The 56,599-nt window shown below is 63.3% G+C and carries 51 protein-coding genes and 1 riboswitch (2 of these 52 running past the window's edge); of the genes, 21 read left to right on the top strand and 30 right to left on the bottom strand.

The features are described from left to right. Positions 1-1,454, bottom strand: the 5' portion of a protein-coding gene (locus BMX04_RS07125; protein ID WP_074785609.1) for an acyl-CoA carboxylase subunit beta. Its footprint begins 79 nt before the window's first position; the window shows 1,454 of its 1,533 coding nt (coding positions 1-1,454); its start codon is at positions 1,452-1,454; its stop codon lies off the left edge, out of view. Positions 1,455-1,637: 183 nt separating this feature from the next. On the opposite strand from BMX04_RS07125, the gene BMX04_RS07120 reads away from it, so the two are divergent. Beyond that, positions 1,638-2,858: a multidrug effflux MFS transporter gene (locus tag BMX04_RS07120; protein ID WP_074785608.1), complete on the top strand. Its 1,221-nt coding sequence runs from the start codon at positions 1,638-1,640 to the stop codon at positions 2,856-2,858. 36 nt (positions 2,859-2,894) lie between these two features. Here BMX04_RS07120 and BMX04_RS07115 read toward each other — a convergent pair whose 3' ends face one another. Both BMX04_RS07115 and BMX04_RS07110 read right to left on the bottom strand, forming a co-directional pair. Beyond that, entirely contained in the window at positions 2,895-3,182 is a 288-nt protein-coding gene (locus BMX04_RS07115) for a DUF5665 domain-containing protein (RefSeq protein ID WP_050663045.1), read from the bottom strand. Beyond that, positions 3,179-3,499: an antibiotic biosynthesis monooxygenase family protein gene (locus BMX04_RS07110; protein ID WP_050663046.1), complete on the bottom strand. Its 321-nt coding sequence runs from the start codon at positions 3,497-3,499 to the stop codon at positions 3,179-3,181. The genes BMX04_RS07115 and BMX04_RS07110 overlap by 4 nt, the downstream gene beginning before the upstream one ends. 110 nt (positions 3,500-3,609) lie before the next feature. On the opposite strand from BMX04_RS07110, the gene BMX04_RS07105 reads away from it, so the two are divergent. After that, positions 3,610-4,269: a hypothetical protein gene (locus BMX04_RS07105; RefSeq protein WP_074785607.1), complete on the top strand. Its 660-nt coding sequence runs from the start codon at positions 3,610-3,612 to the stop codon at positions 4,267-4,269. Between the two features lie 20 nt (positions 4,270-4,289). Here BMX04_RS07105 and BMX04_RS07100 read toward each other — a convergent pair whose 3' ends face one another. The 6 genes from BMX04_RS07100 to BMX04_RS07075 form a co-directional block, all read right to left on the bottom strand. Then, on the bottom strand, positions 4,290-6,581 hold the full coding sequence (locus BMX04_RS07100; protein ID WP_074785606.1) for a hypothetical protein: 2,292 nt from the start codon (positions 6,579-6,581) through the stop codon (positions 4,290-4,292). A gap of 103 nt (positions 6,582-6,684) precedes the next feature. Further along, on the bottom strand, positions 6,685-7,086 hold the full coding sequence (locus BMX04_RS07095) for a DUF4864 domain-containing protein (RefSeq protein ID WP_050663049.1): 402 nt from the start codon (positions 7,084-7,086) through the stop codon (positions 6,685-6,687). 38 nt (positions 7,087-7,124) lie between these two features. Further along, positions 7,125-7,520 carry a c-type cytochrome gene (locus BMX04_RS07090; RefSeq protein WP_074785605.1) on the bottom strand — a complete coding sequence of 132 codons (396 nt, stop codon included), beginning with the start codon at positions 7,518-7,520 and terminating at the stop codon, positions 7,125-7,127. A gap of 184 nt (positions 7,521-7,704) precedes the next feature. Next, positions 7,705-8,682: an Ldh family oxidoreductase gene (locus BMX04_RS07085; RefSeq protein WP_074785604.1), complete on the bottom strand. Its 978-nt coding sequence runs from the start codon at positions 8,680-8,682 to the stop codon at positions 7,705-7,707. Between the two features lie 101 nt (positions 8,683-8,783). Continuing rightward, complete coding sequence (locus BMX04_RS07080) at positions 8,784-9,467, bottom strand: ABC transporter ATP-binding protein (RefSeq protein WP_074785603.1); 684 nt, start codon at positions 9,465-9,467, stop codon at positions 8,784-8,786. After that, a complete protein-coding gene (locus BMX04_RS07075) occupies positions 9,460-10,749 on the bottom strand; it encodes a lipoprotein-releasing ABC transporter permease subunit (RefSeq protein ID WP_074785602.1) in 1,290 nt (429 codons plus the stop codon). The genes BMX04_RS07080 and BMX04_RS07075 overlap by 8 nt, the downstream gene beginning before the upstream one ends. A 425-nt stretch (positions 10,750-11,174) precedes the next feature. Between BMX04_RS07075 and BMX04_RS07070 the strand changes: the two genes are divergently transcribed. Together BMX04_RS07070 and BMX04_RS07065 are read left to right on the top strand one after the other, a co-directional pair. Further along, complete coding sequence (locus BMX04_RS07070; RefSeq protein ID WP_050663054.1) at positions 11,175-11,738, top strand: L,D-transpeptidase; 564 nt, start codon at positions 11,175-11,177, stop codon at positions 11,736-11,738. A 258-nt stretch (positions 11,739-11,996) separates the two neighbouring features. Next, positions 11,997-12,203, top strand: a complete 207-nt coding sequence (locus tag BMX04_RS07065; RefSeq protein WP_050663055.1) for a cold-shock protein — start codon at positions 11,997-11,999, stop codon at positions 12,201-12,203. Positions 12,204-12,261: 58 nt separating this feature from the next. On the opposite strand, the gene BMX04_RS07060 is transcribed toward BMX04_RS07065, so the two are convergent. Further along, positions 12,262-12,888, bottom strand: coding sequence for an arylesterase (locus tag BMX04_RS07060; protein WP_074785633.1), 627 nt, complete (start codon positions 12,886-12,888; stop codon positions 12,262-12,264). Positions 12,889-12,940: 52 nt separating this feature from the next. Here BMX04_RS07060 and BMX04_RS07055 point away from each other — a divergent pair, with 52 nt between their 5' ends. The 5 genes from BMX04_RS07055 (at position 12,941) to BMX04_RS07040 (ending at position 19,054) form a co-directional block, all read left to right on the top strand. Then, positions 12,941-13,618: an ABC transporter ATP-binding protein gene (locus tag BMX04_RS07055; RefSeq protein WP_074785601.1), complete on the top strand. Its 678-nt coding sequence runs from the start codon at positions 12,941-12,943 to the stop codon at positions 13,616-13,618. Further along, positions 13,615-16,137: an ABC transporter permease gene (locus BMX04_RS07050; protein ID WP_074785600.1), complete on the top strand. Its 2,523-nt coding sequence runs from the start codon at positions 13,615-13,617 to the stop codon at positions 16,135-16,137. The genes BMX04_RS07055 and BMX04_RS07050 overlap by 4 nt, the downstream gene beginning before the upstream one ends. A 153-nt stretch (positions 16,138-16,290) precedes the next feature. Beyond that, the gene (locus tag BMX04_RS19815; RefSeq protein ID WP_338101066.1) at positions 16,291-16,479 is read left to right on the top strand and encodes a hypothetical protein; all 189 of its coding nucleotides are present in this window, start codon (positions 16,291-16,293) and stop codon (positions 16,477-16,479) included. A gap of 3 nt (positions 16,480-16,482) precedes the next feature. Beyond that, positions 16,483-17,157, top strand: a complete 675-nt coding sequence (locus BMX04_RS07045; RefSeq protein ID WP_338101065.1) for an inositol monophosphatase family protein — start codon at positions 16,483-16,485, stop codon at positions 17,155-17,157. Between the two features lie 97 nt (positions 17,158-17,254). Further along, positions 17,255-19,054: a bifunctional helix-turn-helix transcriptional regulator/alpha/beta hydrolase gene (locus BMX04_RS07040; protein WP_074785599.1), complete on the top strand. Its 1,800-nt coding sequence runs from the start codon at positions 17,255-17,257 to the stop codon at positions 19,052-19,054. Positions 19,055-19,267: 213 nt separating this feature from the next. Here the strand turns inward: BMX04_RS07040 and gcvP are convergent, their stop codons facing one another. From gcvP to BMX04_RS07020, 4 genes are all read right to left on the bottom strand, one after another. Next, positions 19,268-22,117, bottom strand: a complete 2,850-nt coding sequence (gene gcvP / locus BMX04_RS07035) for an aminomethyl-transferring glycine dehydrogenase (protein WP_074785598.1) — start codon at positions 22,115-22,117, stop codon at positions 19,268-19,270. 85 nt (positions 22,118-22,202) lie between these two features. After that, entirely contained in the window at positions 22,203-22,562 is a 360-nt protein-coding gene (gcvH, locus tag BMX04_RS07030) for a glycine cleavage system protein GcvH (RefSeq protein WP_050663475.1), read from the bottom strand. 21 nt (positions 22,563-22,583) lie between these two features. Beyond that, positions 22,584-23,708, bottom strand: a complete 1,125-nt coding sequence (gene gcvT / locus BMX04_RS07025) for a glycine cleavage system aminomethyltransferase GcvT (RefSeq protein WP_074785597.1) — start codon at positions 23,706-23,708, stop codon at positions 22,584-22,586. A 165-nt stretch (positions 23,709-23,873) separates the two neighbouring features. Beyond that, positions 23,874-23,961, bottom strand: a riboswitch (glycine riboswitch). Positions 23,962-23,991: 30 nt separating this feature from the next. Further along, complete coding sequence (locus BMX04_RS07020) at positions 23,992-24,444, bottom strand: RrF2 family transcriptional regulator (RefSeq protein ID WP_074785596.1); 453 nt, start codon at positions 24,442-24,444, stop codon at positions 23,992-23,994. 90 nt (positions 24,445-24,534) lie between these two features. On the opposite strand from BMX04_RS07020, the gene BMX04_RS07015 reads away from it, so the two are divergent. Together BMX04_RS07015 and BMX04_RS07010 are read left to right on the top strand one after the other, a co-directional pair. After that, positions 24,535-25,107 carry a gamma-glutamylcyclotransferase family protein gene (locus BMX04_RS07015; protein ID WP_074785595.1) on the top strand — a complete coding sequence of 191 codons (573 nt, stop codon included), beginning with the start codon at positions 24,535-24,537 and terminating at the stop codon, positions 25,105-25,107. 76 nt (positions 25,108-25,183) lie between these two features. Then, a complete protein-coding gene (locus tag BMX04_RS07010) occupies positions 25,184-26,452 on the top strand; it encodes a DUF2254 domain-containing protein (protein ID WP_083398112.1) in 1,269 nt (422 codons plus the stop codon). On the opposite strand, the gene gltX is transcribed toward BMX04_RS07010, so the two are convergent. Both gltX and BMX04_RS07000 read right to left on the bottom strand, forming a co-directional pair. After that, the gene (gene gltX, locus BMX04_RS07005) at positions 26,436-27,761 is read right to left on the bottom strand and encodes a glutamate--tRNA ligase (protein WP_074785594.1); all 1,326 of its coding nucleotides are present in this window, start codon (positions 27,759-27,761) and stop codon (positions 26,436-26,438) included. The genes BMX04_RS07010 and gltX overlap by 17 nt on opposite strands. A gap of 66 nt (positions 27,762-27,827) precedes the next feature. Beyond that, the gene (locus BMX04_RS07000; RefSeq protein WP_074785593.1) at positions 27,828-29,159 is read right to left on the bottom strand and encodes an MFS transporter; all 1,332 of its coding nucleotides are present in this window, start codon (positions 29,157-29,159) and stop codon (positions 27,828-27,830) included. 139 nt (positions 29,160-29,298) lie between these two features. Here BMX04_RS07000 and BMX04_RS06995 point away from each other — a divergent pair, with 139 nt between their 5' ends. Beyond that, positions 29,299-30,222: an MBL fold metallo-hydrolase gene (locus BMX04_RS06995; RefSeq protein WP_074785592.1), complete on the top strand. Its 924-nt coding sequence runs from the start codon at positions 29,299-29,301 to the stop codon at positions 30,220-30,222. A gap of 53 nt (positions 30,223-30,275) precedes the next feature. Beyond that, on the top strand, positions 30,276-30,671 hold the full coding sequence (locus BMX04_RS06990) for a metallopeptidase family protein (protein WP_074785591.1): 396 nt from the start codon (positions 30,276-30,278) through the stop codon (positions 30,669-30,671). Between the two features lie 97 nt (positions 30,672-30,768). Here the strand turns inward: BMX04_RS06990 and BMX04_RS06985 are convergent, their stop codons facing one another. Further along, positions 30,769-31,578 (bottom strand): CE1 family esterase, encoded by an 810-nt coding sequence (locus BMX04_RS06985; RefSeq protein ID WP_074785590.1) that lies wholly within the window; start codon positions 31,576-31,578, stop codon positions 30,769-30,771. 180 nt (positions 31,579-31,758) lie between these two features. Between BMX04_RS06985 and BMX04_RS06980 the strand changes: the two genes are divergently transcribed. Both BMX04_RS06980 and BMX04_RS06975 read left to right on the top strand, forming a co-directional pair. Beyond that, positions 31,759-32,157 carry a hypothetical protein gene (locus tag BMX04_RS06980; RefSeq protein WP_139194518.1) on the top strand — a complete coding sequence of 133 codons (399 nt, stop codon included), beginning with the start codon at positions 31,759-31,761 and terminating at the stop codon, positions 32,155-32,157. Positions 32,158-32,161: 4 nt separating this feature from the next. Then, complete coding sequence (locus BMX04_RS06975; protein ID WP_074785588.1) at positions 32,162-34,318, top strand: ATP-binding protein; 2,157 nt, start codon at positions 32,162-32,164, stop codon at positions 34,316-34,318. Positions 34,319-34,325: 7 nt separating this feature from the next. Here the strand turns inward: BMX04_RS06975 and BMX04_RS06970 are convergent, their stop codons facing one another. Further along, positions 34,326-35,993, bottom strand: a complete 1,668-nt coding sequence (locus tag BMX04_RS06970) for an NAD+ synthase (RefSeq protein ID WP_074785631.1) — start codon at positions 35,991-35,993, stop codon at positions 34,326-34,328. Between the two features lie 153 nt (positions 35,994-36,146). On the opposite strand from BMX04_RS06970, the gene BMX04_RS06965 reads away from it, so the two are divergent. Then, positions 36,147-37,559 carry an MORN repeat-containing protein gene (locus BMX04_RS06965; protein WP_074785587.1) on the top strand — a complete coding sequence of 471 codons (1,413 nt, stop codon included), beginning with the start codon at positions 36,147-36,149 and terminating at the stop codon, positions 37,557-37,559. 11 nt (positions 37,560-37,570) lie between these two features. Here BMX04_RS06965 and BMX04_RS06960 read toward each other — a convergent pair whose 3' ends face one another. Both BMX04_RS06960 and BMX04_RS06955 read right to left on the bottom strand, forming a co-directional pair. Continuing rightward, on the bottom strand, positions 37,571-39,100 hold the full coding sequence (locus BMX04_RS06960; RefSeq protein ID WP_074785586.1) for a cryptochrome/photolyase family protein: 1,530 nt from the start codon (positions 39,098-39,100) through the stop codon (positions 37,571-37,573). Continuing rightward, on the bottom strand, positions 39,094-39,759 hold the full coding sequence (locus tag BMX04_RS06955) for an SDR family NAD(P)-dependent oxidoreductase (protein WP_074785585.1): 666 nt from the start codon (positions 39,757-39,759) through the stop codon (positions 39,094-39,096). The genes BMX04_RS06960 and BMX04_RS06955 overlap by 7 nt, the downstream gene beginning before the upstream one ends. Positions 39,760-40,029: 270 nt before the next feature. On the opposite strand from BMX04_RS06955, the gene BMX04_RS06945 reads away from it, so the two are divergent. Further along, positions 40,030-41,595, top strand: coding sequence for a 2-isopropylmalate synthase (locus BMX04_RS06945; protein ID WP_074785583.1), 1,566 nt, complete (start codon positions 40,030-40,032; stop codon positions 41,593-41,595). Here the strand turns inward: BMX04_RS06945 and BMX04_RS06940 are convergent. From BMX04_RS06940 to BMX04_RS06930, 3 genes are all read right to left on the bottom strand, one after another. After that, entirely contained in the window at positions 41,590-42,174 is a 585-nt protein-coding gene (locus tag BMX04_RS06940) for an NAD(P)H-dependent oxidoreductase (RefSeq protein WP_074785582.1), read from the bottom strand. The two genes, BMX04_RS06945 and BMX04_RS06940, sit on opposite strands and share 6 nt — an antisense overlap. Positions 42,175-42,284: 110 nt before the next feature. After that, the gene (locus tag BMX04_RS06935) at positions 42,285-44,168 is read right to left on the bottom strand and encodes an acyl-CoA synthetase (RefSeq protein ID WP_074785581.1); all 1,884 of its coding nucleotides are present in this window, start codon (positions 44,166-44,168) and stop codon (positions 42,285-42,287) included. A 121-nt stretch (positions 44,169-44,289) separates the two neighbouring features. Continuing rightward, positions 44,290-45,321 (bottom strand): zinc ABC transporter substrate-binding protein, encoded by a 1,032-nt coding sequence (locus BMX04_RS06930; protein WP_074785580.1) that lies wholly within the window; start codon positions 45,319-45,321, stop codon positions 44,290-44,292. A gap of 102 nt (positions 45,322-45,423) precedes the next feature. Between BMX04_RS06930 and BMX04_RS06925 the strand changes: the two genes are divergently transcribed. The 4 genes from BMX04_RS06925 to BMX04_RS06910 all read left to right on the top strand — a co-directional run bounded on the left by BMX04_RS06925 (position 45,424) and on the right by BMX04_RS06910 (position 48,596). Beyond that, positions 45,424-45,912, top strand: coding sequence for a Fur family transcriptional regulator (locus tag BMX04_RS06925; RefSeq protein ID WP_074785579.1), 489 nt, complete (start codon positions 45,424-45,426; stop codon positions 45,910-45,912). After that, the gene (locus BMX04_RS06920) at positions 45,903-46,652 is read left to right on the top strand and encodes a metal ABC transporter ATP-binding protein (RefSeq protein ID WP_050663454.1); all 750 of its coding nucleotides are present in this window, start codon (positions 45,903-45,905) and stop codon (positions 46,650-46,652) included. Before BMX04_RS06925 ends, BMX04_RS06920 begins: the two co-directional genes overlap by 10 nt. Further along, the gene (locus BMX04_RS06915) at positions 46,652-47,464 is read left to right on the top strand and encodes a metal ABC transporter permease (protein WP_050663480.1); all 813 of its coding nucleotides are present in this window, start codon (positions 46,652-46,654) and stop codon (positions 47,462-47,464) included. The genes BMX04_RS06920 and BMX04_RS06915 overlap by 1 nt, the downstream gene beginning before the upstream one ends. Positions 47,465-47,579: 115 nt before the next feature. Further along, positions 47,580-48,596, top strand: a complete 1,017-nt coding sequence (locus BMX04_RS06910) for an extracellular solute-binding protein (protein ID WP_074785578.1) — start codon at positions 47,580-47,582, stop codon at positions 48,594-48,596. Positions 48,597-48,675: 79 nt separating this feature from the next. On the opposite strand, the gene BMX04_RS06905 is transcribed toward BMX04_RS06910, so the two are convergent. The 7 genes from BMX04_RS06905 to BMX04_RS06880 all read right to left on the bottom strand — a co-directional run. Next, a complete protein-coding gene (locus BMX04_RS06905; protein WP_074785577.1) occupies positions 48,676-50,037 on the bottom strand; it encodes a sigma-54-dependent transcriptional regulator in 1,362 nt (453 codons plus the stop codon). Further along, a complete protein-coding gene (locus BMX04_RS19370) occupies positions 50,034-50,171 on the bottom strand; it encodes a hypothetical protein (protein ID WP_162838267.1) in 138 nt (45 codons plus the stop codon). Before BMX04_RS19370 ends, BMX04_RS06905 begins: the two co-directional genes overlap by 4 nt. A 3-nt stretch (positions 50,172-50,174) precedes the next feature. After that, the gene (locus BMX04_RS06900) at positions 50,175-51,485 is read right to left on the bottom strand and encodes a c-type cytochrome (protein ID WP_074785576.1); all 1,311 of its coding nucleotides are present in this window, start codon (positions 51,483-51,485) and stop codon (positions 50,175-50,177) included. A gap of 2 nt (positions 51,486-51,487) precedes the next feature. Further along, a complete protein-coding gene (locus BMX04_RS06895; protein ID WP_074785630.1) occupies positions 51,488-52,711 on the bottom strand; it encodes a formate dehydrogenase subunit gamma in 1,224 nt (407 codons plus the stop codon). 140 nt (positions 52,712-52,851) lie between these two features. Beyond that, the gene (fdh3B, locus tag BMX04_RS06890; RefSeq protein WP_050664169.1) at positions 52,852-53,448 is read right to left on the bottom strand and encodes a formate dehydrogenase FDH3 subunit beta; all 597 of its coding nucleotides are present in this window, start codon (positions 53,446-53,448) and stop codon (positions 52,852-52,854) included. Positions 53,449-53,460: 12 nt separating this feature from the next. Beyond that, on the bottom strand, positions 53,461-56,355 hold the full coding sequence (locus tag BMX04_RS06885) for a formate dehydrogenase subunit alpha (RefSeq protein ID WP_074785575.1): 2,895 nt from the start codon (positions 56,353-56,355) through the stop codon (positions 53,461-53,463). Between the two features lie 107 nt (positions 56,356-56,462). Further along, on the bottom strand, positions 56,463-56,599 hold the 3' portion of the coding sequence (locus BMX04_RS06880) for a ubiquinol-cytochrome c reductase iron-sulfur subunit N-terminal domain-containing protein (RefSeq protein ID WP_050664171.1). 55 nt of this gene lie beyond the right edge of the window; 137 of the gene's 192 nt are visible here — the last part of the coding sequence; its start codon lies off the right edge, out of view; it ends in the stop codon at positions 56,463-56,465.

Raw genomic sequence — 56,599 nt, 5'->3', positions numbered from 1 at the left:
CGCATCCGCGTGCTGCGCGGCTGGATCACTTCGTCAATGAACCCGCGCTCGGCAGCGACGAAGGGGTTGGCAAAGCGATCCTCGTAGCTATTGGTATGCGCGGCGATCTTCTCCGCATCGCCGAGGTCAGAGCGATAGATGATCTCGGTCGCGCCCTTGGCCCCCATCACCGCGATCTCCGAGGTGGGCCAGGCATAGTTGAAATCGGCGCGCAGATGCTTGGAGGCCATCACAACATAAGCCCCGCCATAGGCCTTGCGGGTGATCACCGTGACCTTCGGCACCGTCGCCTCGCCATAGGCATAGAGCAGCTTGGCGCCATGCTTGATCACCCCGCCATATTCCTGCCCCGTGCCGGGCAGGAAGCCGGGCACGTCGACCAGCGTCAGGATCGGGATCTCGAAACAGTCGCAGAACCTTACGAAGCGTGCCGCCTTGCGGCTGCTGTCGATATCGAGACAACCCGCCAACACCATGGGCTGATTGGCCACGACGCCGACGGTCTGACCCTCCAGCCGGATGAATCCGGTGATCATGTTCTTGGCGAATTCGGCCTGAATCTCGTAGAAGTCCGCCTCATCCGCGATCTTGTGGATCAGCTCCTTCATGTCATAGGGCATGTTGGGATTGTCGGGGATCAGCGTATCAAGGCTTGTCTCCACCCGGCCCGGCTCGTCAAAGAACGGGCGCTTGGGCGGTTTCTCGCGGTTGTTGAGCGGCAGGAAATCCACCAGCCGTCGCACCTCGGCCAACGCCTCGACATCATTCTCGAAGGCCGCATCGGCAACCGAGCTCTTGCGCGTATGGGTCACAGCCCCGCCCAACTCTTCTGCCGTCACCTGCTCGTTGGTCACAGTCTTGACCACGTCAGGGCCGGTAACGAACATGTACGAGCTGTCTTTGACCATGAAGATGAAGTCGGTCATTGCAGGGCTGTAGACCGCACCACCCGCACACGGGCCCATGATGACGCTGATCTGCGGCACCACGCCCGAGGCCTCGATATTACGTTGAAACACCTCGCCATAGCCCGCAAGGCTATCGACGCCTTCCTGGATTCGTGCGCCACCCGAATCGTTGATGCCGATGACGGGCGCACCGTTCTCGACGGCCATATCCATGATCTTGCAGATCTTCTGCGCATGGGTGGCGCTGACCGATCCGCCCAGCACCGTGAAGTCCTGGCTGAAGACATAGACCTGACGGCCGTTGATCGTGCCCCATCCGGTCACGACGCCGTCGCCATAGGGGCGGTTCTTTTCCATGCCGAAATCGGTGCAGCGATGCGCCATGAACATGTCGAATTCCTCGAAACTGCCCTCGTCGAGCAACAGTTCGACGCGCTCGCGCGCGGTCAGCTTGCCGCGCCCGTGCTGCGCCTCGATGCGGGCCTCACCGCCGCCCAATCGCGCGTCTGCACGGCGGCTTTCGAGTTCCTCCAGAATGTCTTTCATGGCACTCCCCTCTCTCATGTTGCGCGCAGCATAAGGAGTGCGGCGCGCAGGACCAAACAGAATCCGGCAAATTTGCAAATTTACGCAAATACACAGCTGCATAACTGTAAAACTGCAAACCATCCGTGGATTTGCGCGTCGCCGCGATGGACATCTCCGCAAGACCCGCCTAGCCATGAGCGCATGAGCCCGGAACCACGCGTCCGCTACCTGGACCGCGCCACACCACCGCATATCTCGACGCTGATCCTGCTCGCGGGGCTGTCGGCGCTTGCGATGAACATCTTTCTCCCCTCACTGCCGGGCATGGTCGCCTATTTCAAGAGCGAATACCGGCTGATCCAGCTTTCGGTGGCGCTTTATCTGGGAGTAAACGCCGCGCTTCAGCTTCTGATGGGGCCGATTTCCGACCGTTGGGGGCGACGCCCGGTGATCCTCTGGGGGCTGGGGTTGTTTCTGGTGGCGACGCTTGGCTGCCTTGCGGCACCCAATGTCTACGTCTTTCTCACCTTCCGCATGGTGCAGGCCAGTGTCGTGGTGGCCATGGTCCTGTCCCGCGCCATCGTGCGGGACATGGTGCCACAGGATCGCGCAGCCTCGATGATCGGCTACGTCACGATGGGCATGGCGGTGGTGCCGATGATCGGCCCGGCCTTTGGCGGGCTGCTCGACGAGGTCTTCGGCTGGCAGGCGAATTTCTGGGCGCTGTTCCTCCTCGGTGCCGCCCTGTTCGCCCTCTGCTGGCGTGATCTTGGCGAGACCGCCCCGCTGACCGGACGCACCCTGCTGCAACAGTTCCGCGACTATCCCGCGCTGCTGACCTCGCGCCGGTTCTGGGGCTATGCGGCGGCGGCGGGGCTGTCGTCGGGCTCGTTCTTCGCCTATCTCGGCGGCGCGCCGTATGTCGGCGATCAGGTTTTTGGCCTGCCACCTTCGACCTTGGGGCTGCTATTCGGCGCGCCTGCCATCGGCTATTTCCTCGGAAACTTCGCCTCGGGCCGCTACTCGATGCGCTTCGGCGTCAATCGGATGGTGCTCTGGGGCGCGCTCTTCAACGCAGGCGGCATCGGGCTCAACCTCGCGCTCTTTCAGCTCGGTCACGGCTCACCGCTCACATTCTTCGGGCTGATGACCTTCATGGGGCTGGGGAATGGCATGGTGATCCCCAACGCCACCGCAGGGGCGCTTTCGATCCGTCCCGATCTTGCGGGCACTGCAAGCGGGCTTTCGGGCGCGCTGATGATCGGGCTGGGCGCGGCCCTTTCAGCTCTGGCGGGGATGCTTCTGACACCGGGCAGCGGAGCGGTCACGCTCCTGTCGATCATGTTCGCCACCGGGCTGGCAGCGGTACTCACCATCCTCCTGGTCATCCGCCGCGAACGCCGATTGGGCTTGACGCAATAGACCGCGCAACCTTCTTCGCTCAGAGACCGCCGTCGCTTACTCCTGCGCGCTGCGCATCTGCTCTGCGATCTGAGATGCCCATTCCCCGATGATCGGCAGGAACTCTATCTGGCTCAGAGCCCAGAGGATGAGCGACAACAGCACTGTCGCGCCCAACACCGTACCAAGCCCCACCGCCAGCCCACGCGCGAAGTTGAACGCCAGAAGGCGCGGCATGTTGTTATGGATGCGCACGAAGCGATGCCGGTTCAGGGTCTGAAGCTCGGCCCGCAGGGCGCGCAGTTCCTCACTCAGATCGTCGCTCTCGGCGGGATCATCCTTCATCCGAACGTCGCCACCACGTCATACATCACCGGCTCGAAACTCTTGCACAGCTCGTTGATCTTGCGATTGCGCGCGCGCATCTCGTCGCTGCGCAGCATCGCCTGAAAATCCTCACGCGACCGCCATTGCGAATAATTGGCGATCCGGGTCTGTGCGTCGTTCACATGCAGACCGGCGGCGATGAAACCGGGCTGCTTCGAGATGAAATCGCGATAGGCCTCCTCCAACAGGTCAAGCAGGTCCTGACAGGTGCCCGGTGTCGCCTCGAACGTCGTCAGCACGGTCTGATGGCTGGTCTGGGATGTGATATGCGGCATGGCGCACCTCCTTTGAGTTGAGCCTAGCACGCAGCCGCGACACGGTAAATTCTCCACGCGGCTTAACCCTCGCTTCACCCTTTTTACCGAGAGTTAACGCGGAGGTAACCATGTCGCGATGCCTGGCTCTTGCCGTGCTGCTCTCGCTCTGCCTGTCAGGCCCGGCCCTGCCGGGGGCCTGGCCACGCGAAAAGGGCACCGCGTTCCTGTCTCTCTCCAGACAGGCGGAAGGGCCGGACGACCACGGCATCTACCGCCAAAATTTCACCCTTTATGCCGAATATGGACTGACAGAGCGGCTCACGCTCGGGGTCGATGCAGGCGGCGACGCACTGCGCATGACCAAGGCCATCGGCTTTCTACGTTGGCCGCTGGGACGCGCCGACCGTGGCGTGAAACTCGCCTTTGAACTGGGGGCCGGTCAGGTGGATGGGGAAAACGCCTTGCGCCCGGGCCTGTCGCTTGGGCGCGGCGTCGAATTCGGCAAACTTCAAGGCTGGCTGGCCGCCGATGGCCGCGCGATTCTCTTCACCGGCGGAGGCATGACGCTGGAGACCGACCTGACATTCGGCCTGTCCCTCACCAAACGCAGCAAGGTGATTCTGCAAATACAGGCCGGGCAGCCCGACCTCGGGGGCGCCTACACCCGTTTCGCCCCGTCCTTCGTATTCGAGACCAAACCCGGCGCACATATCGAATTCGGCCTGACAGAGCCGCTCCTCGGCGACGGTGATCGCGGTATCAAAATGGGGCTCTGGCGCAAATTCTGAACGCCAGAGCCCGCCCATCCTCAGAGCGCATCGTCAATGCGTACCCGCAGGATGACCCGGCCTGACACAGGCGTTGGCCAGCGCAGATTGACGCGATCGTTCTCCGCACCCTGGCTTGCCTCGAAATAGGGCACCACATGCGTCACCTCACCACCGCCACTGCGCAGCGGCCCATCGGCCAGAACAGATTCGACGGTCTGTGCCCAAGCCCCGAACGGCAGGCGCGGGGCCGGTTCGATGACCCATACGGCGCTCGCACTCGCCTCTTCTTGCGCCATGACAAGCGGGCTTTCAGCCTGAACGTCGATGTTGTGAAAGGTGTTCTCGACAAAGGTGATGCCGCGCACCCGGTCGAAATCCAGATCGGCAAAACTGGTATCCACCGTCTCCACCCGGTCAATCGACCCGATCGCACGAAACGTATTGCCGGTCACGGTCATGCCATTCAGGAAATGCCCTGGGCCGTGCGGCTTGACCGTGATGAAGGTGAACCATGGTGCCATATCGCTCGCAAGAAAGACATTGCCGGTGACGCTCAGCGCGCTGAACGAAAACTCCCCCGAGAAATCCGGCGCAGAATCGTGCTCGTTCGCCCATTCAAGGAAACAGTTGTCGATATAGTTGCCGCTGATCATACCGCGATTGTTGGTGCGGGTCAGCACGAAGCCCGCGCTACGCACGCCGTTCGACGCCGAATCCCCCTGAAACACATGATTGTCGGTGATCAGCGAGCTTGATCCGGCCATCACCGCGAAATGCCGAAAAAACGTTGCGCGGTTGTCGCGGATCTTGAGGTCGTTGGCATTGGCGTTGAACCCGATGCTGGCGCGTTCGGTCACCAGAAGCGGGCTCTCGTTCGAGAGAAACTGGCAGCGGTCGATCATCATACCCTGATCGCCTTCACCGTGGCTGGTGATGCCGCGATCCTTGGGACGGGTTATGAAACAGTCGCGAAAATGGTTGGCCGAGCCCGAAGGCGGCAGCAACACGGCGCTGCAATCACCCGAGCACTGGAAATCCACCTCCGAAAACACCATGCGCGACACGTCCTGAAAGCCGCTGAAATCGAGCATGTACTTGAACCGGCGAAAGGTGAACACCTGCGTGCCTGCGGCATCAAAAAGCGGCTGGCTAAGCGTCAACCGCCCGGCGGCGATGTTGCGCGACGTGACATAGACCTCGCGGCCCACGCCATTGCCCTCGACCAGCGATCCCACGGCAATATTCGCCACATTCGCCACATTCGACAGGCGTTTATCGTTGCTGTCGGGATCATAACTCGCCTGCGATGTGACTGTATCGGTCTCCCATGCCGGTGTCGGAAAAACCGAGAATTGGCCGTTCTGGATCACGTGACGCTGATTGAACGTGCTGCGATTGCCCACGGCGGCGGCCATGTCTATAGGTTCGCGCAGCGCAATCTTGCGCCCCGCCAGATCGAGCGTCACGTGTCCGGCATTGTTCAAAAGCGCCTGATACGCCTTCTTGAAGGCCAGCTCGCTATCGCCAAAAGCATCGATATAGGCGGGCAGGTCGTAATTCTTGGTCAGAGACAGGATCGCGGCATCGGGCATCGCAAGCGTCCCCTCGAACCGGATCCGGCTCTGGATCGTGGTGCTTGCCCCAAGAAAATCCGTGCCCGCCGGGACGATGATCTCGCGCCCGCCCGCCGCCGTATCGGCCGCCTCAAAAGCGGCGTGATCGTCCGTCACCCCGTCGCCGATGGCCCCATAGTCGCGCACATCGACCATGGCGATCACGTCGCGCAGAAAGAACCGGCTGACATCCTCGATCTCGATATCGTCGATCCGCACGACACCGCCCGACGGGCCGGTGAGGTCGATCCCGAAATGGCCGAACACCGCCTGCGGCCCCCAGACCATGTCAACGCCCATGCGCTGCCCTATGCCGACGATGGCCGTGACCTCGACAACCTCGCCATAGGTGGTCAGCGTGACCTGTGCGGCCTCGACCGTCACACCGGTAAGCGCACTCCCACCCGCATGCCCGGCAAAGGCAGCGATCCGCACATTGGGCAGGTTGCCCGCTATGGCCTTGACCCGCGCGCGCACCTGCAGATAACAGCCGGGCAGGATCGGCGTCTCGCCCATGAACCGCAGGCGCTGCACGGCGTCGATCTTCTGCAATTCCAGCGCACCACCGAAATCCTGATCGGCCGGAACAAAGGCCGCATCTGGAGCATTCTCATAGGTATCCGAGCCGGGACGCCCGTCGCCACTCGACCATTGATCGAGCCCTACCGCAAAGGGCCGGGGCATGAAAACGATGCCTTGGGTGATTGCCTTGTTCATGGATATCCCTTTCTCGCTCCCGCGCCGCGCGTGATCGAGTGGGGGAATAGTCACAAGGTATTAACCACGTGTCAGTGCACCGTCACGGTGCCCCGTACCAGGTTCAGGCTGCCACCTCGGGGGCCGCGCGCACCTGCACGCCGTTGATTTTCCAGCCGTCCTCCAGCTCGACCATCTCGTAATCGACGATCCAGGCCTTGCCCGCCGGGCCGCGCACCATCACGCTCTGCCACAGCTTGCCGGCGATCACCTCAGCGTCGAGAAAGGTCACATCCGAGGGCCGCCAGACCATCGGATAGCCCTCACGCACCATCGTGCCAAAGGTCTCGGGCGTGCCGAATTTACGTTGAATGAACGGGCTGGCGAAACTGTAGGCGCGATCCACATCTTCGGCCAGAAACGCCTCGATCTGCGATGAGATCACCGCCCGCAGCGCTGCCTCGTCCGCCTTTGCACCGCCGCTCAGTCCGAGGACAAAGATCAAGGATAAAATGAAATACCGCATGGGAACACCTCCATGCACTAGAGAAATAGGTCGCCATCCTAGCGTTGCAAGCTCTCCAGATAGGCGACCAGATCGGCCATCGGCGGGCTGACCCTCAAAGTCTCGCCTCGTTCAGTGCGCAAGGGCACGCTGCGCGGCTCGAACAAATCACCATAGATCGGCATCTCGCTGCCATGCGCCACAATCGGATCGCGCCCGTCGATACGCTCCACCACCCGGGCCAGCGGAAAATGCCCGCCATTGGCACGCTGCAACGCGGTCAGATCGGTCGGATCAATGGTCAGCACCATCTTCATCGGGCCATTGCCTTGGGCGGCCGGACCGTGACAGGCCGCGCAGTAACGATCATAGACCGCCTTGCCACCCCGCACATCCTGCGCCTGCGCAGCGCTTGCCAGAATTGCGAGGGCCAATAGGAAAACGATGGCTTTCATTGCGGCCTCCTTGCACGCTGTCGCCAGTCTTACCCGAGACAGTGCCGCCCGCCATGATCAAAGTCAAACACCGGCCCACCAGTCCACGAAGCCGTTTGCAAACGGCTTCCAAAGCGGCTTGCAAGCCGCTTGTCACGCGCTTTGCAAAGCGCGTGACAAGGCCTTTGCAAAGGCCTTTTCGCCCTCACCCCGCGAGGTCGAGCACCTGCGCCCAGACTGCATCGGTCACCTCGACCGGATCGGCAGGCCGCTTGCCCTGCCCCGGCAGGCGGGCCCCCTCGTCCTGCGTCGCCCCCTCGGCCACCTGTGCCAGCCGGTCAAAGAACACGCCCGAGACCTCCGGGTCCATCAGCAGGTAATACTGCCCCAGATCATGCGGCGATCCTTCGGGGGCCTTCAGCGGTTTGACATCCTGGCTCAACACGCCGCCGGTCATCCCCGCCGCCAGCAGCTCTGCCATCAGGCCAAAGCCCCAGCCCTTGGGCCCACCGATACTGACCAATGAGCCACCAAGCGCCGCCTCGGGGTCTGTGGTGGGGCGGCCTTCGGCATCGACGGCCCAGCCTTCGGGGATACGCTCGCCTGCGGCCTTGGCCATGGTGATCTTACCCAATGCCACCACCGTCGTCGATTGATCGAACTGCATGGCGATGCCCCCCTGCCCGTCCGGGACCGAAAAGGCGATCGGGTTGGTGCCAATGACCCGCGTCTTGCCACCCGGGGCAGCCACGATGGGCGAGGCATTGGTCATCCCAAGACCAATCAGGCCGCGTTCGGCGATCTGTTCGGTGAAATACCCCAGCGAGGTGCAGGTATGTGCGTGCCCCACCGCAAGGCTCGCCACACCGCAGGCCCGCGCCGCCCCCGCCGCCCGGTCGATCCCCCGGGCAAAGGCGGGCTGCGCGAAGCCGAATTTCGCATCGACCGTCACCACGCCCGGGCGCGGCTGCGTCACCTCGGGCTCCACATCGCCCTTGACGCGCCCGGTCTGCAATTGCCGGCAATAGCTTTCGAGATAGTAGAGCCCGCAAATCCGATTGCCGACGCTTTCCGCCTTGCGCACCGCGCGCGCGACCTGCTCGGCGATCCACGGCTGCGCACCGTGCCGGATCAGCGCCGCGCAGGTCCTTGCCTCGATCTCGTTCAGGGAAATTTGCACCATCCCGCCTCCGCTTGTGTCAGGGACAGCTATGATCGGTGCCCTGCCAGAGGTCAATTCAGACCTTCTGAACCAGCCTTCAGCGACGGCGAAACGCGCGTCGCTCAGCCCGCCACGATCTGCCCCTGGTCGAGCTTGACGACCCGGTCCATCCGCGCCGCCAGATCAAGGTTATGCGTGGCAATCAGGGCCGACAGGCCAGTGCCCCGCACCAAACCCGTCAGCGCCCCGAACACCTGATCCGAAGTGCCGGGATCAAGATTGCCGGTCGGCTCATCGGCCAGCAAAACGCGCGGGCTATTGGCAAGCGCCCGGCAAAAGGCAACACGTTGCTGTTCTCCACCGGACATGGCCGAGGGGCGGTGTCCGGCGCGCGCGCCCACGCCGACCTGCTCAAGCAATTCTTGCGCCCGCGCCTGCGCGGATTTGCGCGCCACACCATTGGCCAGCTGCGGCAGAACGATATTTTCCAGCGCGCTGAACTCGGGCAGCAGGTGGTGGAACTGATAGACGAACCCGACCTCCTGCCGCCGCACCGCCGTGCGCCGCCGGTCGCTCAGCCCGGTCATGTCCTCGCCGCCGACCTCGACCCGGCCCGCATCAGCCACATCCAAGAGCCCCGCGATATGCAAGAGCGTCGACTTGCCCGCCCCCGAGGGCGCCACGAGCGCCACCATCTCGCCCTTCGCCAGCGTCAGATCGGCCCCCGCCAGCACCTGCACCTCGCCGGTCTGCCCCTTGTTGTAGGTCTTCTCGATCCCCGTCAGCCGCAGCATCGCCTCACTCATAGCGCAGCGCCTCCACCGGGTTCATCCGCGCCGCCCGCCGCGCCGGAAAGATCGTCACGACAAAAGACAGCCCCAGAGACAGCACCACCGCAGACAGCACATCGCCCGCCTGCAACTGTGCCGGCAGATGATAGATGCCGCGTATCGACGGATCCCAGACCTGCCCGCCCATCAGCACATTCACAAAACTGAAGATCGGGTCGATATAGATCGCGAAAAGGCACCCCAGAATGACCCCCGCCGCCGTGCCGATCAGCCCGGTAAAGGCACCGCAGATGAAGAAGATGCGCAGCACCGACCCCTCGCTCAACCCAATGGTGCGCAAGATGCCGATGTCGCGCCCCTTGTTCTTGACCAGCATGATCAGCCCGCTTGTGATGTTCATCGCCGCGATCAGCACGAGGATCGAAAGGATCACGAACATCACGTTATCCTCGACCTCCAGCGCGCGCAGGAACGACCCGCTCGAATCCTGCCATGTCCAGACCTGCGACCGCTCGCCAGCCGCCCGCAGCAGGGGTAGCGTCATGTCATCGACGTTTTCCGGGGCCTCGACCATGACCTCCAGCTCATCCGCGCGCCCGTCGCGGTTGAAGAAGGATTGCGCCTCGGCAAACGGCAGATAAACGCGCACCCGGTCGATGTCATAGCGCCCTGCGGTGAAGATATAGACCACCTCATAGGCATTGATGCGCGGGCTTGTGCCAAGCGGTGTCTTGACCCCGTTGGGCGAAATCAGCTTGATCCGCTCGCCGACCGTCACGCCCAGTTCCTCCGCCACCCCCGAGCCGATGGCGATGCCCTGGTCAAACTGCGCGATATCGCCCTGCGAGGCCTCTGGATCGGCCACGCGCGGAATGGTGCGCAGATCTTCCGGCGCGATGCCGAACACCTGTACCCCCGCGTTGCGGTCACGCGCACTGGCCATAACCTGTCCCTTGACCAGCGGGGCTACGCGGGTAACGCCCGATACGTCGCGCACCCGCGCCGCCATCGCCTGGTAGTCCTCGATGGTGCGATCTATGCGGCCTGTCTGGGCATCGACCGTACCCGCATTGTAGATCGTGACATGCGCATTCGCCCCCAGGACCGTATCGACGAATTCCGCCCGAAATCCCGAGCGGACGGAAAGCGTCGCAATCAGCGCGAATACCGCCAACGTGATGCCGACCAGGCTGATCCAAGTCATCACGCTCACGCCCCCCTCGGCGCGCTTGGCGCGCAGATAGCGCCACGCGATCATCCACTCAAAAGCGGCAAAGGGGGCGGTCGATCTGGCCATTCCAGCTCCTTGGTCAAGTCGCGCGGACAGTGCTGTTTTCGATAGGGGGCGTCAAGGTCGTGCGGCGCATCTGCGCGGCGGCGGCCAATGCGCCGCTGATGCAACCCGGCGGGCAACACCGAAGCACCTGCATCACGAGACCTCACATTCCGCCGAGCGGCTCTGGTACGTCCCCTGACCGCGACCACCTTGTAAGAGCAACCACACGAAAGGTGCCGCCATGCAACGCCCCAGCTACCCGTCAAACCTGGCGCAGCCGCCGGTCTATCGTCGCCCCCTGCCGTGGCGGTTCGACGCCTGGGCCGCCATCTGACGCGACCGCAAGGCCACAGTTGGCAACGCGTGGCAGTCCCAAAGCACATTTGGTTTTTGCGCTCTTGCATCGCCTCGGTATAACGACGACATCCCGTTCAGGAGGTTTGTCCATGACCCATCGCCGCCATTTTCTCGCGACCGGCCTTGCCGCCATTGCACCTGCGCTTGTGCCGGGCCTTGCCCGGGCCTTTGAGCTTGATGCGAAATTCACGCCCCAAGAGGTGACGTTCGACACGAAATACCAGCCCGGCCAGTTGATCGTGCTGCCGCGGGCGCATTTCCTGTATCTGGTCACCGAACCGGGCCGCGCCCGCCGCTATGGCGTGGGGGTGGGTCGTGCGGGACTGGAATTCAGCGGCACCGCCACCATCGACGTCAAGAAGAAATGGCCCACGTGGCGCCCTACAAATGAGATGATCGAACGCGAGCCGCGAACCTATGGCCGCTTCAAGGACAACGACTACGTCCAACCCGGCGGCCCAGAGAACCCGCTCGGCTCGCGTGCGCTCTACCTATTTCAGAACGGGCGTGACACCTATTACCGTATCCACGGCACAACGCAGCCATCCTCAATCGGGCGCTCGGTCTCGAACGGCTGCATCCGCATGATCAACGACCATGTGCAGGATCTCTATGAACGCGTGCCTGTCGGAACCGTGGTCACCGTTCTCTAGGACAGCGGATAACACCACCGGACCGGGGCGCGCGTCCCGGTTCATGAATGGAAAAAATTTCAGGCTGAATTCTGCAACTCGCCCGACGGCCCTTCGCGATCATACTTGATTTTCAAAAGTCTCAATCCCATAATCGAGGTCGCGACGTTACCACTATCGACCATCTGCTCCTTCTACGGCTCAGTCACTCGATCTTGCACGACAGAGCCGGGCTGCCGCAGTCCCGCGGGCAGCAAAAAAATGAAGGAGATCAGAACGATGGCTTCTGGCACCGTAAAATGGTTCAATTCCACAAAAGGCTACGGCTTCATCGCTCCCGATGGCGGCGGCAAGGACGTGTTCGTCCATATTTCCGCCGTTGAGCGCGCCGGTCTGACCGGTCTGGCCGATGACCAGAAAGTGAATTTCGACATCGAAGCCGGCCGTGACGGTCGCGAATCCGCGTCGAACATCACCCTCGCCTAAGGCGTTGACAGATTTGACGGAATTGGGCCCCGCGCGGGCCCTTTTTCATTGCGCGGTTTCATTTCGTGGTAGCGATCAGATCGGCCACATGCGGCCCCAATGCCTCAACGATCCGCCGCACGCCTTCGGCATTGGGATGGATGCCGTCGGGCTGAAAATAGCGCTGCAACGTCGCCGGGTCGCCTTCACCCAGCCCGGCAAAAAACTCCGGCGCCAGCATCGCGTCGTAAGCCTCCGACAATTCGGGGTAAATCGCGTCGAACTCGGCCTTGTAAGTGGCCCCGTAATTGCCCGGCGCAGCCATCGGGACCAGCAAGACCCCGACACCGCGCTCCTCGGCCACCTGTAGAATTGTCTCTATGTTTCCGCGACTTACCGCCGGGTCAATACCACGCAATAGGTCATTGCCGCCAAGCGTCACGATCATCGCGTCAATCTCGGGCGTCAGGCTCCAGTCCACCCGCGCGGCCCCGCCCGCCGTGGTATCCCCGGATACGCCGGCGTTGATCAGGTCGGCCTCAACCTCTTGACCTTTCAGCCAATTCCGCATCTGGGGAACAAAGCCATCTTCCTCGGGCAACCCGTAGCCCTGGGTCAGACTGTCACCCAATGCCAAAACCGTGACCGGTTCTGCCGCGCTTGCCGGGCTGACAAGCGCGCCGATCACGGCTAAGACCTTGCCCATCCCCCGCAGGGCCCCATATGTCAAAAAACCCTTTTCAATCAGGCGCAAACGCATGAACTCTCCTCTTCTGTCCCTCTCCGATGCCTCGCTTGCACTGGAGGGGAATACCGGTCTCGTCCGGATACTCCACGGGATCACGCTGGATGTCCACCGGGGCGAGAGTGTCGGTCTGGTCGGCCCCTCCGGCTCCGGCAAATCTTCGCTGCTGATGCTGATGGGCGGGCTGGAGCGCGCCACCGGCGGCACCGTCCGCGCGCTCGATCATGATCTCGGCGCGCAGACCGAGGATCAGCTTGCCCGCCTGCGCCGTGACAATTTCGGTGTTGTTTTTCAATCCTTTCACCTCATCCCGACGATGACCGCGCTGGAAAATGTCGCGACACCGCTGGAACTCGCGGGCGCGCCCGATGCCGATGCCCGCGCGCTCGAGGAACTCACCACCGTCGGGCTCGCGGACCGCGCCGGGCACTACCCTTCGCAGCTTTCGGGCGGGGAACAGCAGCGCGTGGCGCTCGCCCGTGCCGCTGCACCGCGCCCGGCGATCATCCTTGCCGATGAGCCAACCGGCAACCTCGACAGCAGCACCGGCGAGACGATCATCGAGTTGCTGTTCGGATTGCGCGACCGCCACGGCGCGACGCTGGTTCTGGTGACCCACGATTCGGATCTCGCCATGCGTTGCGACCGCGTGATCAGCCTGCGCGACGGGCGCATCGAGGCAGCCGCATGAGTGTGAGAACAGCGGCGAAATTCGCCCGGCGAGAGCTACGCGGCGGCCTGCGCGGGTTTCGCATCTTCCTTGCCTGCGTGATCCTCGGGGTGGCCGCCATCGCCGCTGTCGGCACCCTGCGCGAAAGCGTGCGCGCCGGGCTTGCCGATCAGGGCGCAGCGCTTCTGGGGGGCGACGCCGAACTCGAACTGACCTACCGCTTCGCCACCGAGGCCGAGCGAGACTGGATGGAGGGCGCGGCCATTGAGGTCTCGGAAATCGCCGATTTTCGCTCCATGGCGCTCGGACCCGAGGGCACACGCGAACTCACGCAGATCAAGGCGGTCGATAGTGCCTATCCCCTTGTCGGAGAGATAGAAATATCCCCCGACATGCCGCTCAAGGCGGCGCTTGCCGGGGCGAATGACCTGCCCGGCGCGGTGATGCAGCCGCTCTTGATCTCCCGCCTCGGCCTCGACATCGGCGATACGTTTCGACTTGGAGAGCAGGAGTTTCGCCTCATGGCCGAACTGGTGCGCGAGCCCGACCCCTCGCGGGCGGGCTTCGGTCTCGGTCCCCGCACCATCGTCGCGCGCGCAGCGCTTGACGGCTCCGGGCTGTTGTCACCCGGCTCGCTCTTCACCTCGAAATACCGGCTGACCCTGCCCCCCGGCACCGATCTCGCCGCGATGGAGCGCCGCGCCACCGAAGAACTAGACGGCAGCGGCTTTCGCTGGAACGACGCCCGCAACGCCAGCCCCCGCGTCGCCGAATTCGTCACCCGCCTCGGGGCGTTCCTCGTGCTCGTTGGGCTCTCGGGCCTTGCCGTGGGCGGCGTCGGCATCTCGGCGGCGCTGCGCAGTTATCTGGCGGGCAAGGTGCAGGTCATCGCCACATTGCGCAGCCTCGGCGCGGATCAGCGGACGATCTTTCTGACTTACTTTCTTCAGGTCGGTGTTCTGGCCGTTCTCGGCATCATCGGCGGGCTGATCCTCGGCGTTGGTCTGCCGGTCCTGCTCGGGCCGTTCATCGCCGCGCGCCTGCCGGTGCCTGCGGTCTTTGCCGCCTATCCCGCCCCGATGATCGAGGCGACGCTCTACAGCATTCTCAGCGTGCTGATCTTCACCCTCTGGCCCCTTGCCCGGGCGCGCGAAGTGCGCGCAGCGGCGCTCTACCGCGAGGCGGCGGGCGCGCGTCACGGCTGGCCCGGCACGCCCTATGTCATTGCCACGCTTGTGCTTATCGGCCTTTTGCTGACTGCGGCGGCGCTCTTTTCCGGCAACCTGACGCTCACCCTCTGGACGGCGGGCGGGATCATCGGCGCGCTTGGCGCGTTGAGCCTCGCCGCCCTCGCCGTGCAACGCGCCGCCCGCGCCCTGCGCCCCCGTCTGCGCACCCGTCCCGCGCTTGGCTGGGCGCTCGGGGCGATCGGCGGGCCGGGCAGCACCGCCGCCCCGGTCATGCTCTCGCTCGGGCTGGGCCTCACGGTGCTCGCCGCCGTCGGACAGATCGACGGCAACCTGCGGCGTGCCATCGCCGGAGACCTGCCTGAGCGCGCGCCGTCCTTCTTCTTCGTCGATCTGCAAAAGGACCAGATGGCGTGGTTCCTCGACCGGCTGGAGACCGACCCGGCGGTCAGCCGCATCGACCATGCGCCGATGCTGCGCGGTATCATCAGCCGCATCAACAACCGCCCGGCGCGCGAGGTGGCCCCGGGGCATTGGGTGGTCGAAGGCGACCGCGCGATCAGCTATGCCGAGACGCTGCCCGCACGCACCACCCTCACCGCAGGCGACTGGTGGGGCAATGATTACACCGGGCAGCCGCAGCTCAGCTTCGCTGCCGAAGAGGCGGCGGAAATGGGCATCGGCCTCGGCGACGAGATCACCGTCAACATCCTCGGACGGGATATCACCGCGCCCATCACCTCGCTGCGCGAGGTCGATTTCTCCAGCGTCGGCATGGGCTTTGTCATGCTGATGAACCCTTCCGCCCTCGCCGGTGCGCCCCATACCTTCATCGCAACCGTCTACGCCGACAGCGAGGCCGCCGAAGAGATGATCCTGCGCGAGGTCACCGACCGCTATCCCAATGTCACCGCGATCAACGTGCGCGATGCGCTGACGCGGGTGACCGATCTTCTGGCCAGCCTCGCCTCTGCCACCTCCTGGGGGGCGTCGGTCACGCTGCTCACGGGCTTTCTGGTGCTGATCGGGGCGGCGGCGGCGGATGCCCGCGCGCGCACCTATGAGGCCGCGATCCTCAAGACGCTTGGCGCGGCGCGCGCGCAGATCCTGACCAGCATAGCGCTGCGTGCCGTCCTGCTGGGCACAGCCGCGGGCGGCGTGGCGCTCGCGGCGGGCATCGGCGGGGGCTGGGCGGTCAGCCATTTCGTGATGGAGACGCCCTTCACGGTGATCTGGCCCTCGGCGCTTGCCATCGTGGCGGGCGGCATCGCGGTCACACTGCTGGCCGGGCTCGCCTTCGCCCTGCGCCCCCTGCGCGCCCGCCCCGCCCGCATCCTGCGGGCCCGTGAATAGCCCCTTTTTTTGGCAAAAATACTCTCGGGGGTCCGGGGGTGAAACCCCCGGCGGATAGGTCGGCGTAAGCCGGTCGATGATCCCGTCACCAAACGCCACGTTGATTTTGCGCAACCCGGCTGGCACTGCATGCGCGCATCGAAAGGAGTGCTCATGAGTGATTCGCTGCCCATCCCGCTTTCTCCCCCGCTGACGCCCGCGCAGCAGACCGCGCTGGTCAATCTCGTGCGCCGTGCCGCGCGGGCCGAGATCATGCCGCGCTTCCGCACGGTGACCCGCGCCGAGGCCGACACCAAATCCGGGCCGACAGATCTGGTGACCGAGGCCGACCGTCAGGCCTAGGCGATGCTGGCGCGCGGGCTGCAACGGATGTTTCCGCATGCCCTGATCGTGGGCGAAGAGGCCGTGGCCGAGAACCCGGATTTGCGCGATGCGGTGGCCGAAGCAGAACTCGCCTTTATAATTGACCCGGTCGATGGCACCTGGAATTTCGTCCACGGCCTGCCGCTCTTCGGGGTGATCATCGCCGTCACCCGCTTTGGCCGCCCGGTTCTGGGGTTGCTGCATGATCCAGTCTCCGACGATTGGATCATCGCCGATGAGGCAAGCCCCGCGCGCCTTACCGCAGCTCTCGGGTCCGAACGCGCGGTACGCGTCTCAAAGGGCGGCGACCTGGCGGATCTGCAAGGCTACATCCATTTCTATCTCATGCCACAGGATCAGCAGGAGCGCGTAGCCCCGCTTCTTACGGCACTGGCCCGGTGTTTTGCCTTGCGCTGTTCGTGCCACGAATACCGCCTGCTGGCGCAGGGCGCGGTGGATTTCACGCTGTCCGGCGTGCTCAACCCTTGGGATCACGCAGCGGGCGTGCTGATCTGCCAACAGGCGGGAGGTGTCGCGCGGATGCTTGACGGGCGCGACTACAACACAGCGATCACAAAAGGGTTTCTGCTCTGCGCGTCGAACCAGCCCACATGGCACCGCTTGCGCGATCATTTCGCCTGCCTTCTCGAGGATTGAGCGGGAACCATCAGTTTTTCATTGCCGTAAATCCGCCATAACGGCATGTATAAATGGCCCTCGGGGCCTCAATCATGTTAGTTTTCGGAATTTTCTTATGACGTCCAGGCCGCGCGCTACGGGTGAAGACGAGGAAATAACCCTGTCCGATGAGGACCGGGCTGCGACGCTTGATCGTCTCTACGATGTCGCGCTTGATCCGGCCGGATACGAGGCCCTTCTCGACCATTGGGAGAGCACGGTCGGGCCATTGCGGGCGCGGGTCGATCTGAACGCGCCGCGCCTGCTGGACGACCCGCGTATCGCCGCGCATTTCCGCCGCGCGACCGAGTTTCTCGACCGGGTCAAGGTCACGGTCCCGACGCCCGGCACAACAGCCGAGGATCTCGAAACCATCCTGGCGCCGTTCGACCGCGTTCCCGCAGCACTGCTCGACCGCAACAATGATATCCGCGCCGCGAATGCCGCTGCACGCGTGGTGATGCAATTGCCCACACAGGCACATCTCCGCGATCTGCCGATTCATGACGCCGACAGGGAGGCGGTCGCCGACACGCTCGCCCTGCTCTTTGAGGACCGCGCCAAAGACAGCGCCGTCCTGCGCGTCCGCTCGCAGCGTGCCGATCACCTGATCGTCTTTCGCCTGCAACGCTGCATTGCCGCCGATGGCACGGTGCTGGTCCTCGCGGCCTCGAACGAGGTCAGCCTGCCCAAGGGTTTCTGCGACATCCTGCGTCAAGCCTTCAATCTCACGGCCACTGAGGCCGATATCCTGTGTCATCTGGTCGATTGCCGCAGCGTGACTGATATCGCTATGGATCGGGACCGGTCGGTGGATACGATCCGGGCGCAGATCAAGTCGATCCTCGCCAAGACCGAAACCCATTCGCAACTTGAGCTGGTGCGTCTGGCGCTGTCGATGATCGACATGACGGCGTTGACGGTGCGCTCGGCCACAGGCCGACACGACGTCTGCCGTGGGTCCACCACCCTCGCCGAGCGTGATTTTCATTCGCTGCGGGCCTTTGATGGACGGCGAGTGGACTATCTGGTGCTCGGCGCGCCGCAGGGACGCCCGGTGCTCTACCTGCCGCTTGATTTCGGACTGGTCCGCTGGCCCGCCTCAGCCGAGGCTTGCGCCACCGCGCGCGGCTTGCGGATCATCGTTCCGCTGCGTCCGGGCTATGGCGGTTCCGACATGGTGGGCCGGGGCGTGGATTATGATACCGCCCTGGTTCAGGACACGATGCTGGTGCTGGCCGCCGAAGGGGTGGGGCACTGCCCGATCATCGCGCTCAGCGGGGATACATATTATGCGGTACGATTGGCCCGCGCCAACCCCGGGTTCTTCACCGGGATCATCGCTTGTTCCGGCATGCTGCCCCTCACCCGCCGCGAACAGTTCGAGCGGATGGATAAATGGCATCGTTTTATCATGGCCGGTGCCAAATATACGCCCCATCTGCTGCCGTTCATGGTCAAGGCCGGCTTTCTTCTGGCACAGAAGCTTGGCAAGCGCGGGTTCATTCACGCGGTCTTTGGGAATTCCGCAGCCGACATCGCCACCTTCGAGGAACGCGAGGTCTACGAAGCCTTCGTCACCGGCTCGGACGTCGCGCTTTCGAAGACCCATTGCGCGCACGAGGCGTTCTCTCGTCAACTCGTCGCCGGGCAACTGACCGACTGGACGAGCGATCTCACCGCGCTGCGCGGACAGGTGCCACTGATCCTGATGAACGGCGCACAAGATCCGCAGGTGCCCGTCGCCACCTATGACGAGTTTCGCCGCGATCATGACTGGATCGAATTTCACCTTTTCGAGGATGCCGGACAGCTGGCTTTCTTCCGCCGCTGGCGGGATGTGCTTGATCGGCTCATGCCTCTTCTCGGGGATTGAGTGTGAAATGGCGGCCTCATACCCTAATTGGGGTATGACAGCCTAAGCATATTCACATTAGCGTGAGGGTACGTGAACAGATCGGGTGATTGTGAGTGATGGCGCAACCGTTCCTGTCGCGTATTCGGCGCGTCTGACGTGCCGAATGCCATTTTAGACAGATATTTGATAGTAAAAAGGCGGCCCCGTAGGGCCGCCTTATTTCTTGCAGTCCTATTCCGCCGCCTCGGCATAGTCCTCAAGCGGCGGGCAGGTGCAAATCAGGTGCCGGTCCCCATAGACATTGTCCACCCGGTTGACCGGCGGCCAGTACTTGTCCACCCGGAACGCTCCCGGCGGGAAACAGCCCTGTTCGCGGCTATAGGGCCGGTCCCACTCGCGAATGAGATCCTCCATCGTGTGCGGCGCGTTCTTGAGCGGGTTGTTCTCGGCCTCCATCCGCCCCTCTTCGATGTCGCGGATCTCCTGACGGATGGCCAGCATCGCGTCGATGAAGCGGTCCAGTTCGGCCTTGGTCTCGCTCTCAGTCGGCTCCACCATCAGCGTGCCGGGCACCGGAAAGCTCATCGTGGGCGCGTGAAAGCCGCAATCCATCAGCCGCTTGGCGATATCGTCCACGGTGACGCCCGCGCTCTTCTCAAACGGGCGGGTATCCAGGATGCATTCATGCGCCACCCGTCCCGTCGGCCCTTTGTAGAGCACGTCATAGGCCCCCTCCAGCCGCTTGGCGATGTAGTTGGCATTGAGGATCGCCACCCGCGTCGCCTGCGTCAGGCCCGCACCGCCCATCATCAGGCAATAGGCCCATGAAATCGGCAACAGCGAGGGCGAGCCATAGGGCGCGGCACTCACCGGCCCCTCTTCGCCGCCCGTCGCCGGATGGCCCGGAAGATGCGGCACCAGATGCGCCTTGACTCCGATGGGTCCCATGCCAGGACCGCCGCCACCATGCGGGATGCAGAATGTCTTGTGCAGGTTGAGGTGGCTCACATCGCCGCCCACATCGCCGGGGCGCGCGAGACCGACCATGGCGTTCATGTTGGCCCCGTCGATATAGACCTGCCCGCCGTGTTCGTGGGTAATGGCACAGACCTCGCGCACCGTCTCCTCGAAGACGCCATGCGTCGAGGGGTAGGTGATCATGCAGCCGGCGAGGTTTTCGGAGTATTTCTCGGCCTTGGCGCGGAAATCCTCCACGTCGATATCGCCGTTCTCGGCGGATTTCACGACGACCACATCCCAGCCCACCATATGCGCGCTCGCCGGGTTGGTGCCATGCGCGCTCACGGGGATCAGACACATCTTGCGATGCCCCTCGCCATTGGCGCGGTGATAGGCCGCGATGCTCAAGAGGCCCGCATACTCCCCCTGCGCGCCAGAATTGGGCTGCATCGAAATCGCGGCATAGCCGGTGATGTCGCACAGTTTTGCTGACAGATCGTCGATCATCTCCTTGTAGCCAAGCGCCTGATCCGCCGGGACAAAGGGATGCAGCAGCGAGAATTCGCGCCAGCTGACCGGCATCATCTCGGCGGCGGAATTGAGCTTCATCGTGCAGGACCCAAGCGGGATCATTGCCCGGTCGAGCGCCAGATCGCGATCCGCCAGACGGCGCATGTAGCGCATCATCTCGGTCTCGGCCCGGTTCATGTGAAAGATCGGATGGGTCAAATAAGCACTCTCGCGCTGCAGCACCTCAGGGATGCGATACTCGGGTGTGAAGTCGCTGTCTTCCATGATGATGCCAAAGGCGCGCCAGACCGCCTCCACGGTCTTGGTGCGGGTGCGCTCATCCAAAGTGATGCCGATCTTGGTATCGCCGACGCGGCGCAGGTTCACGCCCTCGCGCACCGCCGATTGCAGCACGCCGCGTTGCAGAAGGCCCACATCGACGGTGATCGTATCGAAGAAATCACCCGGCTCGACGTGAAAGCCCGCCGCCTCCAGCCCCTTGGCCAGTCGCACGGTCTTGCGATGGATGCGCTGCGCGATGGCGCGCAGGCCCTTGGGCCCATGGAAAACGGCATACATCGACGCCATCACAGCCAAGAGCGCCTGCGCGGTGCAGACATTCGAGGTGGCTTTCTCGCGGCGGATATGCTGCTCGCGGGTCTGCAGGCTGAGGCGGTAGGCACGGTTGCCGTGGCTGTCCACGCTCACCCCCACGATCCGCCCCGGCAGGGCGCGCTTATAGGCGTCTTTCGTGGCCATATAGGCGGCATGCGGGCCACCATAGCCCACCGGCACGCCAAACCGCTGTGTCGACCCAACGGCGATATCGGCCCCCATGGCCCCCGGCTCCTTCAGCAGGGTCAGCGCCAGCGGATCGGCGATCACGATGCCGATGGCCTTGACCTCGTGCAATGCCGCGATCTCGGCGCTGAAATCGCGCAGATGCCCATGCGTGCCGGGATACTGGAAGATCGCGCCGAACACCTTGTCGGCCTCCATCTCTTCGGGCGCGCCGACGATCACCTCGATATCCAGAGGTGCAGCGCGGGTCTGCATCACGGCGATGTTCTGCGGGTGGCAATTCTCGTCGATAAAGAACGCCCGAGCCTTGGACTTGGCGACGCGCTGCGCCATGGTCATCGCCTCGGCCGCCGCCGTCGCCTCATCGAGAAGCGAGGCATTGGCGATCTCCAGACCCGTGAGGTCGCTGACCATGGTCTGAAAGTTCAACAGCGCCTCAAGCCGCCCCTGGCTGATTTCCGGCTGATAGGGGGTATAGGCGGTGTACCAGGCCGGGTTCTCGAAGATATTGCGCTGGATCGCCGGGGGCGTGACGGTGCCATGATAGCCCTGCCCGATCAGCGAGGTCAGCACCTTGTTCTTTGAGGCTGTCTGCCACATGTGATGCAGCAATTCGCTTTCCGACTTGGGCTTGCCGAAATCGAGCGGAGCCTCCTGCCGGATGGATTTCGGCACAGTCTCGTCGATCAGCGCCTCAAGCGTTTCCACGCCCAGCACCTCGAACATCTCGCCCATCTCCTCTGGCGAGGGTCCGATATGGCGGCGATTGGCGAAATCATAAGGCAGATAGTCGGTCGCTTTGAACGGCATGGCGGTGTCCTCATCGCATCCGGGGGCGGCGCGCGCCGGCCCCCTGCTTCATCTTTCCAAAAATACTCTCACTGAGGGCGAAACCTCAGCCGATGTATTTCTTGTAGGCGGCCTCATCCATCAGGTCGTCCATCTGGCTGGGCTCGCTCGGCTTCATCTTGAAGAACCACGCATCGCCCTGCGGGTCGTCATTGACCTTGCCGGGCTCATCGGTGAGCGTCTCGTTGACCTCGACGATCTCGCCGTCGATGGGGGCGAGGATGTCCGAGGCCGCCTTGACGCTCTCGATCACAACGATCTCGTCATCCTTGGTGACCTGCTTGCCGACCTCGGGCAGTTCGACAAAGACCACATCGCCCAACTGTTCGCTGGCATGTTCGGTGATGCCCACGACAATGACACCGTCCTCGTCGCGCAGCCATTCATGTTCTTCGGTGAATTTCATCTTGTGCTCCCTGATGCTGGTTCAGCGTTTGAAATTGGCGGGGATGAAGGGCAGCTTTGCCACCCGGACAGGCAGGCGCTTGCCGCGCACCTCCCCGAAAAGCTCGTTTCCCTCGGTGGCCATGTCAGCGGGGACATAGCCCATTGACATCGGCCCTTCGATCGTAGGCCCGAAGGCACCGGAGGTGACATGGCCGACTGGATCGCCACCCTCGGCTGAGGCGAAAAGCGGCGTGCACTCGCGCATCGGCGCGCGGCCTTCGGGGCGCAGGCCGACGCGGGCGCGGGCTGCGCCGGTCTGCAGCTCATTCAGAATTCGCGCGGCCCCCGGAAAGCCCCCGGCCCGGTCGCCGCCTGCGCGGCGCACCTTCTGGATGGCCCAGTTGAGACTCGCCTCAACCGGGCTGGTGGTGGTGTCGATATCGTGCCCGTATAGACACAGGCCCGCCTCCAGCCGCAGGCTGTCACGCGCGCCGAGGCCGATGGGCGCCACCGCCTCATGCGCTAGCAGCGCACGCGCCAATGGTTCAGCCTGATCTTCGGTCACGGAGATCTCATAGCCGTCCTCGCCGGTATAGCCCGAGCGAGAGATCCACAAATCCGCGAACTCGGACCCGACAATGCCAACATCCATGAAGCGCATCTCGGCGACCCCCGGCACCAGCCCCGCCAGCACGGCCTCGGCGGCAGGCCCCTGAAGGGCCAAAAGTGCGCGGTCGGTGACCTCCTCGACCTCGACGCCAGACAGCCCGGCCCGCATATGCGCGACATCGTCGGCCTTACAGGCGGCATTGACCACGACAAACATGTGATCGCCACGATTGGCCAGCATCAGGTCATCGAGAATGCCGCCATCCTCATTGGTGAAAAACCCGTAGCGCTGCCGCATCACGCCCAGACCCAGCAGGTCGACCGGCACCAGTGCCTCTATCGCGCGGGCCACCTCTGCATAGCCGCCCGGCGCGCGCAGGATCACCTGCCCCATGTGGCTGACATCGACCAGCCCCGCGCTGGCGCGGCAATGCAGATGTTCCTTCATCACGCCCATGGGATATTGCACCGGCATGTCATAACCCGCGAAGGGCACCATTTTGGCCCCCAATTCGCGGTGCAGCGCGTTGAGCGGTGTGATTTCCAGATCAGCCATCAGCGTCCTTCCCTATCCCTCCGGGCCGGATCATGTGCTGATCGCTCCGGCACCGACAAGACGCAAGCCGACAGGCTGCGCCGCGATGCCCCCTCTGTCCTTTCGCCTGAGATCGCTATCCCTTCGGCGCCCCGCATGTCGCAGCCGGGTCTCTCCAGAGTTCATTTGACCGGGCAGGTCCCTGTTGCCTGAGAGTTTCCGGGGCGGTTGCTCCTTCGGCACTGGCACGCGCCAGTTCTCCCTGTCCAGTCAGCGTGCACGCTAGTATACCGCGCGCAGGCCTTCAAGCCCGTTTCATGCAGGGCACGGCTGAAAAAATCGTGAAAAGCGCCTCGTTGTCGCAGACCAGAGCATCGAGCGTCACCTCGTCGAGATGGGCATAAAACGCCTCGACCGCGTCCACGAGCGCCACCCGCAACCGGCAGGCTTCGGTCAGCGGGCAGGTATTGTCCACATCGGCAAAGCACTCGGCGACGGGGGTGTTTTCTTCTAGCCGGCGAAACACCTCGCCCACCCGGATCTCCGACATCGGTCGGCCAAGGGTCACGCCGCCGCTACGCCCGCGTTGCGTATGCAGGAACCCAAGCTGACCCAATTTGTTGATGATCTGTGCCAAGTGGCTTTCAGAAGTGTTGCACCGTTCTGCGATCTCGGACTTGGTGACCAGACGCCCCTCATTGGCGGCGCAGAACATGAGCAGGCGGATGGCGATATTGGTGCGTTTGGTGATCCGCATGGTGTCTGGTTCCCTTGCTTGAATTCGGCGAGGATTGCCCCGAGACTACTAAAAAACCATGATTCAGATCAAAGGAGCGGCGAAACCTTCATGCAGGATGCATATTTCTTCGGCTATGGCAGCCTCGTGAACCGAGCCACCCATGTGTTCGACGATGCGCAGGCGGCCCATCTCAGGGGCTGGCGGCGCATCTGGCGGCACACCGATCTGCGACCGGTGGCCTATCTGACGGTGGTGCCCGAAGAGGGGTCTGAGATCGACGGCCTGATCGCGCCGGTCCCCGGGGCAGACTGGCCCGCGCTCGATGCGCGCGAGGCGGCCTATATCCGCGCACCGGCCGCGCATCAGGTGCGCCACGCCCTGCCCCACGCGCCCGAGATCGCGGTCTATACCATCCCCGACGGCCATCACGGCGCACCGACCGAGGCGCATCCCATCCTGCTCAGCTATGTCGATGTCGTGGTGCAGGGCTATCTGCGCGAGTTCGGCGAGTCCGGGGTGGCGCGGTTCTTCGAGACTACCCACGGCTGGGACGCGCCCATTCTGGATGACCGCACCGCCCCGCGCTATCCCCGGCATCAGGTTCTGAGCGGCGCAGAGCGAGAGTTGACTGACCTGCACCTCGCCCGGCTTGGCCCGCCGATTATCGCGGCCCAAGAATGACGCAAGGCCACCCATCGACAGGCCCCGGCAGGCGCGTCACTATCGAGTCTCAGATCGGTGACAGAAGGCGCGTGCGGTGAAGTTCAATTTCCTCTCGACATGGGTCATGACCCTCTTGCGGCTCAGCCGCAAGCTCTGGCTGCGGGTCAGCCTTTTCGCCCTGCTTGCCGTGCTGGCGGCGGCGGTATCGATCCTGCTCGAAGACCAGATCCCCACGGCGCTGAAAGACCGCTTCACCACCGAATCGGTGATGCCGATCCTGTCGATCCTTGCCTCTGGCATGCTCGCGGTCAGCACCTTCTCGCTCAACGTCATGGTGACGGCGCACAATGCTGCGGCGCAGCAGACCACCCCGCGCGTGCACCGTATCCTGCTGGCCGACACCACCACGCATACTGCGCTTGCGGTCTTTATCGGGGCCTTCGTTTATGCGCTCAGTTCTATCATCCTGATCAAGTCGAACGTCTATCCCGAAGGCTCCAGCGTGCTGGTTCTCGGCTTCACCGTGGCGGTCGTCGTGCTGGTTTTGCTGGCGCTCCTGCGCTGGATTCACCACCTGAGCGATCTCGGCAGCATGGATGCTACGCTCGAGGCGACCGAGGCCGCCGCGCGCGCCTGCCTCATTCGCGCTCGCCGCCTGCCCTCTCTCGGAGGGGTGGTGATGACGCAGGAGACGGCCATTCCCGCACAGGCCAGCCCGCTCACGGCCCCGGCGACGGGCTATGTGCAGTTCATCGATATGCCGGGCATCAACGAGCGGCTGAAATCTGATCAGACGCGGGTCTATCTCTATGCCCGTCCGGGCGACTATCTGATCGAGGGACAGATCATCGGCCATGCCACCGGCGTCAAGGATGGCGAGACCGGGGCCATCGCGCGCCGCCTGACCATCGGTACGCATCGCACATTTGAGCAGGATGCCTCCTACGGGTTGCTCGTGCTGTCCGAGACCGCCTCGCGCGCCCTCTCGCCCGGGATCAACGATCCGGGCACCGCAATTGCCGTGATTTGCCGTCAGGAAAAGCTGCTGCTTGAATGGGCACATGCCGAGCCGAAAAAGACCAAGCCGCTTTTCCCGCGCATCTTTCTGCCAGATACCGCACGTCACGCGATGATCGAGAACGCCTTTGCCGGGACGGCGCGCGACGGAGCCGATCAGATCGAGGTGGCCTTGCGCCTGCTCGACGCGCTCGGGCGGATTGCAGATGCCCCGGATACAGACTTGGCCGAGGCCGCGCGCGACATGTCGGCGCGCGCGCTCGAGTATGCCGACGCGGCGCTGCCGCTTGACCGCGAGCGCAGGCGTCTGCGCGACGCGACCGGCGGGATCAGTTTCTTGCCTTGATCACCTGCAAAAGCGGCAGAACTTTCGCCATCTCCGGCCCGCGCGCCTGTCCGGTCAATGCCAGACGCAGCGGCATGAACAGGCCCTTGCCCTTGCGCCCCGTGGTGTCCTTGACGGCCGTTGTCCACTTGCCCCAGGTCTCATTGTCATGCGGCCCCTCTGGCAAGAGCGCCATCGCCTCGGCGATGAAGGCGCGATCCTCCTCTTCGATCACCGGCTCGGCCCCGTCGCGGAACATCGCCCACCACGCCTCGAGATCATTGAGCGTGGTGACGTTCTCGCGCGTGACCTCCCAGAATTGCGGCGCAAGATTGTCGGGCACGCCAATCTCTGCGATGGTCCCGGCCACCGCCTCATAGGGACGCGCACCGATGATCCGGGCGGTGAGCGGAAAGAGGTCGTTTTCGTCAAACTTGGTCGGCGCGGCACCGAACCGCTCGATGTCGAAGCCCTCGATCAGCTCTGCCATGTCGCTGCGCAACTCCACAGGATCAGCCGAGCCAAGCCGCGCCATCAGGCTCAGGAGTGCCATCGGCTCCACCCCACGCGCGCGCAGATCGCGCAAGCTGAGCGTGCCGAGCCGTTTCGACAATGCCTCGCCCTGCGGTCCGGTCAAAAGCGAGTGATGCGCGAATTGCGGCGGTGTACCGCCAAGCGCCTCGATGATCTGGATCTGCGTCGCGGTATTGGTCACATGGTCCGAGCCGCGCACCACATGGGTTACACCCATTTCCACATCATCCACCACGGAGGCCAAGGTATAGAGCACCTGCCCGTCGCCGCGAATGAGCACCGGATCAGAGACCGAGGCCGCGTCGATGGAAATCTCGCCCAGAATACCGTCCTGCCAGATGATCCGCTCCTGATCGAGCTTGAAACGCCAGACGCCGTTACCGCGCTCGGCGCGCAGGGCCGCACGCTCCTCTTCCGACAGGCTCAGTGCCGCGCGGTCATAGACTGGCGGGCGGCCCATGTTGAGCTGCTTCTTGCGCTTGAGGTCAAGCTCCGTCGGCGTCTCGAACGCCTCGTAGAACCGGCCCATTTCACGCAGCCGGTCAGCGGCTTCGGCATAGCGGTCAAGCCGTTCGGATTGCCGTTCAACCCGGTCCCAATGCAGGCCCAGCCATTCGAGATCGTACTTGATCGCGTCCACATATTCCTGCTTGGAACGCTCCGGATCGGTGTCGTCGATGCGCAGGATGAAGGTACCCCCCGCCTTGGCGGCGATCATGTAGTTCATCAGCGCGGTGCGCAGGTTGCCCACATGGATGTATCCGGTGGGCGACGGGGCGAAACGGGTGGTGGTCATGGGCGTCTCCTGACTGTCGCGCGGGCTTTGTCACAGGCGCGTGCGATTGTCCAGATTGCGGCGGTCCTAGCCGTGGATGGGCCAGACGCGATGTTCGTCGTCGATCACGAAGGCATGCGTATGCCGCCGCCCGCCATTGGCGCGCAGATGCGGATGATCCTCGGGCAGGTCCGGATGGTCATGCTCGGGCGCATCCGGCAGACCGTCGGGCCAGTGCCGTGACGCTACAGCCAGCCCGACCACCGCCACGCCTGCGAGCAGCATCAGGGCAGGCCCCATGCCCATCGCCTGTCCCGCCCAACCGGCCAGAGGGTAAGTCAGCAGCCAGCACGCATGGCTCAGCGCAAATTGCGCGGCAAAGATGGCCGGTCGGTCCTCGGCGTGGGCCGAGCGCCGCAGAAGGCGCCCCGAGGGCATTAGAATACTGGAATAGAGAAAACCGATAGCCGCCCAGACGAGCAGGAAGACGCCCCAAGCGGGCAAACCGTCAAGCCAGACCAGCGTCCCGACCACCAGCGCCACCGCGATCAGGCCGCGTGCGCCCGCCATCATCACCCGCCGGTCGGGCAAGTGATCGAGCAAGCGCGGCAGGACCAGCGCCGCCGCCATGGAACCCGCGCCAAAAGCCGCCATCGCAATCGCCAGACCGGTCTCGCCCGCGCCATAGCCGCCCCGGACCATAACCACGGTGTTCACGAGCACAAAGGCCCCGACCGAAGCCGCAGCAAGATTGAGCGCCAGCAGCCCGCGCAGCCGCGGCGTCGCCAGGTAGATGCGCAAGCCCCGCGACAGACGCTCGCGGAACGGGCGCGCCGCCGCCGGGCCACGCAGGGCGGGGATCACCGATACCGCCACCAGAAGCGCCGATCCGACAAACCCCGCCACGGTGCCCAGAAACAACCAGTGATAGCTCATCACCGTCAGCAAGAGACCGGCCAATGCCGGGCTTGTCAGGTTCTCCAGATCATAGGCCATGCGCGACAGCGACAGCGCGCGGGTATAGTCGCGCTCCTCGGGCAGCACATCGGGCAACACCGCCTGATAGGCCGGGGTGAAGGTGGCCGAGGCCGCCTGCAACACGAAGATCAGCCCGTAGACCTGCCACAGATCAGTGACAAACGGCAGGCAAAGCGCCACCCCCGCCCGAATGAGATCGGTCCCTATCAGCACCGCCTTGCGCGGCAGGCGCTGGACCACGGCCTGCGCTATTGGGGACAGGCCCACATAGGCCACCATCTTGATCGTATAGGCCGTGCCCAGCACCAGCCCGGCGCGATCACCCGCGAAATCATACGCCAGAAGGCCGAGCGCCACGGTCAACAGCCCCGTACCGATCAGCGCAACGACCTGCGCGCCGAACAGAAATGCATAGTCGCGGTTCTGGAACAGGCTCAACATGGCTCGAAAATAACCTTCCAACACCCGTTTTAGAAGGGATGATGACACATCCACAGACGTCTCAATTTTGCGTGAACGTCAATCACACTACATACTCCGGCGCTATAATGCCTACGAACCAAATCAACTGGAGGTTTCAATGTCCCGCACCACCCTGTCCCGCCGTGCCGTTCTGGGATCGGCCGCCGCCCTGCCACTGGCCGGGCTCGCGACCACATCCGCGCGCGCAGCCGCGCCGATGATGGGCGCGGCCACCACCCGTTTCAACCGCGTGACGATCGGCGACTTCGAAGTGACGACGCTTCTGGCCGCCACCACGCCCCGGCCCGACCCGCATTCGATCTTCGGCCTCAATGTGGACAAGGCAACCTTCGACGAGGCCTCCGCCGCGGCCAACATCCCCACGGATCAGGCGCAGTTCTTCTTCACTCCGACGGTGATCAATACCGGGAGTGATCTGGTGCTCTTCGACACCGGCCTCAACCCCGAGGGCATCACCTCGGCGCTCAACGCGGCGGGCTACACGCCCGATCAGGTCGACGTGGTGGTGATCACCCACATGCATGGCGACCATATCGGCGGGCTGATGGGTGAGGGCGGCGCAACCTTCCCCAATGCGCGCTATGTCACGGCAAGCGCCGAATTCGACGCTTGGGCGGCAATGGACAACGGAACCTTCCACGCCAAGATGCGCCCGCTGGCCGAGCAGACCGAGATGATCGGCGACGGGGCGAGCGTCGCCTCGGGCATCACCGCGATGGCGGCCCATGGCCATACGCCCGGCCACACCGCCTACATGATCGAGAGCGGCGGCAGCCAACTGCTGATCGCGGCAGATTTCGCCAATCACTATGTCTGGTCGTTGGGCTATCCCGATTGGGAGGTCAAGTTCGACATGGACAAGACCAAGGCCGCCGAAACCCGCCGCCGCCTGCTTGGTATGCTGGCCACCGACAAGATCCCCTTCGTCGGCTATCACATGCCCTGGCCCGGCACGGGATATGTCTCTGCCAAGGGTGACGGCTTCGTCTACGAGCCGACCAGCTATCAGCTGATGCTGTAAGATCGGAACGGGGGCGGATTTACTTTCCTGCCCCCGCGCCCCATATCGCCGGGATGAAAGACCCGGCCCCCACCCTTGCAGAGATCGAAGACATCGCCCGCAGCGCCCTTGCGCAACTGCCCGAGGCGTTCCGGCAGGCGGCGCGCGATGTGGCGCTGATCGTGACGGACTGGCCGCCAGAACATATTCTTGCCGAGATGGAGATCGACGACCCGCTCGATCTGACCGGGCTATACGAGGGTGTTCCGCTCACCGAGAAATCCAGCTTCGATCAACCGCTCGGCCCCGATACGGTCTGGCTGTTTCGCGCGCCGATCCTGGCGGAATGGCGCGACCGGGGCGATGTGAGCCTGGAAAATCTGGTGACCCATGTGGTGGTGCATGAGTTCGCGCATCACCTCGGCTGGTCGGACGCGGATATCGCCACGATAGACCGTTGGTGGGAATGAGGCATTCCCGTTTCGAATGGCTGCCGCCATCCGACCCGCCGGGGGCGCTGCCCCCGGACCCCCGGAGTATCTGTGCCAAAAAGAAACCTGGGCCGGATCAGAGCTGACCTGCCGCGTGCAGCCGCTCCCATGCAAATTTTACATAGCTGCTCCGGAAGGAATGCCCGCCGGGATGCAGACACAGCTCGAGGATCTCGCCGCGCGGATTGCGGCGGCTCTGGCATTCGAGGTCTCCCTCGGTCAGGTCACCCGCCGGACTGAACCCGCCGAGATGTTCGTACATGTCCATCGACTCCGAGACCTTGCCCTGCCAGGTCTCTCTGATGGGTCGCCCCTCAAGCGGCACCGTGGGGTCGCTGCGCCCGTGGATATGAACCACGCTCGCCGCCGGTGTCTCGCAACTTTCAGGCGGCCCTTTCCAGAACGTGCCGGCAATGGCGGCAAAGCCTGCGAAACGATCTGGCATGGTGCAAGCAAGGTTCCAGACCATCATTCCGCCCGCCGAGAACCCCGCCGCCATGAGGCGGCCGGTATCGATGGGAAACCGTCGCGCCGCATCCTCAATCACCGCCTCGACATAGCGGTATTCGACCGATCCGTCGGCCTCCATGTGGCTGGGAGACGAGGGAATGACCCAATCGTCATCGCCGGATTTGAGCGCGATCAGCGCCAGCCCCATATCCGAGACCATGCGGCGCAGGTTGGCGTTGCGCATCACCGCCGCCGCCGATCCGCGATAGCCATGCGCGTAGATGATCGCACCGATCGGACCCTCGACCTGCCCCTCGGGCAAGGCGATGCGGTAATGCCGGTCACCGATGCGACAATCGGTCTCCGGCCCACAGGCCAATGCGCCGCCCGTCCAGAACAGGACGAACAAAACAGGCAAAATCCTTAGATGTCTCATCACCGGCTCCCTCGCGCTTGGCATCAGATTGCGCCTTTCAGGACGCACATGACAAGTCACAAGCACGTGGCGCGCGCGGCGTTATCACGGTTTTGTGAACGCAAGTCGCGATACCGGGAAACGGAATGGTAACTGTCATGGTCCTTGATGTGTAAGGCGATGCGGGACGGAGGAAGACCCATGAGGATACGCTTGGCTTTTTGCGCGCTATTGGCGCTTGCTCTGTTCGACGGAGTGGGTGCACAGGCGCAGTCTCTGGCCGAGTTGCGGACAACACTGCAGGCGGCGTTGCAGCGCAACCTTGGCCGTTCGATGCTTGGCGGCGCGTTGCCGCATGTAGACCTGAAAACGGGAACGCTGACCCGGTTCTATCCAACCGAGAATCACCAGGTGATCCTGAAAATGGGTGAAATCTATGTGATGTGTTCCACCCTAATGAGCGAAGATGGACGTGAGGCGCTGGTTGACTATTACATCACCCAGAGCGACGGGCGGTTTGGCGTCATTCGGACCGAGATCGACAACCGTGCGCCACTGCGCGCATTGATGGAGGCGGGGCACGCCACGCGGCTGGAGTGAGCCGATGACCCTGGCCGAGACGACCGACCCGCGCACACCGACCCTGGGGCTTTATTTGCGGCTGACAGCGGTGATGGTACCAACCTTCCTGATCTTCGCCGCCTCGGGGCTTATGTGGCTCAGCGAAAAGAACCTTTTGCGCAGCGAAGAAGCTATGGCGATGCGGATCGGCAATGCCACCGCGCGCGTCGGCGGGGCGCTGGAGCGGTTCAGCGATCAGAACCCGGGGCCGGTCGATTGGCAAAGCCCCTATGTCACCGATCTCATGCAGACCCTATTGGGCGATCCCGCGATCCGCTGCGTGCAACTGCGTGACGCCGAACGCGGCGACGTGCTTGCCGTCGTGCCAAAGGGGCTTGGCTGCCAGGGAGCCGAGCGCGCGCTGTCGCTGCCCTACGAGGTTTATTCCTGGCCGATCACCGAACTGGTCACGCGCTTTGACGAGCGCGAGATTGCAACGGTGAAACGCTATCAGCGCGATTTTCTGCTGCTTCTGCTCGTTGGAGGCATCCTGATTGCGACACTCGCCAACTGGGTGTCTTTTCGGGTGATCGTGGGGCGCCCTCTTCGCCGCCTCATCGGACGCCTCGAAGACGCGCGTGAAACGGCGATTGCCGCGAACGAGGCCAAATCCGATTTTCTGGCCAAGATGAGCCATGAAATTCGCACCCCGATGAACGGGATCATCGGCATCGCCGACGTGCTCTCAGAAACCGATTTATCGCAGGAACAGGCCAGCTATGTGCGCACGATCACCCGCTCCGGCGATGCGCTCCTGACGATCATCAACGACATTCTCGATTTCTCGAAAATCGAGGCAGGCAAACTCACGCTCGCGCAGGAGCCCTACCGGTTGCGCGACCTTGTCGAGGATGTGACGCAGCTTCTTGCTCCGCTCGCCGCCCGCAAGGGGATCGCGCTCTACGGCCATGTTTCCCCCGACCTGCCGGACGTGATGCTAGGCGATGCCGGGCGCTTGCGGCAGATACTGGTCAACGTCGCGGGAAACGCCGTCAAGTTCACTCTGGAGGGACATGTTGCGCTCGAAGTGGCACGGGGCACTGTCGGCGAGGTTGTTTTGTCGGTCACCGATACAGGCGTGGGCATCCCGAAAGACCAACAAGCCAACGTATTTGCTGCGTTCGAACAAGCGGACAACAGCGCCGCACGAAACTTTGGTGGCACCGGCCTCGGCCTTGCCGTCAGCCGCCAGCTCGTCATCCTGATGGGCGGGCGAATTACCCTTCAGAGCCGCGAAGGCCGCGGAACACGGTTCGATATCATCCTGCCGCTCGTGCCGGACGGCGGAACAAGAGACGGGCTCTGTGCCGCCCCCCTCGTCTTGCCGGGTGTCGAGCCGCCGATGATCTGGGTGCTTGACCTTCTCGCTGGCCGCAAAAAGGCGATGACGGATTTACTCTTTCATCTCGGGGCCTCGATTGGGGACACCTCACAACCCGACAATGCGGCACCCGATCTTCTGATTGTCGATGAGGCAGCCGCAGTGCCCACGGACACGGCGCATGTGCCCCGCATCGTTCTATCGGACACCCCGACCGCACCGCCACCGAACGGGGCGATCCTGCGCAAACCCTTGCAAGAGGGGCTTTTCCTGGAAACGGTGCGACGGGTTCTCGAAGGGCAACAAACAGTCTCTGAGGGTAACACCACGGCAGGCCATCGCGTTGCCCCGCGGATCACCTCCACGATTACACCACCAGGTTGGGCAGAAGGGCTGGATGTGCTCGCGGTTGATGACAACGCAACGAATCGGCTGTTGCTTGAACGCTATTTCACCGGTTCCGGGGCAAGGCTGCGCCTTGCCAGCGGTGGAGCGGAAGCCGTCGCACTCCAAAGCGAGCGGCAGGCCGATCTGGTGTTGATGGATGTCTCCATGCCGGGGATGGACGGGCATCAGGCGACCGGACTGATCCGCACGCATGAGGCGGCACATGATCTGCCATCCGCACATGTCGTGGCAGTCACCGCCAATGTTCTGGACCAGCATCGGCAGGCGGCACATCTGGCAGGGATGGACAGTTTTCTGAGCAAGCCACTTCGAAAGGCCGAGTTGATCGCCTATGTAAGCCGCTATCTCGAAACATCGGCTCAGCTAAGCCGTCCAACCGGTCAGACCACATGGCCGCGCGCCGCAGAGTAGCCGCAGCTTACACTTCGCTCGCGCTGTCACGCCAACGATTCACGATGGGATACCGTCGGTCGAGCCAGAAGGCGCGCTTGCTGAGCCGTGCGCCCGGCGCCGACTGAAACCGCTTGTATTCGCTGATATAGAGCAGGTGTTCGACCTTGGCCGCGTCCGCCGCGTCATAGCCCGCCGCGACGCAATCGGACACTGACCCGTCCTGATCCACGAGGATGTGCAGGATGCCGTCCAGCACCGGGTAATCAGGCAGCGAATCGCTGTCCTTCTGATCCGCGCGCAGTTCCGCGCTCGGCGGCTTGTCGATCACGCGTGCGGGGATGACCGCGCCCTCGGGCCCCTGCATCCAGCCCCGGTGATGCGCATTGCGCCAGCGGCAGATCTCGAACACCCGCGTCTTGTACAGATCCTTGATCGGATTGTACCCTCCGGCCATGTCGCCATAGATCGTGGCATAACCCACGGCCACCTCGGACTTGTTGCCGGTGGTTAGGAGCATCTCGCCGAACTTATTCGACAGCGCCATCAGCAACAGCCCGCGCAACCTTGACTGGATGTTCTCCTCGGTGAGGTCCGGTTCGGTCCCCTCGAAAAGCGGCGCGAGCGTCGCGGTGATCGCCGCGCGGCCCTCTGCAATGGAAACAAAATCGTAGCGGCAGCCTAGGTTTTCGGCGACCGCCCTGGCATCCTCCAGCGACTCTTCCGACGTATATTCCGAGGGCAGCATAACGCAGCGCACATTCTCCGGCCCTAGCGCATCGACCGCGATGGTCGCGACGATAGCGCTGTCCACCCCACCCGACAGCCCCAGCAAAACGCGCGAAAACCCGGCCTTGCGCAGATAATCGCGCAACGCCAGCACCATCGCGTTGTAATCCTGTTCCAGATCATCCGGCAGATGCGCCAGCACGCCGGGCACGGCCTGCCAGCCCGCACCCACCCGTTCAAAATCGACATGCGCCACGGCCTCTTCGAACATTGGCAACTGCACCACGAGGCCACCGCCCGGATTGAGCACGAAAGAGCCGCCGTCAAAGATCTGGTCGTCCTGCCCGCCCACGAGATTGAGATAGACCAGCGGCAGGCCGGTCTCGATCACCCGCGCCACCATCAGGTTCTGGCGAGTGTCGATCTTGTCGCGGTAATGCGGCGAGCCATTGGGGACGAGCAGCATCTCGGCCCCCGTCTCGGCAAGGGTTTCGGCCACGTCATCGTGCCAGGCATCCTCGCAGATCGGGCTTCCGATGCGAAGACCACGAACGGTATAGGGGCCCGTCACGTCGCCGCTTTGATAGATGCGCTTTTCATCGAACACGGTCTCATTGGGCAGGTGATGCTTGAACACCCGCGCCGTCACCTGCCCGCCCTGCAGGATATAATAGGCGTTATAGAGCCCCGCCCCTTCGAGCGCAGGACCTCCGATCGCGATAGCGGGCCCGTCGGCACAGTCCCGCGCCAGCCCCTCGATGGCAGCGATCGCGGCCTGATGAAAACCCGGCTTCATGACCAGATCCTGCGTGTTGTATCCGGTGATGAACATCTCGGGCAGCGCCACGAGGTCCGCACCCGCCGCGCGCCCCGCCTCCCAGGCGGTCTGCGCGCGCGCAGAATTGCCAGCAAGATCGCCCACCGTGGCGTTCAACTGTGCCAGTGTCAGGCGGAACCGGTCAGCCATGCGCGTGCCCTTCATCTTGTCCTGCGCCTGATTTAGCAGATCGCCGCGCGAGGGAAAGCCGATTTGCCCGAAACCCGTTGTCACGCCTGCCTGCGTCCACTAGATTTGCCGCATCCGTCAGGCAACCGGGCGGGATCGGGCATCGGGGCAGACATGACGCGCTTGTTGACACGGACGATTATATTGACCGCCACTCTTGCGGTCGCAGGCGTGGCCACCGCACAGGATGGCGAGGTCGAAACCAAGCAATATGACGATGGTGGCATCTATGAGGGCACGTTCAAGGACGGGCTCCAGCATGGCACCGGCACGTATACCCTGCCCAATGGCTATGAATATACCGGCGAGTGGGTCGAGGGCGAGATCAGGGGCCGCGGCGTGGCGCGCTTCCCAAACGGATCTGTCTACGAGGGCGAGTTCGCGCGCGGAAAACCCAATGGCGTCGGCAAGATCGTGTTCACCGATGGAGGCACCTATGAGGGCGAGTGGAGCGACGGCAAGATCACCGGTCAGGGCGTCGCCGTCTACGCCAACGGCGTGCGCTACGAGGGCGGCTTTCTGAATGCGATGCATCACGGGCGCGGCCGCATGGAAAGCCCCGGCGGCTATCGCTACGAAGGCGATTGGGTCAACGGGGTCAAGGAAGGCCAGGCGACGATCACCTATCCCGACGGCGCGATCTACGAAGGCGCGGTGGCGCGTGGCGCGCGCGAAGGCGACGGCAAGCTTACCATGTCCGACGGGCTGATCTACGAGGGCACTTGGAAAGCAGGCCAGATCGACGGCACCGGCAAGCTGATCCAGCCCAACGGCGATGTGTACGAAGGTGATCTCGTGGCCGGACGACGCCAGGGCACGGGCCGTGTGACCTATGAGAACGGCGATGTCTATAAGGGCGAGTTCCAAGATGATCGCCGCCACGGGCAAGGCACCTTCACCGGCACCGATGGCTATCACTACGAGGGCGAGTGGCGCGCCGGCAAGATTTCCGGCGAAGGCCGCGTGACCTATCCCGATGGCTCGGTCTATGTGGGTGAGTTTCGTGATGACCTGGCCAACGGTCAGGGCAAGATCACCTATCCCGACGGCTCCACCTATGAGGGCGACTGGGTCGGCGGCGTAATTGAGGGCAGCGGCACCGCGACCTATCCTAACGGCCTGGTCTACGAGGGCGAATTCGTCGATGCCAAGAACCACGGCCAGGGTGTCATGACCTACCCCGACGGCTATCGCTACGAGGGCGCGTGGCAGAACGGGCAACGACATGGGCAAGGCACCGCCACGTATCCTGACGGCACCGTCTATGAAGGCGAATTCGCCGATGGGCAGCGCCACGGGCAGGGCAAGATCACCATGCCTGATGGCTTCGTCTACGAGGGGAAGTGGCAAAACGGTGAGATTTCGGGCCCGGGCGTGGCCACCTACACCAATGGCGATGTCTACGAAGGCATGTTCCGCGCAGGCAAGCGTCAGGGCGAGGGCACGATGCGCTATTCCAGCGGACAGGAAGCCACCGGCACATGGGAAGATGGCGCGCTGACCCGCAACACAGAAACGGCGGACTGATCACAGGGTGATTATACCACCCGCCCGGCGTCGAGGTCTTTCAGCACCTTAGCGGCCCCGTCAAGAACGGCCGCCCGCCGCGTCTCGTCCATCTTCTCCCATGTACGATAAACCGGACCCATGCGCGGATTGCGTCCGAACCGATCACGGTGACGGATCAGGAAATCCCAGTAAAGCAGATTGAAGGGGCACGCCCCCTCGCCCGTCTTCTGCTTCACCGAATAGGCGCAGGTGGCGCAGTAATCGGACATCTTCGCGATGTAATTGCCCGATGAAATATAGGGCTTGGAGGCGATGATGCCGCCATCGGCGAACTGGCTCATCCCGATCACGTTGGGGGCCTCGACCCATTCGAACGCATCGGCGTAGACGGCCAGATACCACTCATGCACCTGGCCCGGGTCTATGCCCGCGAGCAGCGCAAAGTTGCCAGTCACCATCAACCGTTGGATATGGTGGGCATAGGCCTCTTCCTTCGTCTGATCAACGGCTTGCGCGACGCAGTTCATCCGCGTCTCGCCCCCCCAATAAAACCAAGGCAAATCGCGGGTCTGGCCCAGCGTGTTGCGCGCCGTGTAGCCCGGCCCCTCGCGGAAGTAGATGCCGCGCATGTATTCACGCCAGCCGATCACCTGCCGGATATACCCTTCGGCAGCATTGATCGGCACCCGCCCCGCTCGCCATTCGTCAACCACACGATTGCAGATATCCACGGGATCGAGCAGGCCGATATTAAGATACATCGAAATGACCGAGTGATGCACGAAGCGGTCATCCTGTAGCATCGCATCCTGATAATCGCCGAACCCCGGCAGCAGGCTCTTGGCGAAATGGTCGAACGCGCGTTTAGCCTGCCCCGAGGTCACACCGAACCAGAACGGGTGAAGATCGCCAAAATTTCCGCCAAAACGCGCCTTGACCAGATCGAGCACCTCTTGGGTGATCTCATCGGGGGCAAACTGCATCGGACGGGCGCGCAGCATGTCGGGTTTCGCTGGCTTACGGTTGTCGTGGTCATAGTTCCATTTGCCGCCCGCCGGTGTGTCGCCGTCCATCATCAAGCCGGTCTTGCGTCGCATCTCGCGGTAGAAATACTCCATCCGCAGTTCCTTGCGGCCCTCGGCCCACTGATCGAATTCGTCCAGTGAACAGATGAAGCGATCATCGGGCAGTTGCGTCACGGTCAGCGGCGCGTTCCCGAGCGCCTCGATCAGCCGCCATTCGCCGGGCTGCGTGGCGATCACCTCTGACGTGCCATGCGCTTGCCCCCGGCGCATCAATTCACCGACGATGCTCTTGCTGGCGTCGGGATCATCCAGCCGCGTATAGGCGACCTGCCAGCCGTCATTGCGCAGGTCTTCGGCGAAATGACGCATGGCCGACAGGATCAACGCGATCTTCTTGGGGTGATGCGGGACATAGGTGCCCTCGTCCATCACCTCGGCCATCACAACGATATCGCGGGATTTATCGGCTGCCTTCAGCGCCGAAAGATCACGGCTCAGCTGATCGCCAAGCACGAGCACAATACGCCCTACCATGGAACCCGCGCGCCCTGCCAATCAAAGAACTGCCCGCTATCCTCGACTGTCAAATCGTCGATCACCGACAGCAGGTTCTGCGCCGCCTCTTCGGGCGGCACCGACGGATGACGGCCCAGGTATTTCTCGGTGAACGGCGTCTGAACGGTGCCGGGGTGCAGCGCCGCGCAAATGGCGTCACGGTGGCTGCGTCCCAGCTCTATAGCCCCGCTGTGGATCATCTGGTTGAGCGCGGCCTTCGCAGTGCGGTAACTGTACCAGCCACCAAACCCGTTATCCCCGATCGAGCCAACCCGCGCCGAGAGCGCGGCAAACACGCAGCGCCCGTCACGTGGCAGAAGCCGCACGGCGTGTTTAAAAACCAGCGACGGCCCGATGCAATTCAGCGCGAACTGATCCATCATCGCCTTGGGCGTCACCTGCTTGAGCGCCTTTTCGGGCCGCGCGCCGTCGATCTCTAGCGCACCGGTCGCGACGAGTATCAGGTCATAGGGCCCTTCAAGCCGCCCCAAAGCCGCCTCAACCGAACCCTCGTCAGTCACGTCAATCCCGTCCGCGCTGCGCGAAAGGCCGGTGACCGCCACACCGCGGGCAATCAGCGCTTCGGACACCGCATGCCCGATGCCTCCGGATGCACCTATGATCAAAGCCTTTTCCATGATCGCAGAGCTAGCCGACTGCGCGAAAGCTTCAAGCCCGTTCCACCTGCGCCCCGAAATTTCGGGGTTTTCATCGCGCGACGCCGCTCTTATAGTTTCACTCATGTTGATGCAGAACCATATCGCTCCCGAAGCCCGCGCCCTAGTGCGCGGCCTGCGGGCTGTTCTGCTAGGCCTAAGCCGCCTCTGAGCGTGCCGTCATGGCGCGACCGCTCAGAGGATGTGCCATTTTCGCGCCGCAGGCTTAGGATTCAGTGAAAGAGACCCGACATGACAGATCAGACCAAAGACCGCGTGGTGATTTTCGACACCACCTTGCGCGACGGTGAACAGTCGCCCGGCGCGACCATGACCCACGCCGAAAAGCTCGAAATCGCGTCGATGCTTGACGAGATGGGCGTCGATATCATCGAGGCGGGTTTTCCCATCGCCTCTGAAGGGGATTTCCGCGCCGTCAGCGAGATCGCCAAACAGTCCAAGGATGCCACGATCTGCGGCCTCGCCCGCGCCAATCTCAAGGACATCGACCGCTGCTGGGACGCGGTGAAACACGCGAATTCCCCGCGCATCCACACCTTCATCGGCACCTCGCCGCTGCACCGCGCCATACCAAATCTCGACATGGACCAGATGGCTGAGCGCATTCATGAGACGGTAACCCATGCGCGTAACCTCTGTGACAACGTGCAATGGTCGCCGATGGATGCCACGCGCACCGAGTGGGACTATCTCAAGCGTGTCGTCGAAATCGCCATCAAGGCTGGCGCCACCACGATCAACATCCCCGACACGGTAGGCTATACCGCCCCGGTAGAGAGCGCAGATCTGATCCGCCGCCTGATCAACGAGGTGCCGGGGGCTGACGAGATCGTCTTTGCCACCCATTGTCATAACGATTTGGGCATGGCCACCGCGAACGCCCTTGCGGCCGTGGCAGGCGGCGCGCGGCAGATCGAATGCACGATCAATGGCCTTGGCGAGCGCGCGGGCAACACCGCGCTGGAAGAGGTGGTGATGGCCCTCAAGGTGCGTGGCGACATCATGCCCTATGAGACGCGTATCGACACCCGCAAGATCATGAACATCTCACGCCGGGTGGCCGCCGTGTCGGGCTTTGCCGTGCAGTACAACAAGGCCATCGTCGGCAAGAACGCCTTCGCGCATGAGTCGGGCATCCATCAGGACGGAATGCTCAAGAACGCCGAAACCTTCGAGATCATGCGCCCCGAGGATGTGGGCCTTGCCGCGACCAATATCGTCATGGGCAAACATTCGGGCCGCGCCGCACTCCGTGCCAAACTGCATGACCTTGGCTATGACTTGGCCGACAATCAGCTGGGCGATGTGTTCGTGCGGTTCAAGGAACTCGCCGACCGCAAGAAGGAGGTCTATGACGAGGACCTGATCGCCCTGGTGAATGCTGGTCTCGACGATGAGAGCGACCGCTTGCAGATCAAGCATTTGCAGGTGATCTGCGGCACCGACGGGCCGCAAAAGGCGACACTGACCATGCTGATCGACGGCGAGGAAAAAACGACCGAAGCCACAGGGGATGGCCCGGTCGACGCGACCTTCAACGCGGTCAAGGCGCTCTTTCCGCATGAGGCGCGGCTGCAGCTTTATCAGGTGGCCGCCGTGACCGAGGGCACCGACGCGCAGGCCACCGTGTCTGTGCGGATGGAGGAAGACGGCCGCATCGTGACCGGGCAGTCCGCCGATACCGATACCGTCGTGGCCTCGGCCCGCGCCTATGTCCACGCGCTCAACCGACTCGTGGTGCAGCGCGAGAAGACCGGGGCAGACAAGCGCGAAGTCAGCTACAAGGACGTCTCATAAGGCCGCGCTGCGGCCCATCTCGCGCGCCCGTGCGATCCAGCGGGCGCGCTTGGCCTCATCGGCGGTCTTGACCGTTCCCAATTGGACCAGCTTGCGCATCTTGATGCCGCAAAATCCCAGTACCTGATTGCGCAACACCCGCCGCCCCGGCTTGCGGTAGACCAGCGTGTCGTACCAGGGCGGCGTGTCGGAGGTGATGATCGCATCCGCCGTGCGCCCGGTCAGCAGCTTGTCCCAGAACACGCCGCGTTTGTGATAACGAAAACCGAAGCCGGGAATCAGCGCACGGTTCAGAACCGCCTTGGCCTGAGCGGGCATCGACCCCCACCAATAGGGATGCACGATCAGCAGGTGATCGGCCCAGGTGATGGCCTCCTGCCACGTCAGCAGATCGGGCTCGAGCGCGGGCATGTCCTTGCCGTAGCCTTCGAAGTCGAGGGCAAAGCGCATGGCGTGCAGTTCTATCCGCCGGATGTTGGCGCCTCTCTCCTCGGCCCCGGCTTGATAGGCATCGGCCAGAGCGGAACAAAACGAAGTTTCGCGCGGATGGGCCACCCAGATGAAGATTTTCTGAGGCATGGGCCGTCTCCTTGTAGGCTTGGGCGAAACACATGACCGGACTTTGGTCCCGAATGCCGTATTACCTCCGCATATGACATTCCGGTGACGCCCGACCTATCCTTTGATGCCTACTCCGCCCATTCCCAAGGGCGCACGAATTGCCCGAGGACGTGACCAATGGCCTCTTCATCCGCGTCACCCTTGCGGGTGAGTTGTGCCACCAGCCCGCGTTTCTTGTCATCCACGACCGAGGTCACCTGCGCGGCAAGACCCGCCTTGTCCAGCGCCGAGTTGTATATGCGGGTGATCGCGTGCTTGCGCAGGTCGGGCTTGAACACCTTGCCGACGGCGGTTTTGGGCAATTCGTCCAGCACCTCGATATATTTCGGGATGGCCGCGCGCTCATGCACATGGATCTTGCAATGCTCCAGCAGGTCCGCCCCCGTCGCCGTGCCGCCCTCGACCAGTTCGACATAGGCGCAGGGCATTTCACCAGCATGGGCATCGGGCTGCCCGATGGCCCCGGCCATGGCCACGTCGTGATGCGCCATCAGCGCCTCTTCGATATCCGCCGGGTCGATATTATGCCCGCCCCGGATGATCAGATCCTTGGCACGGCCGGTGATCCACAGATAGCCATCGCCGTCGATCCGCCCCAGATCACCGGTGCGCAGGTAGGTTTCGTGGTGATAGAGGCCGGCATTCTTGGCGGCCTCGGTATAGGTGTTGCCGGCAAAGACACCGGGGTTGGAAATGCAGATTTCGCCCACTTCGTCTGTGTCACATTCCACCGGCTGCTCGTCCACCACCTTGTAGATGCGCACATCCGTATAGGGAAAAGGCACTCCGACAGAACCCACTTTCTTCTGCCCCTCGGGCGGGTTGGCCGAGACAAGGCAGGTCGCCTCGGTCAGCCCGTAGCCCTCGATCACGGTCATGCCGGTGGCACTCTCGAACCGGGTAAACAGCTCCATCGGCATCGGCGCAGAGCCGGAGAAAGCGTTCTTGACTGTGCTGAGATCGGCATCCACCTTGCGCTGCATCAGCGCCGAGACGGCGGTCGGCACGGTGATCACGAAGCTGATCTTCCAGCGCTCGCAAAGCTTCCAGAAATTGTCGAACACGCCCTCGCCGCGATAGCCTGCGGGCGTGGGAAAGACCACATGCGCGCCGGATTTGATGCAGGCCATCAGGATCACGTGGCAGGCAAAGACATGAAACAGCGGCAGCGGGCACATCACGTTGTCGTCTTCGGTGAAGAGCAGCGTGTGCCCGATCCAGCCGTTATAGATCATGCCCGAATATTTATGCTGCGCGACCTTGGGCATGCCGGTGGTGCCGCCAGTATGGAAATAGGCGGCGACCCGGTCACCGTCGCTATCCGCAAAAGTCAGGGTCTTGCTCTGCCCCGCCATCGCCTTGTTGAAATCCAGCACATCGGCATGGTGGCCGGTCGGGTTTTTGGGCCGGACCAGCGGCACGATCCAGCTTTTCGGCGGGGTGAGATACCGGTTGAGGTCAATCTCGTAGACGGTATGCACATCGGGCGCGTGGCGCACGGCCTCGGCGGTCTTTTGCGCGATGTCGGTCTTGGGGAAGGCCTTGAGCGTGACCACCACCTTGGCCCCGGTCTCACGCAGGATCGCGCTGATCTGTTCGGGTTCCAAGAGCGGGTTGACCGGGTTGACGATCCCGGCAATGGCCCCGCCGATGGTTGCGACGGCGGTCTCGACACAGTTGGGCAGGACCAGGGCGATCACATCGTCTTCGGCCAGCTTCAGGCTGCGGAAAAGATTGGCCGCCTGACAGCATTGATCGTGAAACTGCTGCCATGTCAGCGTCTGCGCCTTGTCGGTAGGGCCCGAAAGCAGCTGATAACTGAGCGCCGGACGATCCGGAAAGGCCTGCGCCGTCGCGCTCAGCATCTTGTAAAGCGTCGCCGGTCTGTCGCGCGCCTCCCAAGGCATCTCGTTCTGAATGTCGAGCGCATCCTGCCGCGATGTGAAACCCATCGGTCCGTCCTCCCTTTATGTCCCGCCTCTCCCGCGCGGGTGATCCCTGCGCGACAGAATGTGCGGGAATGCGAGGCGGCGCAAGTTTTACGCTGCGTATCCGGCTGCCTTGGTTAGAGACTCAGTCCTGCGTACCTAGGCATTCTGTCATAGCGCGCGCCATACCACGCAATATTTCCGAATAGAGTGCAGGGCCGGGAACAACATCACTTGCGAGGGGGTCAAGCACACCATGCCCGATACTATCACCAAAGACGTTGCGGACCAGCTTGGGGTCGAATTGCGGCTCGGAAAAGACGCAGGCAATGTCACGCTCTTTCGCCATATCCCGAAGCGCTGCGACCCGCGCAGGCCCTGGATCCGCGGCATCCCCGAGTGCGATGGCCCCCGCCGCAGCTATGTCGAACCGCGTTTCGAAATACTGGTACGCGTCGTGAAACACGAGAAACGGCACGTCGCGCAACGGCGCAGTTTGTTCGGCGATATCGACCTCAAGAGCGGCAATCTCTGCTTGTGCCGCTGCGGCATTTGCCTTGTAGAGCGCTGCGTTTTCCGGATCGTGCTCTGCCAGTTCTTCGGCGATGACACCCAGCCAGACCCGTGCGTTCGCCGGATCGAGCCAAGCATGCGGGTCGGCCCCGTCATGGGCGTGGCCGTGATCATGGTCGTCATGGCCATGGTCATCGTGGCCGTGGTCGTCGTGGTCATGGTCATCGTGGTCATGGTCATCGTGGCCATGGTCGTCGTGGTCATCGTGGCCGTGGTCGTCGTTGTCCTGCTCGTCATGCTCATCAAAGGCAATGCCCTCGCGGAATGGTAAAACGCGCGTCTCGGCGGCCCCCAGAAGGGCAATCACATGCGCATCCCCGGCCAGCGAGGCGATCGCCCCTTCAAGCCAGGGCGTCAGCCCCTCCCCCATCCAGAAGACAAGGTCGGCTGCCTCCAGTGCCGACGCCTCGGACGGGCGCATCGCGTACCCGTGTGGCGATGCCCCCGGCGCAATCAGCAGAGCGGGCGCGCCTGCCCCTTCCATGACCTGTGCCACGAGCGAATGCACTGGCGTGATATCGGTTGCAACCTTGGGCGTCTCGGCCAGTGCGGCACCAGAAAAACCCAAGCCGACACTCAGCGTTGCAATGACTCGGATAGACATGGAAGACCCTCATTGTATGTAATATCATAACGCATCAGCAGGCTTGATAATTGTAACTCTATAACATATCAAGCCCAAAAATTACCGCAGTGGAGGCCCGGCATGGACACCATCGGATTCGAGCAGCATGACCACAAAAGCTGCGTGCAGGGTGCCCTTTCAGCCGTCGAGGCGCAGTGCGCCGCGCACAAACTGCAATTCACCCCCGTGCGCCGCCGGGTCCTGGAAATCCTGCTCAGTGAGCACCGCGCCATGGGGGCTTATGAAATTCTCGACGTGCTGCGCGACGAAGGTCTGGGATCGCAGCCGCCGGTCGCCTATCGTGCGCTCGACTTCCTCGTCAGCCACCGCTTCGCACACAAGGTCGAACGGCTCAACGCCTTCATCGCCTGCACCCATCCGGGCCAGACGCACACCCCCGCCTTCCTCATTTGCCGCAATTGCGATGCCGTGGCCGAGGCCCATGCCGAACCGACGCGCGGTATTCTGGGCAAGGCCGCCGACGAGGCGGGTTTTGCCATCGAACAGGCCGTGGTTGAGGCCGTCGGCCTGTGCCCCAACTGCCGCGAGGGACATCCCGCATGCGCCTGATCGAGACCAATGGGATCGCGGTTCGCCTAGGCGGGGCCATGGTGCTGCACGATGTGAGCCTCGCCATCGACAGGGGCGAGATCGTGACCATCGTCGGCCCCAACGGATCGGGCAAATCAACGCTCCTGCGCACCATCATCGGCGCGATCAAACCGGCGAAGGGGCAGATCCGCCGCTCGCCGGGGCTGCGCATCGGCTATGTACCACAAAAGCTGCATATCGACCCGACCCTGCCCCTCACCGTGGCCCGGTTCCTTAGCCTGCCGCGCCGCCACGCGCCCGCAACCGTGCGTGCGGCGCTTGAACAGGCAGGGCTGCCCGACCTGCGGGACCGTCAGATGACCGATCTCTCGGGCGGACAATTTCAACGGGTGCTTCTGGCCCGGGCGCTGATGGAAAATCCTGACTTGCTGATTCTCGACGAGGCCACGCAGGGCCTTGATCAACCGGGCTCCGCCGCGTTCTACCGCCGGATCGAAGAGGTTCGGCAGGAAATCGGCTGCGCCGTGCTGATGGTCAGCCACGAGTTGCACGTGGTGATGAGTGCTAGCGACCGGGTGATCTGCCTCAATGGTCATGTCTGCTGCGAGGGCCGCCCCGAGATTGTCGCTCAGGCCGAGGAATACCGCGCCATCTTCGGCAGCGGCACACAGGGCGCTCTTGCGCTTTACCGCCACGACCATGACCACGGCCATGATCATGATCACGACAATCCGCACAGCCATGAGGCCGCCGAATGATGCTTGACGATTTCCTGATGCGCGCGGCCCTCGCCGGGCTTGGCGTGGCGATTGCGGCTGCACCCCTTGGCAGTTTTGTCGTCTGGCGGCGCATGGCCTATTTCGGCGACGCCACCGCGCATGCCGCGATCCTCGGCGTGGCCGTGGCATTGGCCTTTTCGATGTCGGTCTTCGTCGGTGCACTGGTGATGTCCCTGATTATGGCCACCACCGTCTCGACGCTGTCGGGGCGCGGCTTTGCGATGGACACGCTGCTTGGGGTTCTCGCGCATTCCGCGCTCGCCTTTGGTCTCGTGGCGGTATCGTTTCTGTCGGGCGTGCGGATCGACCTGATGGCGTATCTCTTCGGTGACATCCTCGCGGTCAGCCAAGGTGATCTGGCGGTGATCTGGGGCGGCGCGGCGCTCGTGCTGGGGCTGCTCGCATGGCGGTGGCAGGCGCTCCTGACCGCGACGCTCAGCCCGGATCTCGCCTATTCGGCGGGGATTGATCCGCGTCGCGAACAATTGGTCCTCACGCTCGCGCTTGCCGTGGTCGTAGCGGTGGCGATCAAGGTGGTGGGCGTGCTGCTCATAGCCGCCATGCTGATTGTGCCCGCCGCCGCCGCCCGCCCTCTGGCCTCAACACCCGAACGAATGGCGCTCATCGCAACCCTGATCGCCGCCGCCTCGGCGCTAGGCGGTCTGCGGGCGTCCTTCGCGATGGACACGCCCACGGGACCAACCATCGTCTGCGCAGCCGCGATGATCTTTGCTGCAACGACGCTCGGCAGCAGCCTCTGGCGCAGACACCGCAGCCCGTCTGTCTTGTGATCAGCTTTTCCATTTAGTGACCCGACTGATTTTGTCGGAAATACTATTGACTCTTTTAGTCAGTAATTCGTAGGAATACCCCACGAATTCACTCGGAAACCTGAAAGGACTCCCGATGCACCTGTTCAAAGCCGCGATGAGCGTCACCGCCCTCATGGCCCTGACCGCCCCTGCCTTCGCGCAAGAGGTCAACCTCTATTCCAGCCGCCACTATGACAGCGACGATGCACTCTATGCCGCCTTCACCGAGAAAACCGGCATCACCATCAACCGTATCGAGGCCAAGGCCGACGAGCTGATGGCGCGGATGGAAGCCGAGGGTGCCAACAGCCCCGCCGACGTGTTCATGACCGTCGATGTGGGCCGCATCTCGCGCGCCGAAGAGCGCGGTCTTCTCCAGCCATTCGAGTCCCAGACGATCGAGGCCAACGTACCGGCGCATCTGCGCGACGATGAAAACCTCTGGACGGGCCTTTCGCAGCGCGCGCGCATCATCTTCTATTCCAAGGAGCGGGTCGAAAACCCGCCGCGCACCTACGAAGACCTGGCCGACCCCGCCTACAAAGGGCAAATCTGCATTCGGTCGTCCTCGAACATCTACAACCAGTCGCTGATGGCCTCGATCATCGAGAATCACGGCGAAGAGGCCGCCAAGGACTGGGCCGCAGGCATCGTCGATAACATGGCGCGCGAACCGCAGGGCGGCGATACCGACCAGCTGCGCGGCATCGTCTCGGGTGAGTGCGACATCGCCGTGGCGAACACCTATTACTTCGCCCGGGGCCTCGCCAGCGACGTGGACGGGCTGACCAGCGGCATCGACGGCATCGGCTGGGTCTGGCCGAACCAGAGCGGACGCGGCGCACATGTCAATCTTGCCGCCGCCGGCATCGCCGCCAATGCGCCCAACAAGGATGAGGCCACGGCACTTCTTGAATACCTCGCCAGCGAAGAGGCGCAGGCGCAGTTCGCCAATGCCAACAACGAATATCCCGTCATGTCCGGCGTGCCGATCGGCGAGCATGTCGCCAAGATGGGGCTGTTCATCCCCGACAACGAAACGCCGACCGCGTCGTTCAAGGCCCATGCCGCCGATGCACAGACCATCTTCAACGAGGTTGGCTGGGACTGATCGGGCAAGACCCTCTCACTGGGAAAAGAATGCCGGGTTCGGGAATGAACCCGGCATTTTCAATTCTGGCGCAGCGGGATCAGATGCCCCAGGCCGCACATTTGCGATCCACGGTCTTGCGCGCCACGCCCAATCGCCGCGCCGCCTCGGCGCGGTTGCCGCCACAGGCGTCGAGCACGGACATTATGTGTCGCTGTTCGACCAACTCCAGCGTCTCGATGGCCTGTGTCCCGGTGACACGTCCCGATCCCGCGAATTCCTCGGGAAACTCACCGAGGATCACCGAGCGTTCGATCAGGTTGCGCAATTCGCGCACATTGCCGGGCCAGTCGTAGCGGCTGAGCTTGAGCAGAACCTCCTCGTTCAGTTCCAGCGCCGGCATGCCGAGCGAGCGGGAAAACTCGCTCATGAAAAGGGCGGCCAGTTCAACGATATCCTCGGCGCGCTCCTTGAGCCGGGGCATCTCGACATTGACGATATTGATCCGGTGGTAGAGATCGGCGCGAAAACGCCCTGCCCGCACCGCCTCTTGCAAATCGGCATTGGTGGCGAAGAGAAAGCGCAGGTTGAGCGGGACTTCCCGTTCCGAGCCCAAGGGCCTGATCCGCTTGTCCTCCAGCACACGCAAAAGCCCGGCCTGCACATGTTCGGGCAGTTGCGCCACCTCATCCAGCAGCAGCGTGCCACCATCGGCATGCAGCAACAGCCCATCCTTGCGCGGCCGCCCATCCTCGACCACACCGAACAGTTCCTCGGCGATGCGGTCTGAAGAAATCGCGGCGCAATTGACCGCGACAAAGGGCTTTTCCGCCCGGTCCGACAGCCCGTGCAGGGTACGTGCCGCGATCTCCTTTCCGGTCCCGCTCGCCCCGGTGAAGAGAACGGATGTGGGCAGGGGGGCCAGCTTGGTCAGCATCTCGCGCACCGCCAGCACGGGGGCGGAATTGCCCAGAAGCCGCCCACGCGCCGCCTGCCCGCCCTCCGACAGCTCGTGCCGCAGCAGGTAGTTCTCGCGCGCCAGATACTTGCGGTCGAGCGCGCGCGCCACCGCGTTCAGGATCTGGTTGGCGCGGAACGGTTTGAGGACGAAATCGCTCACGCCCGCGCGCAACGCCTTGATCGCGGTATCGAGATCGGCATAGGCGGTGATCAGGATCGTATCGGCAAAGAGCCCGACCTGCCGCTGCTCCTCCAGCCAATCAAGCCCGCTCTTGCCCGGCATCACATTGTCGAGGATCACCAGATCGAAATGCACCTGATCGAGGATCTCGCCCGCCTCCTCGGCAGAACGCGCCTGTTCCACCCGCTTGCAGCGCGGCCCGAGCGTCTTGATCAGAAAATTCCGCATCCCCGGCTCATCGTCGATGATGAGCACGGCGGCGCGCGACAGGTTCTCACCATAGTCGTCGCGGGTCTCATCGGGCTCAGGCTTGGCCGTCATTCAGCCGCGTCACCCAACCGGACAGCATCGCCCGCGCGCTTGGCTTCGGATGTGTAACCCAACTCACTCAGGACGGTAGGTGCCGCAGCGGTAATGATCCCGCAGGCGACAAAGGCCGCAATCATGACTTTCATTTCTCAGTTCCCTTCTGTTGCAGTGGCCCGGCGCAGGTAGTCTATCATATCCTGCCGGTCCTCAGGTGCCGTGATCCGTTGCATCGGCATCTTGGAGCCGGGGATGTAGTGATCCGGCCCAAGGTCGAACAGCGCGTCTATGGTCTGTTCACTCCAGACGATATCGGCACCGTCCAGCGTGTCGGAATAGGCATAGCCCGGCAGCGTTCCGGCGCGTCGCCCGAAGATACCGTGCAGTGTCGGCCCCGCCTTGCGCGACGGCGGTGGCGTCAGTGCGTGGCAGATCGAGCATTTGCGCATGAACTGCCGCTCGCCGTTGTCCATCTCTTCCGCCGGGCGCAGAAAGCTGTGCTCGACAGCGCCCGCCGGGTCGTAATCGTCGAGCAGATCCACCGGCCAGCCATAGATCACCTCGCTCAGCCCCCCGGCATAGATCATGCCACCATCGGGCGAGAATTCGAGCGCCCAGACCGGGCCGCGCGCCATCGCCTGAAAATCCCGCGCGATGTGCCAATCGTCGGTGTCGATCACCATGATGTAGCCGTGCCCATCCCCAGCCGCGAGCTGCGCCGTCTCGGCATGAAAGGCGAGCGACAGGACCGGGCGGCGGTCGAGCGTGAAATCGGCAATCTCGCGCCCCGTTGCCGGGTCCACGACACGCGTCGCGCCATCGACCGCGCCATAGGCCAGCCACGTATCCCCCGACCCCAGCACGATGCGGTTGATGCCAAACCCCTGATTGAGCAACTCGCGCGGCGGCGCGCCGAACTCGCGCCACTGCCATTCGCGCAGGGTGCCATCGGCGGAAGAGGAATAGAGAAGGCTGTTATCTTCACTGAACGCCACATCGGTGACCGCCGCATCATGACCCTTGAGAAACCGCGCCTCGCCCCCCGCCACGGGCCAGAGACCGATGGAGCCGTCCCAGCTTGCCGAGGCGATCCAGTCACCGTCAGGCGACACATCGAGGGCCGCGATCTTGCCTTGATGCCCTTCACGGCGCTGCCCCTCGCCGGTGGCCCGGTCCCAGATGATGACCGCGAAATCATCGCCCCCACTGACGACACGGTCTTCGTCCAAAGGCTCTACCGTCACGACCGCCGCCGCGTGCCCTTCGAACCAGCGCGGGGCGCGGCCCTGCCAGAGACCCACGGAATTGTCGAAACTGGCCGACACCACCTGACCACTGCCCGGCAAGACGCTCAGCCCCATGACCGGCCCACCATGCCCCTTGAGCGTGGTGAACTCCTGCGCCGCCAGCGGGTAGACCCCCGCCAGCCCCATGAGCCAGAGACCGAGCACTAGCACGCGCATGGCTATTCCGCGGGCGTGCCGGCCTTGGTGCGATTTGGGCCGGGGTCGGGCGCGTGGCCCTTCTCCTGCAACTCCTCGAGCCACAAACCGTGATGCTCGCGCGCCCATTGCTCCTCGACCTCGCCCGAGCCCATGGCGTCGAACGCGCCCTCCATCCCGACAGAGCCGATATAGATATGCGCGAGGATGATCGCGGTCAGCACGAAGGCCATGATCGAATGCCACAGCGTCGCCAGCTGCATTTCCTCATGCGGAGCAAGCATCTCGGGCAGCACCCCAAAACCCACGGCCTGCGGCAAGCCGGTGTCGTTGAGGATCACAAAGGTCTTGGCAAACATCGGCAACTCGAACGGGAAGAGCAGCGACAGGCCCGAGGCCGAAATCGAGGCCCCAAACACGATGGTCGCCCAGAAAATCATCTTTTGCCCGGCGTTGAATTTCTTGGCGGGCGGATGCACGCCCTTGGTGAAGATGCCCCCGCCAACAGCCAGCCATTTCAGGTCGGTCCGGTTGGGGATGTTGTGCAGAACCCACATGAAGAACACCATCACGAGGCCCAGCATGAAGGCCCATGAGATGTTGTTATGCACCCATTTCGAACCCACCGCGATGGTCGAGAAAGCCTCATGCCCCAGAAGCGGGATAACCACCATCCGACCGAAAAGCACAACCAGCCCTGTGATGGCCAGCACGATGAACGAGCCCGCCATGAGCCAATGGCCAAACCGCTCGACGGCCTGAAACCGGGTGACAGTGCGGCCGGTCTTTTCACCGTCGATCCGAATACGGCCACGGATCAGGAGAAAGAGCGCAAGCAGCGCCAGCGTGATGCCAAGGAGATAGGCGCCATAAGTCGCAAGCGGTCCTTGGCGGAACGCCAGCCAGGACATGCCGCCATCCTGAATGAGCACGCGTGCCTCCGGCCCGCCCGACGACACCTTGACGTCATCGAGCCCGTAGCGCAGCGCGCGCCAGACCTCGGAATCGGATGCCCCGCCAAGCGACCCTAACTGCCCGGCCATGCCCGCGGCATCATCGCCGCCCGTGGCATTGCGGCGAAAGCTGTCATCGACCGGCTCACCGCGTTGGCGGGCGAGAATATCTTCAAGCGTCTGCGCCCCCCCGGTGGCCGAGCGGTCGGGGCCGGACGGGGCGGGCGTGTCCTGTGCCGCAGCGGGCAGGGCGAGCAGGAGACATAGAGCCATGCTGAGTAAAGCGCGCATCATATCCTCGATCATTGTATAAGGCTCCGATTTCCTTCTAGGAAATCGGATCGGAAACCTTTAAAGTTTCCGATGCCGGGCGTCTCTAGGACACCCGGCATCGGTCCCCGGCCGGGACAGTGCCCGGCCGGTCCGTGACGGAATTAGCCGCCGCTTTGCTGGCCGTAGGCCGAACCCCAGCCCCATGCGCCCGAGCCAAAGCCGCGCGCCACGACGCGTTCGCGGTAGATGCTCGAGACGACATCGCCATCACCGGCCAAAAGCGCCTTGGTCGAACACATCTCGGCGCAGATGGGCAGCTTGCCCTCGGCGATCCGGTTGCGCCCGTACTTCTGGAACTCGGCCTGGCTGTGGTTCTCTTCCGGGCCACCCTTGCAGAAGGTGCACTTGTCCATCTTGCCACGGCTGCCGAAGTTGCCCGCCTGCGGGAATTGCGGCGCACCGAACGGGCACGCGTAGAAGCAATAACCGCAGCCGATGCACAGGTCCTTGGAGTGCAGAACCACACCCTCCTCGTCCTGGTAGAAGCAATCCACCGGACAGACGGCCATGCAGGGCGCGTCCGAACAGTGCATGCACGCGACCGAGATCGACCGCTCACCAGGCTTGCCGTCGTTGATCGTCACCACCTTGCGGCGGTTGATCCCCCACGGCACCTCGTGCTCGTTCTTGCAGGCGGTGACGCAGGCGTTGCATTCGATGCAGCGTTCGGCGTCGCACAGAAACTTTGCTCTTGCCATATCAGTATCTCCTTATGCTGCAACGATTTTGCAGAGAGTCGCCTTGGTCTCCTGCATTTGCGTGACCGAGTCGTAGCCATAGGTCTGGGCGGTGTTCGTACTCTCGCCCAAGACATATGGATCGGCCCCGTCGGGATAGTTCTCCCGCAGGTCCTTGCCCTCGAAATGACCGCCGAAGTGGAACGGCATGAAAGCCACACCCTGCCCCACGCGCTCGGTCACCATCGCCATCACCTTGACCTTTCCGCCCTCGGGCCCTTCGACCCAGACCTGCGATCCGTCCCGCACGCCGATATTGTTGGCATCATGCGGGTTGATCTCGACGAACATGTCCTGCTGCAATTCCGCAAGCCATGGGTTCGAACGCGTCTCGTCGCCGCCACCCTCGTATTCGACCAGACGGCCGGATGTGAGGATGATCGGGTAATCCTTCGAGAAGTCATTCTTCTGGATCGAGGCATACATGGTCGGCAGGCGGTAGGCGTGCCGGTCCTCGTAGGTCGGATAATCCGCCACCAGATCGCGCCGGTTGGTATAGAGCGGCTCGCGGTGGATCGGCACCGGGTCGGGGAAGGTCCAGACCACAGCGCGCGCCTTGGCATTGCCGAAGGGGGCGCATTCATGGGCAATCGCAACCCGCTGGATGCCGCCCGAGAGGTCGGTTTTCCAGTTGGTGCCTGCGCCCGCGACCGCGTCGATCGCACTGCGTTCCTCGTCGGTCAGCTCGCTGTCCCAACCCAGATCCATCAGCATCTGCATGGTGAATTCCGGATATCCGTCCTGGATATCGGAGCCCGCCGAGTAGACGCCTTCGGCCAGCAGGTTGTCGCCATCCCGCTCGACGCCAAAGCGCGCACGGAAGGTCAGACCACCCTCGGAGACCGGCTTGGACATATCGTAGAGGATATGCGTGCCCGGATGCCCCATTTCGGGCGTGCCCCAGCAAGGCCACGGCAGACCGTAGGTCTCGCCATCAACAGGACCGCCGACCGCGCGCAGCGTGGTGCGGTCAAAGGTGTGCTGATTGGCCATGTGCAGCTTCATCCGCTCAGGGCTCTGCCCGGTGTAGCCGATGGTCCACATGCCGCGGTTGAACTCGCGGGTGATGCTCTCGACATTCGGCGTCTCGGGGTCGTCCATCTCGATATTGCGGAAGAACCGATCGGCCCAGCCGAACTTGTTGGCGAACTTGGCCATGATGACCTCGTCCGGCTTGCTCTCGAACAGAGGCTCAACCACGCGGTCACGCCACTGGAGCGAGCGGTTCGAGGCGGTGACAGAGCCGCGCGTCTCGAACTGGGTACAGGCCGGCAGCAGGTAAACGCCATCGGTGCGATCATGCATGACCGCCGAGACCGTCGGATAGGGATCGACCACGACCAGCATGTCGAGCTGTTCCATCGCCGTCTTCATTTCCTTGCCGCGCGTCTGGCTGTTGGGCGCATGCCCCCAGAGCACCATGGCACGCACCTTGTTGGGGTTGTCCATGTTGTCGGGGTCTTCGAGCACGCCGTCGATCCAGCGGCTGACCGGGATACCGCTCAACTGCTGGAGCGACTGATCCTTGCCATCTTTGTCTTTGATCGTGGCGAACTGGGCGTCGAGCCACTCCATATCCTCGCCCCAGACCCGGCCCCAATGCGCCCAGGACCCTTTTGCAAGGCCGTAATAGCCCGGCAGGGTGTGGCTGAGAACGCCGAGATCCGTCGCACCCTGCACGTTGTCATGGCCACGGAAGATGTTGGTGCCGCCACCGGCGGTGCCCATGTTGCCGAGCGCCAGTTGCAGGATGCAATAGGCGCGGGTGTTGTTGTTACCGTTGGTGTGCTGCGTGCCACCCATGCACCAGATCACGGTGCCGGGACGGCTATTGGCGAGCGTGCGTGCCACGCGGCGCAGCTGGCTGCCCGGCGCACCGGTCACCCGCTCCACCTCTTCGGGCGTCCACTTGGCCACCTCGTCGCGGATCTGTTCCATGCCCCAGACACGGGTGCGGATGAACTCCTTGTCCTCCCAGCCGTTCTCAAAGATGTGCCACAGGATACCCCAGACGAGCGCCACGTCCGACCCGGGACGGAAGCGCACATATTCATCGGCATGCGCGGCCGTGCGGGTAAAGCGCGGATCGCAGACGATGAGGGGGGCGTTGTTCTCTTCCTTGGCCTTCAGCACATGCAGCAGGCTGACGGGATGTGCTTCCGCCGGGTTGCCGCCAATGATGAAGATCGCCTTGGAGTTGTGGATGTCGTTGTAGCTGTTGGTCATGGCGCCGTAGCCCCATGTATTCGCAACGCCTGCCACGGTCGTCGAGTGACAGATGCGCGCCTGATGGTCCACGTTGTTGGTGCCCCAATAGGCGGCGAACTTGCGGAAGAGATAGGCCTGCTCGTTATTGTGCTTGGCGCTGCCCAGCCAATAGACCGAATCCGGGCCGCTCTCTTCGCGGATCTTCATCATGCCGTCACCGATCTCGTTGATCGCCTGTTCCCAGCTGATGCGCTTCCACTCTCCGCCCTCTTTCTTCATCGGATACTTGAGGCGGCGTTCGCCATGCGCGTGCTCGCGCACCGACGCGCCCTTGGCGCAATGCGCGCCCAAGTTGAAGGGGCTGTCCCAGCCGGGCTCCTGACCCGTCCAGACACCGTTTTGCACCTCGGCCACGACCGTACAGCCGACCGAGCAATGCGTGCAGACGGATTTCACGGTTTGCACCGCCTCGACGGCGGCGCTTTGGGCATTCGCGCGGGTGACTGTGCCACCCATGGCCCCGATGGCAGCCAGGCCACCGATGGCCAGACCGCTGCCGCGCAGGAACGCGCGGCGGTCGACCGACTTGTCGGCGACCTCAGACAGGATACTGGTCCGCTGGGGGCGTCGCGCAACCCCGTTGGTCTTTTTCCTAAGCATGTTTCTCTCTCCTCCCTGGGCCTGAATTCAGGCTGGGTACTGCGGTTTCCCCTGACAGTCGGGCGTCACGCAACCAGTCGTCAGCGGTGTTGGACGGCGTCCGGAACTTAGAACCGGGCGCTGTCGAAGTAAGCGCGGGTATGCGCGGTGTCCTGCATCTTGTCCGATGTCAGGTCGGGCTCGGCGGCTTCGGCCTTGCCTGCGGTCACCACGCTTGCGACCGCGACAGCGGGCGCGCCGGTGG

The sequence above is a fragment of the Roseovarius tolerans genome (assembly GCF_900109855.1).
Classification (GTDB): Bacteria; Pseudomonadota; Alphaproteobacteria; order Rhodobacterales; family Rhodobacteraceae; genus Roseovarius; species Roseovarius tolerans.
The sequence above is the reverse complement of the archived record's forward strand: the minus strand, read 5'-3'. Positions and strand labels throughout refer to the sequence as shown.

What these genes read in the sequence shown, in the direction of transcription:
- BMX04_RS07120 (WP_074785608.1), top strand. Translation starts at nt 1,638, where the DNA reads ATGAGCCCGGAACCACGCGTCCGCTACCTGGACCGCGCCACACCACCG.
- BMX04_RS07115 (WP_050663045.1), bottom strand. Translation starts at nt 3,182, where the DNA reads ATGAAGGATGATCCCGCCGAGAGCGACGATCTGAGTGAGGAACTGCGC.
- BMX04_RS07110 (WP_050663046.1), bottom strand. Translation starts at nt 3,499, where the DNA reads ATGCCGCATATCACATCCCAGACCAGCCATCAGACCGTGCTGACGACG.
- BMX04_RS07105 (WP_074785607.1), top strand. Translation starts at nt 3,610, where the DNA reads ATGTCGCGATGCCTGGCTCTTGCCGTGCTGCTCTCGCTCTGCCTGTCA.
- BMX04_RS07100 (WP_074785606.1), bottom strand. Translation starts at nt 6,581, where the DNA reads ATGAACAAGGCAATCACCCAAGGCATCGTTTTCATGCCCCGGCCCTTT.
- BMX04_RS07095 (WP_050663049.1), bottom strand. Translation starts at nt 7,086, where the DNA reads ATGCGGTATTTCATTTTATCCTTGATCTTTGTCCTCGGACTGAGCGGC.
- BMX04_RS07090 (WP_074785605.1), bottom strand. Translation starts at nt 7,520, where the DNA reads ATGAAAGCCATCGTTTTCCTATTGGCCCTCGCAATTCTGGCAAGCGCT.
- BMX04_RS07085 (WP_074785604.1), bottom strand. Translation starts at nt 8,682, where the DNA reads ATGGTGCAAATTTCCCTGAACGAGATCGAGGCAAGGACCTGCGCGGCG.
- BMX04_RS07080 (WP_074785603.1), bottom strand. Translation starts at nt 9,467, where the DNA reads ATGAGTGAGGCGATGCTGCGGCTGACGGGGATCGAGAAGACCTACAAC.
- BMX04_RS07075 (WP_074785602.1), bottom strand. Translation starts at nt 10,749, where the DNA reads ATGGCCAGATCGACCGCCCCCTTTGCCGCTTTTGAGTGGATGATCGCG.
- BMX04_RS07070 (WP_050663054.1), top strand. Translation starts at nt 11,175, where the DNA reads ATGACCCATCGCCGCCATTTTCTCGCGACCGGCCTTGCCGCCATTGCA.
- BMX04_RS07065 (WP_050663055.1), top strand. Translation starts at nt 11,997, where the DNA reads ATGGCTTCTGGCACCGTAAAATGGTTCAATTCCACAAAAGGCTACGGC.
- BMX04_RS07060 (WP_074785633.1), bottom strand. Translation starts at nt 12,888, where the DNA reads ATGGGCAAGGTCTTAGCCGTGATCGGCGCGCTTGTCAGCCCGGCAAGC.
- BMX04_RS07055 (WP_074785601.1), top strand. Translation starts at nt 12,941, where the DNA reads ATGAACTCTCCTCTTCTGTCCCTCTCCGATGCCTCGCTTGCACTGGAG.
- BMX04_RS07050 (WP_074785600.1), top strand. Translation starts at nt 13,615, where the DNA reads ATGAGTGTGAGAACAGCGGCGAAATTCGCCCGGCGAGAGCTACGCGGC.
- BMX04_RS19815 (WP_338101066.1), top strand. Translation starts at nt 16,291, where the DNA reads ATGAGTGATTCGCTGCCCATCCCGCTTTCTCCCCCGCTGACGCCCGCG.
- BMX04_RS07045 (WP_338101065.1), top strand. Translation starts at nt 16,483, where the DNA reads ATGCTGGCGCGCGGGCTGCAACGGATGTTTCCGCATGCCCTGATCGTG.
- BMX04_RS07040 (WP_074785599.1), top strand. Translation starts at nt 17,255, where the DNA reads ATGACGTCCAGGCCGCGCGCTACGGGTGAAGACGAGGAAATAACCCTG.
- gcvP (WP_074785598.1), bottom strand. Translation starts at nt 22,117, where the DNA reads ATGCCGTTCAAAGCGACCGACTATCTGCCTTATGATTTCGCCAATCGC.
- gcvH (WP_050663475.1), bottom strand. Translation starts at nt 22,562, where the DNA reads ATGAAATTCACCGAAGAACATGAATGGCTGCGCGACGAGGACGGTGTC.
- gcvT (WP_074785597.1), bottom strand. Translation starts at nt 23,708, where the DNA reads ATGGCTGATCTGGAAATCACACCGCTCAACGCGCTGCACCGCGAATTG.
- BMX04_RS07020 (WP_074785596.1), bottom strand. Translation starts at nt 24,444, where the DNA reads ATGCGGATCACCAAACGCACCAATATCGCCATCCGCCTGCTCATGTTC.
- BMX04_RS07015 (WP_074785595.1), top strand. Translation starts at nt 24,535, where the DNA reads ATGCAGGATGCATATTTCTTCGGCTATGGCAGCCTCGTGAACCGAGCC.
- gltX (WP_074785594.1), bottom strand. Translation starts at nt 27,761, where the DNA reads ATGACCACCACCCGTTTCGCCCCGTCGCCCACCGGATACATCCATGTG.
- BMX04_RS07000 (WP_074785593.1), bottom strand. Translation starts at nt 29,159, where the DNA reads ATGTTGAGCCTGTTCCAGAACCGCGACTATGCATTTCTGTTCGGCGCG.
- BMX04_RS06995 (WP_074785592.1), top strand. Translation starts at nt 29,299, where the DNA reads ATGTCCCGCACCACCCTGTCCCGCCGTGCCGTTCTGGGATCGGCCGCC.
- BMX04_RS06990 (WP_074785591.1), top strand. Translation starts at nt 30,276, where the DNA reads ATGAAAGACCCGGCCCCCACCCTTGCAGAGATCGAAGACATCGCCCGC.
- BMX04_RS06985 (WP_074785590.1), bottom strand. Translation starts at nt 31,578, where the DNA reads ATGAGACATCTAAGGATTTTGCCTGTTTTGTTCGTCCTGTTCTGGACG.
- BMX04_RS06980 (WP_139194518.1), top strand. Translation starts at nt 31,759, where the DNA reads ATGAGGATACGCTTGGCTTTTTGCGCGCTATTGGCGCTTGCTCTGTTC.
- BMX04_RS06975 (WP_074785588.1), top strand. Translation starts at nt 32,162, where the DNA reads ATGACCCTGGCCGAGACGACCGACCCGCGCACACCGACCCTGGGGCTT.
- BMX04_RS06970 (WP_074785631.1), bottom strand. Translation starts at nt 35,993, where the DNA reads ATGGCTGACCGGTTCCGCCTGACACTGGCACAGTTGAACGCCACGGTG.
- BMX04_RS06965 (WP_074785587.1), top strand. Translation starts at nt 36,147, where the DNA reads ATGACGCGCTTGTTGACACGGACGATTATATTGACCGCCACTCTTGCG.
- BMX04_RS06960 (WP_074785586.1), bottom strand. Translation starts at nt 39,100, where the DNA reads ATGGTAGGGCGTATTGTGCTCGTGCTTGGCGATCAGCTGAGCCGTGAT.
- BMX04_RS06955 (WP_074785585.1), bottom strand. Translation starts at nt 39,759, where the DNA reads ATGGAAAAGGCTTTGATCATAGGTGCATCCGGAGGCATCGGGCATGCG.
- BMX04_RS06945 (WP_074785583.1), top strand. Translation starts at nt 40,030, where the DNA reads ATGACAGATCAGACCAAAGACCGCGTGGTGATTTTCGACACCACCTTG.
- BMX04_RS06940 (WP_074785582.1), bottom strand. Translation starts at nt 42,174, where the DNA reads ATGCCTCAGAAAATCTTCATCTGGGTGGCCCATCCGCGCGAAACTTCG.
- BMX04_RS06935 (WP_074785581.1), bottom strand. Translation starts at nt 44,168, where the DNA reads ATGGGTTTCACATCGCGGCAGGATGCGCTCGACATTCAGAACGAGATG.
- BMX04_RS06930 (WP_074785580.1), bottom strand. Translation starts at nt 45,321, where the DNA reads ATGTCTATCCGAGTCATTGCAACGCTGAGTGTCGGCTTGGGTTTTTCT.
- BMX04_RS06925 (WP_074785579.1), top strand. Translation starts at nt 45,424, where the DNA reads ATGGACACCATCGGATTCGAGCAGCATGACCACAAAAGCTGCGTGCAG.
- BMX04_RS06920 (WP_050663454.1), top strand. Translation starts at nt 45,903, where the DNA reads ATGCGCCTGATCGAGACCAATGGGATCGCGGTTCGCCTAGGCGGGGCC.
- BMX04_RS06915 (WP_050663480.1), top strand. Translation starts at nt 46,652, where the DNA reads ATGCTTGACGATTTCCTGATGCGCGCGGCCCTCGCCGGGCTTGGCGTG.
- BMX04_RS06910 (WP_074785578.1), top strand. Translation starts at nt 47,580, where the DNA reads ATGCACCTGTTCAAAGCCGCGATGAGCGTCACCGCCCTCATGGCCCTG.
- BMX04_RS06905 (WP_074785577.1), bottom strand. Translation starts at nt 50,037, where the DNA reads ATGACGGCCAAGCCTGAGCCCGATGAGACCCGCGACGACTATGGTGAG.
- BMX04_RS19370 (WP_162838267.1), bottom strand. Translation starts at nt 50,171, where the DNA reads ATGAAAGTCATGATTGCGGCCTTTGTCGCCTGCGGGATCATTACCGCT.
- BMX04_RS06900 (WP_074785576.1), bottom strand. Translation starts at nt 51,485, where the DNA reads ATGCGCGTGCTAGTGCTCGGTCTCTGGCTCATGGGGCTGGCGGGGGTC.
- BMX04_RS06895 (WP_074785630.1), bottom strand. Translation starts at nt 52,711, where the DNA reads ATGATGCGCGCTTTACTCAGCATGGCTCTATGTCTCCTGCTCGCCCTG.
- fdh3B (WP_050664169.1), bottom strand. Translation starts at nt 53,448, where the DNA reads ATGGCAAGAGCAAAGTTTCTGTGCGACGCCGAACGCTGCATCGAATGC.
- BMX04_RS06885 (WP_074785575.1), bottom strand. Translation starts at nt 56,355, where the DNA reads ATGCTTAGGAAAAAGACCAACGGGGTTGCGCGACGCCCCCAGCGGACC.